At 52.5% G+C, this 57,671-nt stretch carries 56 protein-coding genes (1 of these 56 running past the window's edge); 15 read left to right on the top strand and 41 right to left on the bottom strand.

Annotation, left to right across the window (positions count from 1 at the left end):
- Together AN477_RS11530 and AN477_RS11525 are read left to right on the top strand one after the other, a co-directional pair.
- Positions 1-497: the end of a glycosyltransferase family 4 protein gene (locus AN477_RS11530; protein ID WP_054969309.1), read on the top strand. Its footprint begins 616 nt before the window's first position; only the last 497 of its 1,113 coding nucleotides appear in the window; its start codon lies off the left edge, out of view; it ends in the stop codon at positions 495-497.
- Positions 498-854: 357 nt separating this feature from the next.
- The gene (locus AN477_RS11525) at positions 855-1,853 is read left to right on the top strand and encodes an RnfABCDGE type electron transport complex subunit D (RefSeq protein ID WP_083486201.1); all 999 of its coding nucleotides are present in this window, start codon (positions 855-857) and stop codon (positions 1,851-1,853) included.
- 231 nt (positions 1,854-2,084) lie between these two features.
- On the opposite strand, the gene AN477_RS11520 is transcribed toward AN477_RS11525, so the two are convergent.
- Together AN477_RS11520 and AN477_RS11515 are read right to left on the bottom strand one after the other, a co-directional pair.
- Entirely contained in the window at positions 2,085-3,428 is a 1,344-nt protein-coding gene (locus AN477_RS11520) for an FAD-dependent oxidoreductase (RefSeq protein ID WP_054969308.1), read from the bottom strand.
- Between the two features lie 52 nt (positions 3,429-3,480).
- Positions 3,481-4,473 (bottom strand): LysR family transcriptional regulator, encoded by a 993-nt coding sequence (locus AN477_RS11515; protein ID WP_083486207.1) that lies wholly within the window; start codon positions 4,471-4,473, stop codon positions 3,481-3,483.
- Between the two features lie 132 nt (positions 4,474-4,605).
- Between AN477_RS11515 and AN477_RS11510 the strand changes: the two genes are divergently transcribed.
- Complete coding sequence (locus tag AN477_RS11510) at positions 4,606-5,730, top strand: TDT family transporter (protein ID WP_054969307.1); 1,125 nt, start codon at positions 4,606-4,608, stop codon at positions 5,728-5,730.
- Between the two features lie 149 nt (positions 5,731-5,879).
- On the opposite strand, the gene AN477_RS11505 is transcribed toward AN477_RS11510, so the two are convergent.
- From AN477_RS11505 to AN477_RS11495, 3 genes are all read right to left on the bottom strand, one after another.
- Positions 5,880-7,295, bottom strand: a complete 1,416-nt coding sequence (locus AN477_RS11505) for an MFS transporter (RefSeq protein WP_054969306.1) — start codon at positions 7,293-7,295, stop codon at positions 5,880-5,882.
- A 369-nt stretch (positions 7,296-7,664) separates the two neighbouring features.
- Complete coding sequence (locus AN477_RS11500) at positions 7,665-8,357, bottom strand: aspartate/glutamate racemase family protein (RefSeq protein WP_054969305.1); 693 nt, start codon at positions 8,355-8,357, stop codon at positions 7,665-7,667.
- 24 nt (positions 8,358-8,381) lie between these two features.
- Positions 8,382-8,939, bottom strand: coding sequence for an NADPH-dependent FMN reductase (locus AN477_RS11495; RefSeq protein WP_054969304.1), 558 nt, complete (start codon positions 8,937-8,939; stop codon positions 8,382-8,384).
- 200 nt (positions 8,940-9,139) lie between these two features.
- Between AN477_RS11495 and AN477_RS24505 the strand changes: the two genes are divergently transcribed.
- Positions 9,140-9,310, top strand: coding sequence for a hypothetical protein (locus AN477_RS24505; RefSeq protein ID WP_157061923.1), 171 nt, complete (start codon positions 9,140-9,142; stop codon positions 9,308-9,310).
- On the opposite strand, the gene AN477_RS11490 is transcribed toward AN477_RS24505, so the two are convergent.
- Together AN477_RS11490 and AN477_RS11485 are read right to left on the bottom strand one after the other, a co-directional pair.
- Positions 9,292-10,047: a hypothetical protein gene (locus AN477_RS11490; RefSeq protein WP_054969303.1), complete on the bottom strand. Its 756-nt coding sequence runs from the start codon at positions 10,045-10,047 to the stop codon at positions 9,292-9,294. The two genes, AN477_RS24505 and AN477_RS11490, sit on opposite strands and share 19 nt — an antisense overlap.
- Positions 10,047-13,121 (bottom strand): DEAD/DEAH box helicase, encoded by a 3,075-nt coding sequence (locus tag AN477_RS11485; protein WP_169787880.1) that lies wholly within the window; start codon positions 13,119-13,121, stop codon positions 10,047-10,049. The genes AN477_RS11490 and AN477_RS11485 overlap by 1 nt, the downstream gene beginning before the upstream one ends.
- A gap of 275 nt (positions 13,122-13,396) precedes the next feature.
- Between AN477_RS11485 and AN477_RS11480 the strand changes: the two genes are divergently transcribed.
- The 3 genes from AN477_RS11480 to AN477_RS11470 all read left to right on the top strand — a co-directional run bounded on the left by AN477_RS11480 (position 13,397) and on the right by AN477_RS11470 (position 14,653).
- Complete coding sequence (locus AN477_RS11480) at positions 13,397-13,744, top strand: YtrH family sporulation protein (RefSeq protein ID WP_054969301.1); 348 nt, start codon at positions 13,397-13,399, stop codon at positions 13,742-13,744.
- Positions 13,735-14,193: a sporulation membrane protein YtrI gene (locus AN477_RS11475; protein WP_054969300.1), complete on the top strand. Its 459-nt coding sequence runs from the start codon at positions 13,735-13,737 to the stop codon at positions 14,191-14,193. Before AN477_RS11480 ends, AN477_RS11475 begins: the two co-directional genes overlap by 10 nt.
- A 136-nt stretch (positions 14,194-14,329) precedes the next feature.
- Positions 14,330-14,653, top strand: coding sequence for a DUF1811 family protein (locus tag AN477_RS11470; RefSeq protein WP_054969299.1), 324 nt, complete (start codon positions 14,330-14,332; stop codon positions 14,651-14,653).
- A 397-nt stretch (positions 14,654-15,050) separates the two neighbouring features.
- On the opposite strand, the gene AN477_RS11465 is transcribed toward AN477_RS11470, so the two are convergent.
- Positions 15,051-16,184 (bottom strand): M24 family metallopeptidase, encoded by a 1,134-nt coding sequence (locus AN477_RS11465; RefSeq protein ID WP_245631798.1) that lies wholly within the window; start codon positions 16,182-16,184, stop codon positions 15,051-15,053.
- Between the two features lie 320 nt (positions 16,185-16,504).
- Here AN477_RS11465 and AN477_RS11460 point away from each other — a divergent pair, with 320 nt between their 5' ends.
- From AN477_RS11460 to AN477_RS24500, 3 genes are all read left to right on the top strand, one after another.
- Positions 16,505-18,598, top strand: coding sequence for a glycosyltransferase family 2 protein (locus tag AN477_RS11460; protein WP_054969298.1), 2,094 nt, complete (start codon positions 16,505-16,507; stop codon positions 18,596-18,598).
- 360 nt (positions 18,599-18,958) lie between these two features.
- Complete coding sequence (locus AN477_RS11455; RefSeq protein ID WP_054969297.1) at positions 18,959-20,173, top strand: glycosyltransferase family 4 protein; 1,215 nt, start codon at positions 18,959-18,961, stop codon at positions 20,171-20,173.
- 16 nt (positions 20,174-20,189) lie between these two features.
- The gene (locus AN477_RS24500) at positions 20,190-20,909 is read left to right on the top strand and encodes a hypothetical protein (RefSeq protein ID WP_157061922.1); all 720 of its coding nucleotides are present in this window, start codon (positions 20,190-20,192) and stop codon (positions 20,907-20,909) included.
- A 253-nt stretch (positions 20,910-21,162) separates the two neighbouring features.
- Here AN477_RS24500 and AN477_RS11450 read toward each other — a convergent pair whose 3' ends face one another.
- The 10 genes from AN477_RS11450 to AN477_RS11405 form a co-directional block, all read right to left on the bottom strand.
- Positions 21,163-21,837: a flavin reductase family protein gene (locus tag AN477_RS11450; RefSeq protein ID WP_245631797.1), complete on the bottom strand. Its 675-nt coding sequence runs from the start codon at positions 21,835-21,837 to the stop codon at positions 21,163-21,165.
- 186 nt (positions 21,838-22,023) lie between these two features.
- Positions 22,024-23,310 (bottom strand): homogentisate 1,2-dioxygenase, encoded by a 1,287-nt coding sequence (locus tag AN477_RS25240; protein ID WP_245631796.1) that lies wholly within the window; start codon positions 23,308-23,310, stop codon positions 22,024-22,026.
- A gap of 59 nt (positions 23,311-23,369) precedes the next feature.
- Entirely contained in the window at positions 23,370-24,461 is a 1,092-nt protein-coding gene (gene hppD, locus AN477_RS11440; protein ID WP_054969296.1) for a 4-hydroxyphenylpyruvate dioxygenase, read from the bottom strand.
- Between the two features lie 315 nt (positions 24,462-24,776).
- Entirely contained in the window at positions 24,777-26,411 is a 1,635-nt protein-coding gene (locus tag AN477_RS11435) for an FMN-binding glutamate synthase family protein (protein ID WP_083486199.1), read from the bottom strand.
- Positions 26,412-26,687: 276 nt separating this feature from the next.
- On the bottom strand, positions 26,688-27,602 hold the full coding sequence (locus AN477_RS11430; protein WP_054969295.1) for a proline dehydrogenase family protein: 915 nt from the start codon (positions 27,600-27,602) through the stop codon (positions 26,688-26,690).
- A 103-nt stretch (positions 27,603-27,705) separates the two neighbouring features.
- Positions 27,706-27,897, bottom strand: coding sequence for a hypothetical protein (locus AN477_RS11425; RefSeq protein ID WP_054969294.1), 192 nt, complete (start codon positions 27,895-27,897; stop codon positions 27,706-27,708).
- Between the two features lie 13 nt (positions 27,898-27,910).
- Entirely contained in the window at positions 27,911-28,852 is a 942-nt protein-coding gene (locus AN477_RS11420) for a 4-hydroxy-3-methylbut-2-enyl diphosphate reductase (RefSeq protein ID WP_054969293.1), read from the bottom strand.
- 20 nt (positions 28,853-28,872) lie between these two features.
- Positions 28,873-30,414: a nicotinate phosphoribosyltransferase gene (locus AN477_RS11415; RefSeq protein ID WP_245631795.1), complete on the bottom strand. Its 1,542-nt coding sequence runs from the start codon at positions 30,412-30,414 to the stop codon at positions 28,873-28,875.
- Positions 30,415-30,488: 74 nt separating this feature from the next.
- A complete protein-coding gene (locus AN477_RS11410; RefSeq protein WP_054969292.1) occupies positions 30,489-31,595 on the bottom strand; it encodes an inositol monophosphatase family protein in 1,107 nt (368 codons plus the stop codon).
- A gap of 231 nt (positions 31,596-31,826) precedes the next feature.
- Complete coding sequence (locus AN477_RS11405) at positions 31,827-32,165, bottom strand: hypothetical protein (protein WP_054969291.1); 339 nt, start codon at positions 32,163-32,165, stop codon at positions 31,827-31,829.
- 256 nt (positions 32,166-32,421) lie between these two features.
- Between AN477_RS11405 and AN477_RS11400 the strand changes: the two genes are divergently transcribed.
- Positions 32,422-33,825, top strand: coding sequence for a class II fumarate hydratase (locus tag AN477_RS11400; protein ID WP_054969290.1), 1,404 nt, complete (start codon positions 32,422-32,424; stop codon positions 33,823-33,825).
- Positions 33,826-34,156: 331 nt separating this feature from the next.
- Here the strand turns inward: AN477_RS11400 and megL are convergent, their stop codons facing one another.
- From megL to AN477_RS11380, 4 genes are all read right to left on the bottom strand, one after another.
- Entirely contained in the window at positions 34,157-35,347 is a 1,191-nt protein-coding gene (gene megL / locus AN477_RS11395) for a methionine gamma-lyase (protein ID WP_054969289.1), read from the bottom strand.
- Between the two features lie 153 nt (positions 35,348-35,500).
- Positions 35,501-35,956 carry a DUF3886 domain-containing protein gene (locus tag AN477_RS11390; protein ID WP_054969288.1) on the bottom strand — a complete coding sequence of 152 codons (456 nt, stop codon included), beginning with the start codon at positions 35,954-35,956 and terminating at the stop codon, positions 35,501-35,503.
- Between the two features lie 25 nt (positions 35,957-35,981).
- Positions 35,982-38,096, bottom strand: coding sequence for a S9 family peptidase (locus tag AN477_RS11385; protein WP_054969287.1), 2,115 nt, complete (start codon positions 38,094-38,096; stop codon positions 35,982-35,984).
- A 185-nt stretch (positions 38,097-38,281) separates the two neighbouring features.
- Positions 38,282-38,647, bottom strand: a complete 366-nt coding sequence (locus tag AN477_RS11380; RefSeq protein WP_054969286.1) for a hypothetical protein — start codon at positions 38,645-38,647, stop codon at positions 38,282-38,284.
- Positions 38,648-39,093: 446 nt separating this feature from the next.
- On the opposite strand from AN477_RS11380, the gene AN477_RS24490 reads away from it, so the two are divergent.
- Positions 39,094-39,237 (top strand): hypothetical protein, encoded by a 144-nt coding sequence (locus tag AN477_RS24490; RefSeq protein ID WP_157061921.1) that lies wholly within the window; start codon positions 39,094-39,096, stop codon positions 39,235-39,237.
- Positions 39,238-39,374: 137 nt separating this feature from the next.
- Here AN477_RS24490 and AN477_RS11375 read toward each other — a convergent pair whose 3' ends face one another.
- The 5 genes from AN477_RS11375 to AN477_RS11355 form a co-directional block, all read right to left on the bottom strand.
- Complete coding sequence (locus AN477_RS11375; RefSeq protein ID WP_054969285.1) at positions 39,375-40,358, bottom strand: electron transfer flavoprotein subunit alpha/FixB family protein; 984 nt, start codon at positions 40,356-40,358, stop codon at positions 39,375-39,377.
- 49 nt (positions 40,359-40,407) lie between these two features.
- The gene (locus tag AN477_RS11370; protein WP_054969284.1) at positions 40,408-41,178 is read right to left on the bottom strand and encodes an electron transfer flavoprotein subunit beta/FixA family protein; all 771 of its coding nucleotides are present in this window, start codon (positions 41,176-41,178) and stop codon (positions 40,408-40,410) included.
- Between the two features lie 162 nt (positions 41,179-41,340).
- A complete protein-coding gene (locus tag AN477_RS11365) occupies positions 41,341-41,931 on the bottom strand; it encodes a fatty acid metabolism transcriptional regulator FadR (protein WP_425388163.1) in 591 nt (196 codons plus the stop codon).
- A 248-nt stretch (positions 41,932-42,179) separates the two neighbouring features.
- On the bottom strand, positions 42,180-42,632 hold the full coding sequence (locus AN477_RS11360; RefSeq protein WP_054969283.1) for a TlpA disulfide reductase family protein: 453 nt from the start codon (positions 42,630-42,632) through the stop codon (positions 42,180-42,182).
- An 89-nt stretch (positions 42,633-42,721) separates the two neighbouring features.
- The gene (locus AN477_RS11355; RefSeq protein ID WP_054969282.1) at positions 42,722-43,261 is read right to left on the bottom strand and encodes a peroxiredoxin; all 540 of its coding nucleotides are present in this window, start codon (positions 43,259-43,261) and stop codon (positions 42,722-42,724) included.
- Between the two features lie 158 nt (positions 43,262-43,419).
- Here AN477_RS11355 and AN477_RS11350 point away from each other — a divergent pair, with 158 nt between their 5' ends.
- The gene (locus AN477_RS11350) at positions 43,420-43,698 is read left to right on the top strand and encodes a hypothetical protein (protein WP_054969281.1); all 279 of its coding nucleotides are present in this window, start codon (positions 43,420-43,422) and stop codon (positions 43,696-43,698) included.
- Between the two features lie 172 nt (positions 43,699-43,870).
- Here AN477_RS11350 and AN477_RS11345 read toward each other — a convergent pair whose 3' ends face one another.
- The 12 genes from AN477_RS11345 to AN477_RS11290 all read right to left on the bottom strand — a co-directional run bounded on the left by AN477_RS11345 (position 43,871) and on the right by AN477_RS11290 (position 53,954).
- The gene (locus tag AN477_RS11345; protein ID WP_054969280.1) at positions 43,871-44,335 is read right to left on the bottom strand and encodes an RrF2 family transcriptional regulator; all 465 of its coding nucleotides are present in this window, start codon (positions 44,333-44,335) and stop codon (positions 43,871-43,873) included.
- Positions 44,336-44,389: 54 nt separating this feature from the next.
- Complete coding sequence (locus tag AN477_RS11340) at positions 44,390-44,695, bottom strand: non-heme iron oxygenase ferredoxin subunit (protein ID WP_054969279.1); 306 nt, start codon at positions 44,693-44,695, stop codon at positions 44,390-44,392.
- Between the two features lie 153 nt (positions 44,696-44,848).
- Positions 44,849-46,246, bottom strand: a complete 1,398-nt coding sequence (gene sufB, locus AN477_RS11335; protein ID WP_054969278.1) for a Fe-S cluster assembly protein SufB — start codon at positions 46,244-46,246, stop codon at positions 44,849-44,851.
- A gap of 36 nt (positions 46,247-46,282) precedes the next feature.
- Positions 46,283-46,708, bottom strand: coding sequence for a Fe-S cluster assembly sulfur transfer protein SufU (sufU, locus tag AN477_RS11330; RefSeq protein WP_054969277.1), 426 nt, complete (start codon positions 46,706-46,708; stop codon positions 46,283-46,285).
- Positions 46,695-47,927 carry a cysteine desulfurase gene (locus AN477_RS11325; RefSeq protein ID WP_054969276.1) on the bottom strand — a complete coding sequence of 411 codons (1,233 nt, stop codon included), beginning with the start codon at positions 47,925-47,927 and terminating at the stop codon, positions 46,695-46,697. Before AN477_RS11325 ends, sufU begins: the two co-directional genes overlap by 14 nt.
- The gene (locus AN477_RS11320; RefSeq protein ID WP_054969275.1) at positions 47,927-49,219 is read right to left on the bottom strand and encodes a SufB/SufD family protein; all 1,293 of its coding nucleotides are present in this window, start codon (positions 49,217-49,219) and stop codon (positions 47,927-47,929) included. The genes AN477_RS11325 and AN477_RS11320 overlap by 1 nt, the downstream gene beginning before the upstream one ends.
- 13 nt (positions 49,220-49,232) lie before the next feature.
- Complete coding sequence (gene sufC / locus AN477_RS11315; RefSeq protein ID WP_054969325.1) at positions 49,233-50,018, bottom strand: Fe-S cluster assembly ATPase SufC; 786 nt, start codon at positions 50,016-50,018, stop codon at positions 49,233-49,235.
- Between the two features lie 270 nt (positions 50,019-50,288).
- Complete coding sequence (locus AN477_RS11310) at positions 50,289-50,597, bottom strand: metal-sulfur cluster assembly factor (RefSeq protein ID WP_054969274.1); 309 nt, start codon at positions 50,595-50,597, stop codon at positions 50,289-50,291.
- A gap of 190 nt (positions 50,598-50,787) precedes the next feature.
- A complete protein-coding gene (gene ald, locus AN477_RS11305; RefSeq protein WP_054969273.1) occupies positions 50,788-51,900 on the bottom strand; it encodes an alanine dehydrogenase in 1,113 nt (370 codons plus the stop codon).
- Positions 51,901-52,054: 154 nt separating this feature from the next.
- Entirely contained in the window at positions 52,055-52,327 is a 273-nt protein-coding gene (locus AN477_RS11300; RefSeq protein WP_054969272.1) for a hypothetical protein, read from the bottom strand.
- Positions 52,328-52,329: 2 nt separating this feature from the next.
- Positions 52,330-53,424: a hypothetical protein gene (locus AN477_RS11295; protein ID WP_054969271.1), complete on the bottom strand. Its 1,095-nt coding sequence runs from the start codon at positions 53,422-53,424 to the stop codon at positions 52,330-52,332.
- Entirely contained in the window at positions 53,421-53,954 is a 534-nt protein-coding gene (locus tag AN477_RS11290; protein ID WP_245631794.1) for a sigma-70 family RNA polymerase sigma factor, read from the bottom strand. The genes AN477_RS11295 and AN477_RS11290 overlap by 4 nt, the downstream gene beginning before the upstream one ends.
- A 207-nt stretch (positions 53,955-54,161) precedes the next feature.
- Here AN477_RS11290 and AN477_RS11285 point away from each other — a divergent pair, with 207 nt between their 5' ends.
- The gene (locus AN477_RS11285; protein ID WP_054969270.1) at positions 54,162-55,265 is read left to right on the top strand and encodes a quinone-dependent dihydroorotate dehydrogenase; all 1,104 of its coding nucleotides are present in this window, start codon (positions 54,162-54,164) and stop codon (positions 55,263-55,265) included.
- Here the strand turns inward: AN477_RS11285 and AN477_RS11280 are convergent.
- Positions 55,247-56,449 (bottom strand): HD-GYP domain-containing protein, encoded by a 1,203-nt coding sequence (locus AN477_RS11280; protein WP_054969269.1) that lies wholly within the window; start codon positions 56,447-56,449, stop codon positions 55,247-55,249. The genes AN477_RS11285 and AN477_RS11280 overlap by 19 nt on opposite strands.
- Before the next feature lie 334 nt (positions 56,450-56,783).
- Between AN477_RS11280 and AN477_RS11275 the strand changes: the two genes are divergently transcribed.
- Complete coding sequence (locus AN477_RS11275) at positions 56,784-57,392, top strand: superoxide dismutase (protein WP_054969268.1); 609 nt, start codon at positions 56,784-56,786, stop codon at positions 57,390-57,392.
- Here the strand turns inward: AN477_RS11275 and AN477_RS25020 are convergent.
- Positions 57,374-57,671, bottom strand: a 298-nt coding sequence (locus AN477_RS25020) for a hypothetical protein (RefSeq protein ID WP_054969267.1), incomplete at its 5' end; no start/stop codon positions are given. The two genes, AN477_RS11275 and AN477_RS25020, sit on opposite strands and share 19 nt — an antisense overlap.

Here is a 57,671-nt window from a genome sequence, read left to right as displayed (position 1 = left end):
GGATCGCCAAAAGGCACAAAAACTTTGTGGCAGTTCTCATTGGATTTGGAGCGTATCGAAGCCGTCTAAGCCGCTTGGCGAAACAAGTCAATCGTCGGCTCGGCCGAGCCGTTGTTCATGTATTGCCCCCTACAACTCGAATCCAAGATTATTATCGAGCAGCTGACCTCGTCGTAGGCACGGGAAGAGTAGCATTAGAAGCCATGTCCTGCGGAAAACCTGTGATTGCTGCGGGAATCTCCGGTTATGAAGGCATCGTGGATCCAAAGTCATGGAGAAAAGCTGTTACCCATCAATTTGGAGATCATGCTGCGTCCAACACAACAACAGTCCTCCGTCTATCAAATGATATTCACAAGTTGCTCGTTGATCGTCAACATGCCAGATCAAGCGGGAATTTTGGGCGCAAGATGGTGGTTCGGCAATTCTCTCTTTGGCAAGCAGCCAAAGAGACCATTCAAACATATAACACAGCTTCAAGACATTCACCCCGATGAGGGCATCAATGCCCACCCATACATCCTCAACTACGGCTCATTCAAGTGTCCCCGCAAAGCATGTGGTTGTTGTTCTCCGAATCCGTCTATGCAGGTTGCCACATAAACACAAGATATTCACTACTACTTAACATTTACACCGTAGAATAGCCACTGAAAAATCGATTGACTGATTTCGTTGCACGAATTGACTGATTTGGCTGCACGAATTTGCTGCAGGAGGAGTTCGAAGACTTCTATGGTGCTGTTCAGATGGCCCTTTTGGAGGGTGCTGTTCAGATGATCCTTTTGAAGGCACAGAACCCGAACGAGCAGCGATAACTATCAAAATAACAAAGGGAATGGAGCGATACTTGCATGAACGCGCCTGTATATGAAGCAAATCGACGCCCACCGAGGAAAGTTCCCCGGCAGTCCACGTATAGTGAATTTCAAAAGTTCATCAAGACACCAAAGGGAACGGTGCTCATCACACTTTTGGTACTGATGCTTTTTGGTTTGATTCATGCGTCTGATCGGCCTGGCATCGTCAACATCATTGTTGCCATGGCAACAGCGAGTCTCATTGATTGGATCGTGGGCAAAATCCGTAAAAATAAACGGCTGATTCCAGATGGCGGTATGATTACCGGTCTCATCATTGGACTGATCTTGAGTGACACGGTGCACTGGGACGTCGTTGCATTGACCGCTGGCATTGCTGTAGCATCGAAACATCTGCTCAAAATTGGACGCAAGCCGATCTTCAATCCTGCGGCATTTGCCCTATTGTTTGCTCTGCTTGTCTTCCATACCGGGCAAAGTTGGTGGGGAGATCTTGCAGACATCCCGGTGATTTTTCTACCTGTCCTGCTCATTGGCGGATTCTTTATCACATCCCGAGTCAACAAATTTCCGCAAGTTCTCGTCTATCTTGGAACATCCTTCTTGCTGATGACATTAGCTGCACTTTTCCATCTCGGAAATGCGGCTTACACACCAGGCGATGCGCTCCGTGTGCCGCTTCTGAACGCAACATTATTCATGGCGTTCTTTATGCTGACCGATCCGCCGACGTCACCGGGCAAGGATGTTCAACAGGCCTCCTTCAGCATCTTAGCTGCCATCATCAGTGCCGGAGTTTACCTCATCTTTGGCGGTCTCTCGTATCTGCTGATTGGATTGCTTGTGGCCAATGCCGGACATGCTTATTTTTCCATTCGCCGCAAGAGAGCGAAAGTTACACAGCAGCAGGAAAAATTGTGGGAAGAGGAACTTCAGCGCCGCCGCGAACACTTGGAACGGCAACGAGAACGGGCCAGACAACGGGTCGTGCAGTCGTACGAGGAGACAGAATATCAGCCAGAACCACAATAACCGCTGTGAAGAATAGCGGTTCCCTTCAAATGTGTGTGCCACCGTTGTACGGCTTGGGTACTGGAACCATGCCCAATTGACACAGTCAGGCTCATGCGAAACACATCGCATAAGCCCGCTCAAGAAAGAGTAAAAGGACAATTGGAACCATCAAGCTACATTGATAGGCTGTGCACCAGTACGCCTTTTTCAATCCGTCGATTAAGCATCTGTCCATTAAGCATCTGTCCATTAAGCATCCGTGCTGGAGAATTGGACGAAAATCTTCGGTAAAAGAGTTGGTCGGAAAAAGGCACTTGATGGTTTCGTTAAGTTCATCACTTGCGCGAGCGTTAGATACACATCTTGTTGATTTGCGGAAGCTCTGTATATTTTTCGAGTGAGCCACTGCATCAACTTCACTCCGCGCGGTCGACATCCACTTATGTCAGGATGTCTAAAGGACTCTGTAATTGCCATATCCCATGGACCCTGCGTAATCCGCACGAGTTGTTTATAAAAACGATTGTGAAGCGTATCTAACTCTCCTCGATCTTTCATGTTTCTTAATTCACTACCCAACAACTCAGCCTCCAGGGCAGCTACAGACATTCCTTGACCATAGAGCGGATCAAACCTACAATATGCGTCACCCAATACAACCAGATGGTGAGGCATATTGTTTGCTCGGTCGAACCGGTTGCGTACCTGGGACGGAATACGGTACGTATGTAAATCACTAATTGGAGTCGCATTACGAAGGAACTCATGGATATGCGGCTCTGGGAGTGATTGAGCAATGAGCATAAACTCTTCATCTGTCTTGGGTGGCTGCTTCAAATATCCCCCCAGGGTCACTCCAAATTTATTGTCCTCGAATGAGAGGATAACGCCTGCATATGGTTGGTCTGGTAATTGCGCTGAGATCATCAAATTTTTCCATCCGAGTTTCGAGCTATCTGTTTGGTAGAAACGAGTCGCATAGAATAGGTCAATCTTTACTGTCTCCATGGGACTTTGTGATGCTGCGTCAGGCAACCATTTACGAAATTGTGAACCGAACCCGGTTGCGTCGACTACGAAATCACACATGATGTCGTTGTCACTCACACGATTCGATTCACGTACTTTAACCCCTCGAATCGTCTTCTGGTCGGCAGACAAAATGAATCCAACGACTAAAGAGTTATGATGAATGTTGATAGTAGAGTACTGCCTTAACCTACGCTGTATATGCCACTCCAGGAATGGGCGTGTTTGCTGGACAGCGACAATTCCACTCTCGAATCGCTTCTTCCAATTTCCAAAGTGGAACCATTCCAAGTCATTTGTAAAATCCGCAACGACACTGCCATCTGCGATTAGCTCAGTGATAAAATTGGGGAACAATCGCTCCAAGACCTGTTGTCCAGCCTGTAAAAGTACGTGTGAGTGCTCACCTTGGGGAACTCGCTTTCTAGCACTTTTCACGTAAGACGCATCATCCGCCTCCACAATGATAACTTCGTCGAAAAAGTCCGCCAACACTCTTGCTGCGAGCATACCTGAAATACTTCCCCCCACGACAACAGCGCGTCCACCAACCGACTCTGTCACCCATACCGCCCCCCGTCTTTACCCACGTACAAAGATTATATTACAGAATTTTTCATTTTTTATCTGTACATGACTTTATACATCGTGAAATATGCGGAGAGAGGATTTGGCGTGTTTCACGGATGGCCAAACCAATTTGATACCCACCGCCTTTCGTCAATCTGTCCTTCTGCTCAAGCAGGTAACTTTGGAAACTAGACGTAACCCTGGTTCTAAAGCCCGATTTTGCGAGGATCATTGAAAATGCACGTTCAGCCGGCAATCCGGGCAATTTCAACTCCACCAATGCCTGCCACTGCAGTTCTCGATGTACGGTCCACCTGGACAATAAGGTAATACCAAGACCAGCCAAGACAGACTCTTTGATCAACTGCGTACTCGTGAATTCTTGGATTACAGGTGGACGAAACTGGAACTGTTCAAAAACAACCTCTGTAATCTCCCGGGTGCCAGACCCTACCTCTCGAATAATCCACGGCGCGCTTTTCAAATCTTCCTCTGTGATAACTTCACGACCAGCGAGAGGATGGTCACTCGCACAGACGAGAACAAGGTGATCTGCCGCTAACGGCTCTACTGCAATCTCTTGAAGGCTGCTTGTCGAACCTTCAACGATGCCAATGTCCAGGTCGCCATTGGACACCAGTTCCGCCACTGCCCGGGTGTTCTGGATCTGAACCGTTGGCTCCACTTCGGGATAGCGCTTTCTAAAATCTGCAATCAGGTGAGGTAATACATATTCCCCGAACGTAAAGCTTGCACCGATGGCAAGTGGTCCACTCGGCTTGCTCCGCAAATCTTCTATCAGGCGCGTCATCCGTGAATATGAGTTCAGGATTTCCTTCGCTTCTTTGTATGCAACTTGTCCTGCCTTTGTCAACCGAACATTCCGCTTATTCCGATCAAACAATTGGACGTCCAAGCGCTTTTCAAGCGTCTGCACATGCTGACTGATGGCCGGTTGACTTATCCGCAATTTCTCGGCAGCAAGAGTAAAGCTGTGTTCTTCAGCCACAGTCACGAACGCAAGAAGATGAATGTCCATACTCAGGATTACCTCGCTCTCCCAAAACATTATATAAGATTCACTTATAGAAACAACATAAAACATGTATTTAACTTATTCAACACTCCGGATTATGATCACGTTGTATCCACAAACGGGAGGCGACATCTCATGAGCGTCATCAAGCAAATTGGTCCAAATTGGTTTACGACAGTCATGGGGATAGGCATTGTATCAGCCTTAACATATACATCCCCAATCTCAATTCCGTTTCAGCACGTCTTAGGCGTGGTCCTGTTTCTCATTTTGAATGTGGTATTTGTTGCAGCGCTCTGTTCCTGGATACTGCGTTGGGTCGTGCACACCAAAGAAGCACTGGACGATTTCAGACATCCGTCTCGGGCGCTATTTTACGGTGCATTTGCAATGGGAATCAACGTGGTCGGAAACGATTACTTTCTAATTGGCACGCACATTTTCAATACTACTTCCGCACTGCTCGTAAGCAAAATTTTCTGGATGTCTGGTGCGGCTGCTTCGATCCTAACGGTCATTATTGTGCCCTATCTGCTCTTTGTAGAACACCACGTCGAACCACATCAAGCACTGGCAACATGGCTCATACCTGTTGTGCCCCCAATTGTTGCAGCGGCGACTGGAGTAAACCTAATCCCAACTTGGCATGGTCATGCGGCTCAGTTCACAATGTTAGCTCTGATACTCGCTATGTTTGGTGTCACATGCTTTCTGTTCATTATGGTCAGCGGCCTCGTTTATTCACGGTTGGTGTATCACAAGAGGCTAAACGGTGAGGCTGCCCCAAGCCTGTGGGTTGAGATTGGACCGGTCGGTATGTCGATGGCATTGTTCGGTGCATTGCCAACACAGACGGTTGGATTACTGGCGAAATATACACCAATTCTGCACACCGTTGGCCTGATATTTGATGTGGCTCTATGGGGGATCGGCGTCTGGTGGATTATCATTTCATCCATGCATACTATCCTTCATTTGACCACCCGCGGAGATGGTCTACCCTTTCACATGGGATGGTGGAGCTATGTCTTCCCAATTGGCAGTTTCACAAGTGGAACATATGCATTGGCCCATCTGACCTCCTATCCAATGTTCTTTATCGCCAGTCTCGTTCAATTGGCTATACTCTGGGCATGCTTCATTATCGTCTTGACTCGCACCACGAATGGCTTAGTTAAAGGTGAACTCATCAAGTGGCGTGCTGACCACTCCCAAAACGATCACCATAAGAATTATCCAGGTATCACCAAAGTGTCGTAAGCACCTTACATGTGCTGTGCCTCATATGTTATATGAGCCTTATATGAGCCTTATATGAGCCTTACATGAGCTCTTCTATGTGCACTTTACCCGTCCCAACAAATGAGGCTCTCGGCAATTTCCCGAGAGCCTCATAAGATGCTTACTACTCACGCACTTGTTGTTGCGGTTTGTATTTCCGGTGTGGAGCTGTCTGGTTGATGCGATAAACTTTCCATCGATTTTCTTGCGGGCTCTGGGAGAACAAGAGTCAGCAGCATTCCAACAAGCGAAAACGCAAAGGTGATGTCCAGGGTCCCTTTGAGCCCCAGTGACCTGCTCAGTATTGGGAAGACAAACACACCAATGAACGCTCCGATTTTTGCAATACCTGCCGACATTCCGTGACCCGTGGTACGCATCGATACCGGGAAAAGTTCTGCAGCCATTACGAACGTTGTAGTGTTCGGTCCAAACTCAGCGAAGAAGTAACTTAACCCGTACAAGACCATGAACGGCAGAATGGAAGTTGCCACGTTTGGCACAACGCCAATCAGCAAGAACATTAATCCCATGAACAAGAAGCCAATCAACTGAAGGCGCTTATGTCCAATACGATCCATGGACAAAAATGACAAGATATAACCAGGTACTGCAGCTACGGCGAAAATAATCAACGACAGAGATTCACTTTGAATCAGCGTCATGTGAGGGGAAACAAGTTTGAGAATGGCGCTGGTGGAAATGGTGTTCCCGTAGTATGCGTAGTCAAACACAAACCATGACCCGGCCGTACCGAGCAGCATCAGCAGATATTTCGGATTCGTGATGAAACGTCCAAATGTCAACTTTTCGACACGGCTGGACCCGCCTTCGACCGCGACCAAGCCACCTGAATACTGACGAATACTCTTGGCTGCGTCCGCTTCACGACCGCGTACCTGTGCGAGATAACGCGGGGATTCAGGCAGGGTTCGACGCAGGTAGATAACGAACAATGCAGGAATGGCACCCAATCCAAGCATTAAACGCCATGCAATTGAATCCGGAACGCCTGCGCCAATCAGTGTAATGGCAACGACCGGACCAACGATTGTGCCTAGTGCCTGCATGGAGAATACCATGCCGACTGTTTTACCGCGATCCTTTGTGTTCGAGAACTCAGACATGATAACTGCACTGGTAGGATAGTCCCCTCCGATACCAATACCCATCAGAACCCGAAAGCCAATGAGCCACCATATGTTTGGTGAGAATGCCGAAAGAATCGCACCAATTGTCATGATTAAAGCTTCAGAGCCGTATAACTTTTTTCTTCCAAAGATGTCTGCAAGTCTACCGAACAGAAACGCTCCGAGGAAAGTCGCAATCAGTGTGGCACTTCCGACCCAACTCACCTGTGTGGTTGTCAGGTTCCACTGGGTTTTAATGATAGATAGGGCTGCACCAATAATGAATAAGTCATATGCATCTGTAAAAAATCCGAGTCCCGCGGTTAAGACAGCCCTGAAATGAAATAAACCTAATGGTGCATCATTAAGGGCCTCGACGACATTGTTGTTTTGAGACATGTGCTTCTCGGTCATACGGCTAAACAGCGATTCCGTATGAACCGTTCACCTCCCCCTAGAACGGATTCTGGAGACACCAAAAATCTACAAATCCAGTCTAAATTCGAAACGTGAATTGAATATTAAGCATGTGTAAATTTTACGTAAAATTATTCGAATTACCTTCGTGTAAAGTGCAGGGTAACGTTGGTCAACCCTCAGCTTGCGAATAAGAAAAAGGCTGGATGCATGAACCAACATGCATCCAGCCTTTACATCAAGTATGTTACAGCGCATAAGCGCCAGGAGATGACGTTCGCTCCACTGCTGTGTTTATGGAGCTGCCGTTCACTGAAGTCTTCCAGATGCACCCGTTAAAGCGTTAGGGCAGCAAGGACGGTGGTTTTAGGAGTTCAAGCTGAAGTCTAATGCAAAATCAACGTGAATGGCGGTTGTATCAAACAACTGCAAATCGACGTGTTGTGGTTCTAGTATCATGCCCAGCTCTGTACACCCTAGAATTACACCTTCAATTCCACGTTGTTTGTTTCGCGAGATGACATCGAGCAAACGATGACGCGATTCATCCGTGACAACTCCGAGACACAGTTCATCATAGATAATCTGATTCACAACGAGAATGTCATCATCGTCCGGTACGACAATATGTAATCCTTTACTGGTCAACCACTCCTTCAGGAAAGGTTGTTCCATGGTGTACCGAGTCCCAAGTAAAAGAACATTGTTTTTCATTGCACTCAAAACAGCTTTTGCTGTTGCATCACCAATATGAAGCAGGGGAACAGAAACAGATTTGGTTACGTAATCCGCTACTTTGTGCATCGTGTTTGCCGCAATGACGATGCATTCTGCACCAGCGCCTTCTAGGCGCTTTGCAACATCCGCGAAAATTTCTCCGGCTCGTTCCCATTCTCCCGTTCTCTGCAATTCCTCGATCTCCGCAAAATCAACACTCCATAAGAGAATTTGAGCCGAGTGAAGTCCACCTAAGCGATTCTTTACACCCTCATTCAAGGCTGCGTAGTAATGTGCCGTGGATTCCCAACTGATTCCACCAATGATGCCAATACACTTCATAGTTTTTCACCTCTTCAAGCCCACTTAAGCCCTCAAGTTCTTCAATGCACCGCTCCAGGCCATCACTTCATCAAGCATGGTATTGACAGTTTGCAGGTGCAACGGTTGGGGATTAAATTTGGATCTGTTTTCAAAGTCGAAGAACACCGACAACGCTGGATTTGTCTTGACATCGGCAACCTTCAATTCAGCGAGAATACCGCGCAGATGCTCAGCCGCCCGCACACCACCGACTGCTCCGTAACTAATAATGCCTGCAGCCTTGTTGTGCCAAGCGTCTCGCGCAGAGTCAAGCGCATTTTTCAACGCCCCCGTAATACTGTGGTTGTACTCTTGGACAATAAAAACGAAGCCATCCAAGCCGGCCACTTTTTGATTCCAAGCGACAATCCCAGGGTCTGTATTATCGGTCGTTCCGAAGAACGGCAGCTGATACTCAGCGATGTCTACGATTTCATAATCGGCATCGCCGCGTTGCTCACCAATCTCTTTTACCCATGTGCCTACTTGAGGGCTGACACGTCCTTGACGTGTACTCCCTAAGATGATTCCGATTTTGAGTTTTTCGGTTGCATTGGTCAATTTTGTTTCCTCCTTGCTGAATGTACGGCTTACACAACTGGATTTATCGTCATATCTCAACCATGACACTTTGTGCGCCTTGTTAAACCAATTTTTTTGTAGAAGCGTGAAACATTTTGTCATTCCCATACGTCTCTATTACTGAACTATACCTTTACTGAACTATACCTTACCATGCGTTTTAAAGGAGGGAAATTGATATGGGCGTTGGATTTATCATCAGCATCATTTTTCTCGCAGCTCTACTTGGCATCTTTTCGCGTCAAGCCTTGCAGGTCACGGAAGAACGGTCATCTGTCGAAGATGGCAGCCATCCTGTGAACGAAAATCATCCTGACGACAGCGATTCGTCTCACTCCCATGCCATGTAGCGCTCTCGCCAAATGGTTTGCTTAGATTCATCCCAGTTTGGCGGGAGTCTGTGCCGAATTCGCTCACTCTGAGATAATACCGTTTCTTGATACACAGCCTCTTCTTCCTTGCCGAACAGCTTCATCCCCTGACTCTGACCCACCATCGTCAAGGATGTTCCCAACTCGGTTGTTCCGCCAATGTGATGCGCCTTATCAAGTAGATGTTCTGTATCCAACCCAAGAAAACCGAGCGCTAAAAGCGGACTCTCTTCCATCTTGTGTAACAAGGCAAACAACGCTGCTGCAACATGAAAACAAGGCACTTCAGGTTCCCTGCACGTACACGTCACACCAGAGAGCCATTTCATTGCAGTTCGCTCAGTCGGGTACCACTCGAGTCCCATTTCGGACAACCTATCCCAAAAATCGCGCGTCCACTGGCCACGATACAATGCACCAAGCCAGTCTGGGCGCAAGAACAATATGCTTGCAATTTGTTCTTGATACGTCGTACCGTCATCCAGAAATGGCATCCGAACTGTATAGTCTTGAGATGCATAGCGCATCTTTGGACCTTGAATTTCAGCAACGATACGGCCGTCCTTGATGGAGAGCGTCGTTACCTGCCCCTGTTTCTCCATGGCTTTTCCACGTCGCTGACGACTGACTTCAATTCGGTCAATGACGGCCTTCCACTTCAATTCAATCATACTGTTATTTTTTGTGTTGCTCTTTTGTGCCCCCTGCCTTGCCATCAGACCTCTTCCTCCTCAAAGTCAAACGCAGCGTCGAGCTCAAACAAATTCCGAAGCGCGTCGTTGTCCATTTCCGTCAACCATCCTTCGGACTCGCCGACGACGGCCTTGGAGAGGGAACGTTTGGACTGAATCAGATGATCAATCCGCTCCTCGAGGGTCCCTGTACAGACCAACTTGTGCACCTGGACGTTTTTGGTCTGTCCAATACGAAACACGCGATCTGTCGCCTGATCCTCAACGGCCGGATTCCACCACCGATCATAGTGAAAGACATGGTTCGCTCGGGTCAAATTCAGGCCGACTCCCCCAGCCTTGAGAGACAACACCAGCACTGGGGACTTGTCGCGTCCGCTTTGGAAGGCATCGACAATTTCGCCTCTGGTGACAGAAGTAAGGCCACCGTGCAAGAACTGAGGCCGCCATCCAAACCGTTGTTCCATTGCGTCACACAAGATTTCACCCATGCTGCGAAACTGGGTAAACACAATCGCCGCCTCCCCGACGGACAGTGCATCATCCATGAGGTCAAGGAGCATTTTGAGCTTGCCGGAACGATTCACAGCTGGGCTTCCGCCAACGGTGAGACATGGATGATCACACACCTGCTTGAGTCTGACGAGTGCAGTCAAAATCTGTCCTCGTCTAGACATCGTTGTCGTTGTTCCATCAATGCTGAGGAATAGTCGATTCACGACGGACTGATACAGCGCACCCTGTTCGGACGTCAGTCCTGCGTACTCCAGCACTTCCCACTTCTCCGGGAGTTCAAGTTGAATGTTTGGATCGGTTTTGCTTCTTCGCAGTAACACCGGCTGCAAGAGTTGATGCAGTTGCCAGGAAGTGCGGCCACTCTCCTGGTTCGAGATCGGATCAATAAACTGTCTACGGAACCACGATAAGCTCCCAAGATAGCCTGGAATCGCAAACCTGAATATGGACCACAACTCTTCGAGCCGGTTTTCAATCGGCGTACCTGTCAGCGCGATCCGGTGACGCCCATTCAACTGAGACACAACCTTCGCCTGCTTGGTCTCCGGATTTTTGACATTTTGCGCTTCATCGACAACCACCGAATCCCACTCCACGGTGACGAGGACGTCTTCGTCACGCACCGCCGTCGCATACGTCGTCATCACGACATCATACTCGGAGATGAGATCTGTAAATGACCCTGGCCTGGACTCCCTGTCTCCACCGTGATGAACGTAAATCGCCAGGGTAGGGGCGAAGCGGGTAATCTCTGCCCGCCAGTTCTGCAAAAGTGAAGTCGGGCAGATGAGCAGGTGCGGGCTCCTTCGCGGTGCGTCGTCTTTCAAGTGACACCAATAGGCAAGCACCTGAATCGTTTTTCCAAGCCCCATATCATCTGCAAGTACGGCACCGCAACCAATCTTGCGCAGGTGCAGTAGCCATTCGTAACCCATCTTTTGATAATCACGCAATCTCCCTTGAAATAACCGCGGCGAGGCTGTGCCTGTCGGGCGTCGAGATTGGAGCAAGGCGTAAACGAGATCGCGAATATCTCGAACATCTTCTGCAAACTCAATATCGACTGGGATCTCTTCCTGAACTTCGGTATCGCCGAGCAAAACCATGCGGGTGACGTCAATAAAGCTGCCCCCTGCAGCCTCATCAGCACTGCGGCGCAAGGTTTCCATCTGCCGCATAATGGTGTCGAGCGGGAGCAACCGCCAATTTCCGCCTAACTGGACCAGCGGAGAACGTTGCATCACAAGTTGCTGAAAAGCCTCCTCGGACAGCTCTGTACCGCCTAGCGCGACTTTCCAATCAAATTCAACGAGTTGCTGGGCATCAAACCAACTGGTGCCTCGTAAATGACTTGGTGCGTGCGCTGTCTTATGTGACTTTCTCCGGACCTGCACGCGGATCCGAATATCCCCTGCTGACATCTCCTTGATATCCGGATAACGGATCTGGAAACCGAGCTCCTCAAGCTCCGAGGCCTCTTGGGTCAAAAATGAGAATACGGCCTCCGGTGCAATCACTGCCTCACTCGTCTTTGGTTCTTGCAGGGAATCTTCAATGGCGGTACTCACATCCGCTGCTTCAAGCAGCTTTGGCAAAACCCATCTGTCGATGTCCTTCAACACTGCGCGCCCTATCGCAAAGTCCCGCCCAGGTTGCTCCCACCAATCTGACAGTGGGCGTTTGGCATTCCAATAGCGATGTGCGACGAAGTAACGCAGATGCCAACTCGACTCACCATCAAACGGCGGCACAAGTTGAAGTTCGAGATAATAGTCAAACTTCCCACTCCGATCCTGCAGCCAATCTCCGCTCCACCCTGTCTGTTGAAAGACCTGTTTCATCGTTCGGCAAACGAGCCATCCATCCGCTTCAAACTCTGTATTTTCTATATTTGATGCAGTGCCCGATTTGTTGGCGTTGCTGAGTGCAGTTTGCCAGGCGGTCAAAACTTCCTCTTCGCCTCGATACATGATGCGGTAAGACGAACCCCCACCCGATTTGGGCTCTGCCTCACGCACCGGCGGGACGGTCACATTGTCACGAACAAACGCATCGATGCAAAGGAACAAGAACCCATCGACCCATTCCGAGGCTTCCTCCGTCGTTCGTATAGTTGTGCACTCTGCCTCGCTGATATAAAGGGCCCGCAGTGCCCTGTGCTGCGGCAGACTCCATGCCGGCAACCAGGCTGCAGCAAATGCACCTTTTGATGTCCATCGTCCTACGCCTTCCTCTTCCTGCCGTGCAAACTCTACACACGCCGCAATGACGTCTTTGAGACACGTGTCTCGAGGTGCTGCAAAAGCCACCACATCATGAATAGACACAATATCGGCAGCCAAGCGCACGAGTCGCACCAACAGTTGCAGCTCCGGTGAGAGCATACTCTCATCAGATCGGGCCGCTGTCATGAGTACGTCAATCAATACCCTGCCGTCACACTGCAGGGTCACACTTCCCGAATCCGAGTTTGTCGTCAGAGAGGCTGCGTCGGATCCAATGGTGGGAACGAGCGCGTCCGCAAGCCGAACCAAATCTTCTGCGCCGGCGGTGTCCTCGCTCCAAAGTTCACCACGCCCCAATGAGTTCCACGTTGGACCGAGTTTAAAACTGCCATGAAGTGGGCGATTTAATTGTGCAAGTGTCCATTTGTGCTCAGCATTTGGCATCAGAACTGTAATTCACATCCGCTTCCTTGAAAAATCCATTTAATTATTATAACGCACCTTTTCATCTCCTGCATTTGCTTCTTCTTCACGGAAGCCCTTTCCGGAATATTTATGAGTCTTGTCCCGTAATCTTTGAGTAGCAATTCATTTGAAATATCTGCAGGGTTGGCTTCAGGAGGTGTTCGGACATGACTTCCTCAATCAGTTTTACGGCAAACCTTCTTATCGACTTTTTTGTGTCCATGGGAATGGTCCTTGGGGGATCACTTTTGGGCGGACTAGGGGCACTTTTGTTCCATACCCCCCCACTTTCAGTGATGGTCCGGCTATCTGAGGACCTGAAGATTTGGGCGATGGTGGCGACACTCGGTGGAACAATGGATACCCTGAAAGTCTTGGAGTCGGGTTTTCTAAAGCGCGATCTCGTTCCTGTCGGCCGTCAAATCACATATCTGGCTGTTGCTTTTATCGGCTGTCAATTGGGGGCGCTGCTGATTCGTTGGCTTGCATCGGATAGTGAAATCTCATGGCTGTAGCCAAGTCTGTGGTGGCAGGATTTTTGATTGGGGCGTTATTTGGAGCCAGTTGCACCCTTGCCTATCAGGGCAAAGCCTATGATAACCAATATCTGCAACTGCAAAAGGTAACGAATGAAAACAGTGACCTCCAACAACAGGTGGAACAGCTCAACAAACGCCTCAACAGCCCCACTAATGTGCCCGTTGTTGAAAGCATTCGAGTGAATGCTGATGCGCCTGATGGGCTCTCCGAAATTGAAGTCATCCAGGTCGTTAAGCAAGAACTTGCCTTCTTGATAGGCGAGCCGCTCGTGACGTTACAGCGAAGACCTGAACTCATATCCCACCTCATCGATGGAAAAACCATCACCGTCGATCAACAGCAACTCACGATCCACGTCAACACCGTCGTCGTCGTGAGCCAACTCTACGTATCCGTGTCAGCAACGCCCGGTAAGTCTGGCTAAGTCTGGCTAAGTCTGGCTAAGTCTGGCTTGGGCTGGCTTGGGCTGGCTTGGGCTGGCTTGGGCTGCAAGGCAGGACAAGCAGAACACATCTGTGGCACAATAGAAGAGGGAGAACATTCATTAAGGAGAAGAGAAGATGGCCCTCTACAGTACAATGACCGCAGACCAATTACAGCGTGAAATGGATAAATTGCGAGACCAAGGCGAGGCAGCATTCAACACCGAAAACTGGAGCGAATACGAAGTCCTCATGAAAAAGTGGTACCTCGCTAAGTCTTATTTGATTGAGAATGAGTTCATCCCGACTATCGGGCAAACCTACCACCTGACTGAAGAAAAAGACACCATCACGGTGACCAAGCTGGAAGGCATCATGGCGTGGGGTTACCGCGGTTCAAATGGGATAGAGTTCGCAGTTCCGATTGCGATGTTAACTAAGTCGCCGAACGCAACCAGTTAAAGTTCGGGACAACAGTTGACGTGGTTGACGTGGTTGACGTGGCTCGCTAACGAACAAAACTTCCGCTGTCGGGTATTTGTCGGCGAAGCTCCTCTACACAAGGGAAGTAATGTTCGTTATGCCTCCCAAACTGCCGAATTCACCTATGAAATTCGGAAACAGCGAACAAATTGTTCGCTGTTCTCCTTCTTAACCTTGAAAAACCCCGATTAAAGGAAAAATTGTTCGTTCTGCTGAGGTGAACGGGGGCGGGGCCCCATCTAATCGGCTGACCTGAGTGACCTGAGTGACCTGAGTGACCTGAGTGACCTGAGTGACCTGAGTGACCTGAGTGACCTCGCGCCCCCTGTTCTAACCCTCCCGTCCACCTCTGCGCCCACGGGACGCAAAGACTCTATCACACACGAATTGTGACTTCCTCAAGCTGCTTTGGTGCCTGATTAAGCGGCCTCGCGCCATCCTCTTCAATGACAATCAGGTCCTCAATCCGTACCCCAAACTTTCCTGGCAGATAAATGCCAGGCTCAATGCTCATCACCATTCCGACTTCGAGCTTCATCTCATTCCCGGCAACCACAAAAGGTGCCTCGTGAATGCTGACACCAACGCCGTGCCCCGTCCGATGCGTAAAGTACTCGCCGTATCCACCAGCCTCGATCACAGCACGGGCTGCCGCATCCACGTCAGACAGCGAGACACCCGGCTTTGCGGCTGCAATGCCCGCCAGATTCGCGGCAAGCACCAAATCGTAGACCTCACGGATCTCATCCGTCGGCTCCCCGACCACAAACGTCCGCGTGATGTCGCTCACGTAGCGATCGTAAAACCCACCGGTATCCACAATCACTGTGGTCGCTGTTTGAGATGAAATCTCTGTTCCATCCGGCTCATGGTGCGGTGCTGCTCCGTTCGCGCCAATAGCCACAATCGGCGGGAACGACATCCCCTCCGATCCGGAGTCCTCCCACAACTGCGCCAAACGCTTTGCCAATTCAAGCTCGGTCGATCCGGTCTGAATGGCCCCCTTCAGCTTCCCTACAACCTCGTCAGCCCTGTCCGATGCGCGCTGAAGCTTGTCCAACTCCACCTGATCTTTACGTGCCCTGAGCTGACTCACAATGCTGTCAGCGGCAACGGGCAACGGACTCTCGCCAGCACTACTCGACAGCTTACGAACAGCCGCAATCAAGGAAAGAACATGCCGCGCTTCCCAGTCCCCGTCAACCGCAAAGCGGCTGCCCGAACCAATTGCTTCTGCGATCCGGTCAAACGGCTGCTCCCCGTCCTTCCACAGGCTTTTCTGCACTTGCGATTGTGCAGCCTCGGTTGCGAACATCGCGTGGACAATCCATAGCGGATCGGCATTATGACGAATAACCAGTGCTGTAGCCCGCTCTCCCACTTCAAGCCAAACGCCGGCAAAATAGAACAAGTTGGCGGGCGACGTGACAATAACCGCATCGAGCCCCTCACTTGCTAATTCCTGTTGCATGGTCTTGATTCGTTGAAGGTACACATCACTTTGTGCCAATCGAACCGCTCCTTTTGTCATCCCAGATGACGCTATTATACCAGTCCTTGACACGTTCCGAATTGCAGAAGGCAAGACCCTTGTACCCCGCACTTCAGCTTCATGCTTCATGCTTCATGCTTCATGCTTCATGCTTCATGCTTCATGCTTCATGCTTCATGCTTCATGCTGCGACGTTATCTGGGCTATGTCCGTACTCATCCCCTGTGTCCAGATGGCTGTCCGCCTCTTTTTGATGACTCTCCACAGATGCCCCAACGTTCTGTCCCGCTATCGAATAGCCTGTACATAGGATCAAGCCGATTGGAGGGGGGCAAACCATGCAGAACCGCATTCCAAAAAGCGGCACCCGGCGCGCAAACAAGAGTCAACCTGTGGTCAGCCGGTCTGCCCGCGTTCGGAATCATCAACCTGCCGCCAGTCCTGCCCGCGTTCGGAGCAAACAACACCGTCAAGTCGGGACAGCCCGCCCACAGAGGGCTCGACGGCCGGTCGGCAAATCTAAACGTCTCACGAAATCCAGTACGCCCACATCTTCAACTGTCCGGGGAAGTTTAAGCGTTGTGATCCCTGCGTTTGGCCGTGCACCCCTCATTGGAACGCTCATCCGCCGACTCCGATCCTGGCCTGCTGTCAAAGAGGTTATCGTTGTGGCAAATCATTGTCCAAGCGATACTCTGAAGCGGATCGCGGGAAGCCGTGCTCGGCTTATCTCCTACCCCGAACCACTCGGGCACGATACAGGTCGAGCGATTGGTGCAATGGCAGCAACTGGAAAGTACGTCATGTTTCTAGACGCGGACATCAATTGGACACTGGCGGAACTGAGACCGTTTTTGCGCAGTCTCACATTGGGATCCGATGTCGCCTTAAACCGCTATCCAACACGCGGAAACCCGCGATACCATCACCCAACGGCAGTCGCGAAGAGGGCGCTGAATCTGGCACTCGACAGGCCGGACTTACAGGCAGCGTCGATGACAGCAGTCCCGCACGCGATTCGTCGCGATGTTATCGAAGCCATCGGTCCGGAGCACTTGGCCACGCCGCCTGTATTCTGCACGCTGGCCGTTCTCAAGGGATACCGCGTTGTCGCTGCTGCCCTGAGCCAAGTTGGTCTGCGCAATCCACAACCGGCAAGGCGGCCGTTTTCATACAATCTGAAAGACGTTATACTCGGCGATCACGCTGAAGCCTTCTACCACCTCATCCGGCATCTCGGAGAGCGCGGATATTTCATCGATTCGATCCGAAATCGTGCAGCGTTGCCGTCGCCGATCGGCGGTGCTGGTGACGATGTCCATATGACTTCCACTGGCCCCCTGCCTGCGGATGCGCAGTCACGGACGTCTGCTCCGGTACCGACGGTCGGGCTGACTCCGACACCTGCTCGGGCATCGACGACTGGGCAGACTCCGACACCTGCTCCGGCATCGACCACTGGGCAGACTCCGACACCTGCTCCGGCATCGACGGTTGGGCAGTCTCCGACGCCTGCTCGGGCATCGACGACTGGGCAGACTCCGACACCTGCTCGGGCATCGACGGTTGGGCAGTCTCCCGCGGCTCCCCTGGCACGCAGGGTTACCCGCACATCAGCGGTATTGGCGGTCGTTCCGGCGCGAAATGAGGGCAAGACCATCGCGCAGGTCATCCGCCACATCAACCGCGCGGGTGTGCGGGAAGTGTGTGTGGTGGAGAACGGATCGAGCGATGGCACTGCTCGGTACGCGACAAACTCCGGGGCAAATGTGCTTCACTTTGACCACGCCCTTGGACACGACGTTCCGCGAGCGATAGGCGCGTTAAAGCAGGCTGAGCAGCAGGTTTCCCCAACACTTTTTGTGGATGCTGATTTTCCGGTAGCTGCACAAAACCTTCGCCCGTTTGTTCGCGCTGTGACAAGCCGAGGAGTTGACGTTGCACTGAATAATCTCTCCCAAGGCGTAAGGCCTTTGGCGCAGTCGGATCCGGTAAGCACCATGAAACGCTTCCTCAATCTGATGGTCGGTCGACCTGATTTGAAGATTAGTTCGCCGACCGCCATCCCGCATGCCCTCAGCGAGCGAGCGCTTCAGTGCCTCGCACCGGTCGATCTGGCAGTACCGCCCCGGATGACGGTTCAGGCGGTCTTACAAGGATTGAATATAGCCGCTGTCCACTATGTGGATGTGGTCCGTCCCAATCGCCGAAGGAAGATCAACCACAGACGTCCCGGACGTGGATCGGGGATGACTTTAACCGTTCCGCTCACACGTCTCATCATCGGGGATCACCTGGAGGCGATGGCTCTGTGGCTAAACGCAAAAGGCCCAAGAGGGGGATACAGGCAACCGAGGCGCATGGATTTGCTGGCAAAGGCACTCAAGGAGTACAAGCGAGATCGCATGAATAGCAGTGTAACTGCACCTTGACTGGCAGCATGGCTGGGTCGGTAACAGGCGGGTACCTTGACTCGCAGCATGGGGCTGGGTAGTAACAGGCGGTACCTTGACTCGCAGCATGGGGCTGGGTGGTAACAGGCGGATACCTTGACTCGCAGCATGGGGCTGGGTGGTAACAGGCGGATACCTTGAGTGGCGGTGTGGCTGGGTCAGTAATAGGCAGGCACTTGGCTCGACAACATGGTCCTAATCTTACGCGGTTGACCAGCCGCAGACGTCTGACGTCAGTACTGCACAACTGTTCGGACACGGTCGCATATGCTGTGCTGAATCGGTTATGAGTCCATATCAGTTGGGTTATCCAGGGACTCACGAAAAGGAGATAGCAAGGTGCGCATTGCCATCGTAGCACCAGAGGAACTCCCTATCCCCCCTGTGCGGGGCGGATCGGTCCAAATATACCTTCATGCGTTGATCAAAAAGTTGGCAGGACGTCCGGGGTTGCAGGTGACGTTACTGAGTCCTGGAACGGATCGTGCGAAGATAAAGATGAATGGCTTGACACACGAGGTCCACAGCCGGCGACTGCGGGGAATGGGGTACGAAGCGTGGGTCGTCAGGCGGATCGCTGAGTTGTCCCCGGATGTGATTCAAATAGAAAACCGCCCCAAGTTGGCACATCGGATTCTGAACCTGAAAAGCACCGGATCGGGCTTGAGACACGCAAAGGTGGTCCTGAATCTCCACTCCACAACCTTTGTTGGACCGATGAATGCGTCTCGAAACACCATCGTGTCGACGCTGAAGGGGGTAGATGCTGTTGTTTTGAACAGCAGGTACCTTAAGCGCACGGTAAAGACAAACTTTGGCTTGTTGCCTTCGGCGTGGAATGCGACCGTGATCTATCCAGGAGTTGAGCGGGGCCGGTTTTCCTCAATTAACCATAGTAGAACGTCCGGGGGCGAGGGGTCTGAAGGAGCGGGACCGGGTGGTGCTGGATCAGGCGGAACTGGATCGGCTGATGCGGGAGTGACCGGTGCTGGCCCAGGCGTGCACAAACCGATGCGGCTCATCTTTGTTGGCAGAGTGATCCAGCTAAAGGGGGTACTGGTACTCGTCGCAGCGATTCGCCAGTTGACCCGTCAAGGCATTCCAGTACGGTTGACGATCGTCGGCCGCACACCGCCGTGGGAACGCGGCTATGGAGCCAAGGTCAGAAGTGCCATCAAGGGGTTACCGATAGAGTGGCATGGATTTGTATCTCCTCGCCGGCTGCCAAGCCTCCTCAAAGAACACGATGTTCTCGTTCTCCCCTCCCAACGGCGCGAAGCGTTTGGGCTAGTCAACCTCGAGGCGATGGCAGCAGGCTTGCCGGTCATCGCAAGCCGTGTAGGTGGGATACCGGAGGTTGTGACGGAAAAGTCTGGTGTACTCGTCGACAAATACGCATCTGCGGCTGCGTTTGCCGAAGCAATTTCGAGGCTATCGAACAACCCCCGCCTATACAGCACGCTGTGCGACGGTGCGCTGCAGCAGTCTCGCGCATTTACATGGACCAAGACTGCGGATGCCTTCGAGAGTCTCTATCGCAAGCTGAGCAAGTAACAGGGGCGCTGATTGCGTGAGGAGCGGCACAGGTGGTATCGCCAGGCGATTGCCGCCTAATTTAACGGAACTCAGTTCCGCTGTGGGCGCCGCCAGGCGATGGTCGCCTAATTTAACGGAACTCAGTTCCGCTGCGGGCGCCGCCAGGCGATGGTCGCCTAATTTAACGGAACTCAGTTCCGCTGTGGGCGCCGCCAGGCGATGGTCGCCTAATTTAACGGAACTCAGTTCCGCTGTGGGCGCCGCCAGGCGATTGCCGCCTAATTTAACGGAACTCAGTTCCGCTGTGGACGCCCCAGGGCGATGGTCGCCTAATTTAACGGAACTCAGTTCCGCTGTGGACGCCCCAGGTCGATGGTCGCCTAATTTAACGGAACTCAGTTCCGCTGCGGGCGCCGCCAGGCGATGGTCGCCTAATTTAACGGAACTCAGTTCCGCTGTGGACGCCCCCGGGCGATGGTCGCCTAATTTAACGGAACTCAGTTCCGCTGTGGGCGCCCCCGGGCGATGGTCGCCTAATTTAACGGAACTCAGTTCCGCTGTGGACGCCCCAGGGCGATGGTCGCCTAATTTAACGGAACTCAGTTCCGCTGTGGACGCCCCAGGTCGATGGTCGCCAAATTTAACGGAACTCAGTTCCGCTGTGGGCCACGACGACCGCAAGGCCGCCAGTCTAAGGCTCAATGAACTCTCAAATTGGAAATCGGGGAGCCTAGGCTCCCCGATACCGAATTAAATCTTGTCTCAAGCACCTGGCCCTGGCCCGCATAGCAGGCCATCAAGCTCACCAAGCCGACGCGGCCCACCGGAGCCGGACAAGCTCACCAAGCCCACCAAGCCCACCAAGCCCACCAAGCCCACCAAGCCCACCAAGCCGGACCGGCAGCGGCAGGCCCCCAAGCCTCCGCCCGGCAAGCCCTCCGCCCCAAAAGCGCCAGCCCGCAACAATCACCTCAGCCTAAATCGGATCCTCGTCGGCCTATACCGCCTCAGCCCTTATCCCCCTGCGGCGCAAAGTCGTTCAAGGTCGAGCGGCGAAACGGGAACCTGTCCGTGATCCGGGCATATTCATCTCCGGCCATGCGGCCAACGGCCTGCAGCGCATCCGGATCGATCTTCCCATCTCGATACACAGACGGTGCGATATGCATCTTGATGACGTGGCCAAGCACAAGCGATCCCGCCCCGGCCTCCTCACCAAACTCCACCACCTGAACAAGCTTGCACTCCATTTGAATGGGGCTTTCCATCACGCGCGGTGGACTCACTAAATCACTTGGAACCGGCGTCAATCCTGCAACTTCAAACTCATCAACTTCCGGCCCAAACTCAGGGTTTGTCCGACTCATCGGCGCAACGAGCGCCTCACTAACGACGTTCACCACAAACTCGCCAGTTTCCTCAATGTTTCGGAGTGTATCCTTCTTTTCCCCTGTAGCCCCTCTGCGCATGGGTGCGAACGCCACAATAAACGGTTTGGGGCAGACTCCGTTGAAAAAGCTGAATGCCGCTAAATTGTTAACTCCATCTGCACTCCTTGTTGAAACGAAGGCAATCGGTCTTGGCACGATCGATCCGATAAGCAACTTGTAATTATCCTGCCAAGGCATTTCATCCGGCAATATCTCAACGAGCGGTGCATGATCTTCATGGTCTGGTTTCACTGGTCTATCCACCCCTTTTCCGGTTTATCCTACCACGCGCATGGTACGAACATAAACATGTGGAGGCCGATCCGCTCGGCAGCCTCGTGCTCCCCCTACACACGCACGCGCCACCCTGGCCCCCACACTCTCTCTTTGTCTTCTATTTAAATTAACCCCAAACCACACTTTGCAACTCGAAATCTCTCAGTATTTGCGCTCCTGCCATGAGAACATGTAGCCCTCATCCTCTACCGTGAGAGCTGGATGCAGCACTTGCAGCGGACGGAATGTGTCCATCATGACCGCGAGTTCCTCGGTTCCCGGCTTGCCAATGCTGGCCTCTGCCGTACCCGGATGCGGGCCGTGCGGGATACCGCTTGGATGAAGCGTGATAGAGCCGATCTCGATTCCCTTGCGACTCATAAAGTTACCCCGGACGTAGTACAACACCTCATCGCTGTCGATATTGCTGTGGTTGTACGGTGCCGGGATCGACTCCGGATGGTAGTCGAACAAGCGCGGCACAAACGAGCAGACCACAAACCCTTCCCCAGCAAACGTCTGGTGCACCGGAGGCGGCTGGTGGATTCGGCCCGTGATTGGCTCGAAGTCCTCAATGTTCAGCGCATACGGATACACGTATCCGTCCCAGCCGATGACGTCAAACGGGTGATGCTCCAGCGTTAGTGTCGTCATGCCGCCCCTCGCCTTGATGCGGACCGGGTATCCCGTTTGGGACACGCCACCGTCATTGGTGCTGCCTCCCGCGCTGGTAGAGGCCGCGCCTGCTGACGCCACACCTGCAGAGGCCACACCCGCAGATGCCACACCCGCAGTTGATCCTGCCAGGGTTCCGCCTGGTCCCCCCACTGGATCGACATACTCTGGAACGCGGATATCTCGTTCGCAAAACGGTGCATGCTCAAGCAACTGGCCGTACTCGTTGCGATAGCGTCGCGGGATCTCGATGGGACTCACCGACTCAATCAGCAGATAGCGCGTAGGCTCGGCGATCGCCATCTGGTACATCGTCCCTGCTGGGATAACCAGGTAGTCGCCGGGGCGATAAGCGAGATCGCCAAACATAGAATGCAGAATTCCCGTCCCCTCGTGGATAAACAGCAGTTCGTCGCATTCCGCGTTCTTGTAAATGTCCTGCATCGACTGTGTCGCTGTACAGACCGCCATCTGTACATCCGCGTTGCCAAGCAGGTACTGCCTCGCGTCAATCGGGTGGCCGCTCTCGGTCAGGCCGAACGTCCGAAAGTGACGGTGACGAAGCGGCCCCTGGGGCTCTACCTCGTGACGTACTGCAGAGTACTCACCCACCTGCTGCACTGCGGTTGGCGCATAGACGTGATAGAGGATGGACTCGACACCGGAGAATCCCTTGGTGCCGAACACCTCTTCCTTGTAGAGCTCACCGTCTGGGCGGCGGAACTGTGTGTGACGTTTATGCGGGATGCTCCCGCGGGCAACGTAAAACGGCATCATCTGCCCCCCTTATCCAACCCTATACTCGATGACGAATAGCCCGCTGCGAAGGTGCCTTACAGATTGCCGCGCAGCGCCTGCTCCTTCTCAATCGCCTCAAACAAGGCCTTGAAGTTGCCGTTGCCAAAGCCGCGGCTGCCCTTGCGCTGGATGACTTCAATAAACACCGTCGGGCGGTCCATCAGCGGCCGCGTGAAGATCTGCAGCAGGTAGCCCTCTTCGTCTCTATCGACGAGGACGTTCAACTCTTGCAGCTTTTTCGTATCTTCGTCGATCTCGCCGATCCGATCCCAGAGCTCATCGTAGTATGAGTCGGGTGCACTCAGGAACTCGACGCCTGCAGCCTTCATCTCGGAAACCGTCCGGATGATGTTGTTGGTCTTGAGTGCAATGTGTTGCACGCCCGGTCCACCGTAGAATTCGAGATACTCCTGAATCTGCGACTTCTTTTTGCCGACCGCGGGTTCGTTAATCGGGAACTTGATTTTGCCGCCGCCGTTCTGCATGACTTTGGACATCAAGGCTGAGTACTCGGTACTGATGTCGTCGTCGGAGAAGTGAACGAACTGCTCAAACCCGAGCGCCTTCTCGTAGTAGTTGACCCAGTACTCCATCTTGCCGAGTTCGACGTTACCGACCGTGTGATCGACAGCGAGCAGCCCTTTGGATTCGCCGCCAAACACGTTGTTCTCTTTTCTGTATCCCGGCAAAAATGCACCCTTGTACTGACCGCGTTCGATAAACGCATGCACTGTATCGCCGTACGTTCCAACCACTGACTTCTTGACGATCCCGTTCTGATCTTCGAGGACTGCCACGGGACTGACGGCAATCGCACCGTGATCGACAGCAGCCTGATACGATAACTCAGCATCATCGACCGTGAAAGCGATTTCTTTTACGCCATCACCATGAAGCTTGACGAACTCTGCGATCGGGTGATCCGCGGATAACGCCCCGGTCACAACGAGTCGAATGTCTCCTTGTTCCAACACATAGGAAACCCTGTCGCGCACACCTGTCTCCATGCCTGCATAGGCGGTAACCTGGAACCCGCAGCCTTTGGACAAGAAGTACGCAAACTGTTTCGCATTGCCGACATAGAATTCCGTGTAATCAATGCCGAGCAGCGGTAGATGATCTGTCATGTGGTGATCCTCCCTCAAATTTCCATTGACTGACAAGATTCAAACGGGACTTACAAGATTAAAGCCGGACTGCAATGTTCAAGTGGGACTGCAAATAAGGCCCACAAGATTCAAACGGACTGTTTTCCTCCGTTCATTCCAATTTCAATATAATCAATTCTCAAAACACCCCGCAAGAATACCATGTACTGCGTTGCAGTGCTAAAGTACCGTTTATGATGCTAAGGGGGCGCCGATCATGGTGCGGCTCGTGGTGCGGCTCGTGGTGTGGCTCGTGGTCCCCCCGCATATCGCCTGCCTCTGTCGCAACAACGCTTACCCAGCGTCCCCCACGGCCCCTTGGCGGGTGACACCGTGGTCTGCCGCAACGTGATCGCCAACGCCATCCCCTTTGTTCGGAAGCGGAAACAGCTCACTCAAGCGGATGCTGCGGCCGTGTTCGTTCTGGAATACCACATGTTCCCGCGTAAACTGCCGTGGACTCTCAAGCCCACAAGCTGCAGCAAGCGCAAACAGGCCTTGTCTGAGGTTGACGATGTAGTTCATCACACGCCACTGTTTCTCCTCGACCACTAACGACCCTTGATACCTGGGATCCGTTGTCGTGACACCTGTCGGACATTTTCCGGTGTGGCATTGCATCGCCATGATGCATCCGTTTGCCATCATGAAACCGCGAGCCGAGTTGACACAGTCCGCACCGATTCCAAGTGCTATGGCAACCTTATCTGCAGTAATGAGCTTACCGGACGCAAATACTTTGAACCTGTCGCGAACTCCGTAACGATGCGCCGCATCAATAAATGTGATGAGCGCCGGAATCAATGGCAGCCCCATCGTGTCGGCCATCGACTTGAAGGTCGCACCGGATCCGCCTTCACTTCCGTCAATCGTGAAAAAGTCTGGGTAGACATCCATGCGGAGCATGGTGTCAAAAAGTTGACCCAACCGTTCGGAGTCTCCGACGACAATCTTGATGCCAACTGGTTTACCGCCTTCGGTTTGCAACTGTTTGACAAATCTCAGTGTGTCTTCAGCCGTTTTCAAGAACGGAAAGCGGTTTGGAGAATTCACGGTTACGCCAATCGGCACCTTCCGAATCGCCGCAACTTTTGCAGTGACTTTTGAACCCTCGAGATGACCACCCCGGATTTTTGCACCTTGCGCAAACTTCAGCTCAAACGCCTTGATGTTCGGCTCGGCTGCTTTTGTCTTGAACTCATCCATCGAGAAGTGACCTTGGTCATCCCGATAGCCAAACAGTCCGGGCCCAATCTGTGCAACGACGTCCACCCCAGTCGCCAGGTGCTCCGGGGCAACGCCGCCTTCACCGGTGTTGATCCACGATCCGCCGGCTCTCGCAGCACCTTTGCCCGTCGATAGAATATAGTGCTCGCCGACCGCACCATAGGAGGTCGCAGAGGCGCCGAACATTCCCTGGAGATGCCACGGCTGTTTACGCTCGGGTCCAACAACAATCACATCCTCATCCCGGTAAAGCCATCTCGGTATCTCTGTTCGGGTTAAGTGCTCATGGCGGGTGAACAGACCTTCCTTGTCGATCTCGTAGTGTCTCGCTTCCACCTTTTCCGCATTGTCGACTTTAAGCTCCTCCACGAGGCGCGGGAACAGGTCGTTTGAAATGTAGTATCCAGGTTGGGTAAAATCGCGCTTTGAACCGAAACTCACGAGGTCGGTCTGATATTTCGCGGAAAACGTCACACCGAGGAATTCATTGCGAGAGAACGGTTGGCCAAGGGTATCACCATCAAACCAGTACTGACGAAACTCCGGGCCCATCTTCTCCAGAAAGTAACGAAACCACCCAAGGTACGGATGCGCTCGGATGACCGAGTGTTGGGGCTTTTTTGAGAGGATGTATAGATAGAAAAGTCCAAACACAGGAGCGAAAACAATGACAAGCAGTAGTACCAAAAGTACAATCTCCATGAGTCTCACGGCTCCCTTCTGAATCTTCTCTGTTCAGTATACTCCAAAAACGAACGCAGAAAGGCCGTTACCCTTCGGTAACGGCCGCCAATTTGTCCCCATATAATTGCTCGCTGCGCTTCAAAACGCTTCAAAACGCTTCAAAACGCTTCAAAACGCTCCAAAACGCTCCAAAACGCTCCAAAACTCCTCAAAACGCCTCAAGTCGAAGTCGTCTCACAACGCCTAAAATCGTCTCAAGACGCATCGAAGCAACAAATCAGAGCAGTACATGAATTAGTGCAAAATACCTCGTAATACAAACCCAACGTTTGCCGGTCGTTCGGCCAATCGGCGCATAAAGTAGCCATACCAGTCGGTCCCATACGGTACATACACGCGAATCGGATATCCCTGTTGAACAAGTTGCTGTTGCAGGTCTGTGCGGATGCCATAGAGCATCTGGAACTCATATTTGTCGGCCGGGATCTGATGTGCGGCGATAAAAGTCTTGGCATGATCAATGATTTTCTCGTCATGCGTTGCAATCATGGTATAGCCCTTGCTCAGCAACTGAGCCTCCATGATCTTAACGTAGTTTGCATCCACATCCTGTTTTTCAGGAAAGGCCACTTCTGACGGCTCTTTATAGGCACCTTTCACAATGCGCAGTGAAACGCCTTCATCACTCAGACCAAGCACATCGTCAAGGCTTCGATACAAATAGGCCTGAATTACGGTTGAAACGTTTCCATACTCTTGACGGAGCTGATTAAAGATATCCAGCGTCTGCTGGCACCGTGGGAAGTCCTCCATATCAATATTGACCCACAGCCCGTACTCTTTCGCCTGACTGACAATGCGGCGCATGTTTGCCATGCATACATCGAGACCGATATCCATTCCAAGCTGCGTCATTTTAACAGACAAGGTTGCCTCGGCACCAGCATGGTGGATTGCCCGCAATGCGTCAATGCAATCGTCAGCCAACTGATTCGCTTCGGCAGCATCCGACACAAATTCACCAAGGTGATCAAGCGTCACACGAAGACCTTGACGATTCAGCTGCTTGACTCTGTCAATAGCATTCTCAATCGTTTCTCCTGCAACAAAACGCTGAGCTCCTAGACGCAAACCGTACCGTTTCGCCCAGCGGTTTGCTGACTGGCTTTTCGCCATTGACAAGAGCACGGAACGCATAAACTGTTCCATAAAAATCCTCCCAGAAAAATCCCATAGTGACAACGTTCGTAGCTGATCCGCAATCCATTATACACGCATTTCGTTGAAACGAAACAAAGTGTAATTTTTGTCATTACAAGATGTAGCGAAGGACATGGACACCGTGCGTTCCCGCCTGGAACCCGATCACAAACCCAAGCAACCCCAAGAAGGCAATCCAAAATAGGACTGCTAGAATGGTAAATAACCAGCGAACTGCCTTTGTGCGCAACCAAGTACATAAGACTGCGATGATTAGAATGACAACCAGTAACGGGACGAGCAACTGTTCTCTCTCCTTACTTGTCGCGACTGCTCGGGAGCAACCTGTCTGTAGCTACTTTCGCTTCCCGGACCCACGTCGACGGATCGTCCGGATGATACTGCTCGAGAAATGCGATGACCTCTTTGGTGATGGCGGTCGGTGTAGATGCGCCGGCGGTCACTGCGACCGTCTCCACGCCATTTAGCCACTCCTGATCGATTTCAGTTACATCGGCAATCCGGTGCGCCGGCGTCTTTGCAACTTCAATGGAAACTTGCGCCAACCGGTTCGAATTGTTGCTCCGCGGATCGCCCACGACCAGACAGAGATCTGCATCCTTCGCTTGCTCAGCAACCGCCTGCTGGCGGGTCTGTGTGGCCATACAGATCTCGTTGTACACGAGAGCCTGAGGGTATTTTTCCTTGACCTTTGCCATTAAATCCGCTGTATCCCACTGACTCATCGTTGTCTGGTTGGTGACTGCAATTTTGTCGTTGTGAATGTCCAAAGCCTCCACGTCATCCTCGTTTTCAACGAGAAAAACATGGTCAGGAGCCACGCCGACAGCCCCTTCCGGCTCTGGATGCCCCTTTCGGCCGATGTAGACGATGTCGTAGCCTGAAGCGACATGCTCTCTGATCAGATCGTGCGTCTTGGTCACGTCCGGGCACGTCGCATCAATCACATGCAGTCCCCGTTCCCGAGCGCGCCGCTTTACTTCAGGGGACACGCCGTGGGCTGTGAAGATTACCGTTCCTTCGGTGATTTTCTCCAGCAACGAAAGTCTGTCGGCACCGTCAAGCGTGATCACGCCTGCACTTTCAAACGCGTCGACGACATGACGATTGTGAACAATCATTCCAAGAATATATATCGGGCGAGGCAGGTTTGGATCGTCTGCTGCCTGCTTCGCCAAGACCATCGCATCCACCACGCCGTAACAGTAGCCTCGCGGCGAAATTCGAATTACCTTCACGAAAACCACTCCTTGTCAAGTTACGCCTCGTCCGGACGCCACTCGTGAAGTAACCGTTGCTTTAATTCCCACAGTGCCTTCGACAGGTCGACATGATAAATATGCGGTTGAATCGGTCGCAGGATTTCTTTTGAAAACAAGGCCAATCCGCTTTCCACATGCCTTCTGATGTCCTTCAGGTTCGGCAGCTCATAAACGAGCTTCCCTTCAAGATACACCGGGACTAATAATTCCTCTACTTCGTAATTGCGAATTACCTTACGTTTATATGTGTGCACCGGATCGAACAGCTCAAGGGGCTTTGAGATATCAAAGGTCTCATGGTCAAGTGCAATCAAATCCGCTGAGGCATGTCCGTTCACTGTGAATCGTAACACCTTTTTCTTACCTGGGTTTGTGACTTTGTTCGCATTCTCGGAAACTTTGATGCTCGGTGTCATCTGTCCATCCCGCTCTTGGGCGACAAGTTTATAGACACCGCCAAGCGCAGGGGTATCGTAGCTTGTAATCAGCTTGGTGCCGACCCCCCAGGATGTGATGGCCGCTCCCTGAATGATCAAGTCGCGGATGGTCCATTCATCGAGATCGGACGATGCGACAATTCCGACGTAAGTGAGTCCTGCGTCATCGAGGACGCGGCGAACATGTTTGGACAAATATGCGAGGTCACCGCTGTCGATACGGACCCCAAGCAGTTTCCGCCCTTGTGCTTCCATCTCTTTCGCCACGGTGATGGCGTTTTGGATGCCGCTTTTGAGCACATCGTAGGTATCAATCAGCAGCACTGTTGCATCCGGAAACGTGTCCGCATAGGCTCGAAACGCATCCAACTCAGATGGGAAACTTTGTATCCAGCTGTGTCCCATGGTTCCCATGACCGGAATGTCGAAACACTGGCCAGCCTGAACGTTACTCGTTCCTTGGCAGCCGCCGATGAACGCCGCACGGGCGCCAAATACCGATGCGTCTATGTTTTGCGCACGACGAAGACCCATTTCAATGACAGGGCCGACTTTCCCGGGAGCCGTTGCTGCGGCATCGACGATCCGCTGAGCCTTCGTCGCGATCAGGCTCTGATGGTTGATGAACGCGAGCATCGCAGACTCAAGGAGTTGGACCTCGCAAATTGGCCCTTCTACCCGGACGAGCGGTTCATTCGGGAACACGATGGTTCCTTCTGGCACGGCATACACATCGCCTGAAAATCGAAAGTCTCGCAGCATATCGAGAAATTCTTCGGAAAACAAGCCAAGGCCGCGCAAATAGGTTAATTCCTCTTCGCCAAAGCTCAGATGATGTAAATACCAAACAACCTGTTCCAATCCGGCAGCAACCACGTAGCCGTTCCCGGAAGGGTTGTTCCGGTAGAATACATCGAAGACCACCCTTTGGTGATGCCGGTTGGCCCGGAAATACCCGTACATCATCGTGAGTTGGTACAGATCGGTGACAAGTGACACCCTTCTGTCCCGATACACAGGCAAGCTGCTGATCTCTTCAACCCGCTTTAATGCACGTTCCTGTACTTCGAGGTTTACCCCAGCTTGTTCTTGACCCATCATTTCTCATCTGCCTTTGTCGTGTTCTGATTTAGCCTAAGACGTCTTTATTTAGATTTGTCTTCTGCGGATTCGATTCATTCGACTGATTCAGGTTGATATGGAGTTGCCAATGTGTTTCGGATATCTTCTGCCAACACCGCCTGCCCACAGGCAACCACGTTACGCACAGCGAGTTCGTACGCAGACCCGTCGATGGCTGTGATTACGCCGCCAGCCTCCTCTACAAGAAGCGCTCCAGCGGCAATGTCCCAGGCATTCAGGTCGTATTCCCAGAACCCTTCAATCCTTCCTGCCGCAACGTACGCCAGATGCAGTGCTGCGGCACCGAATCCCCGCAGGCTCTTTGCCCGGCGCACAATCGCCATGCCATTCACCAGTGAGGCTTCCCGATGGTCTGCGCGTGTTGGAAATCCGCTCGCAATGACTGATCTTCGTAACTCGCCGATGGATGATGCCGACATCCGCTCGCCCGGTAATGCTGTCAGTTTGGAAGGCGTCAGCGTGGAAGGGGTCAGCGTAGGAACGGTCGGGGTTAGGGAGCGTTCGGTCGAGGTGCTGCCCGCAACAGTCCCTTCGCTGGTGATTTGGGCAGTCCCTTCGGCGGCAGTTGAGGCAGCCCCTTCGATGGCAGTCCCCTCGGCGGCAGTTGAGGCAGCCCCGGCCACGTGCTGTGACACCCTGTGCCCTGTCGCATCAGATGTGAATACATTCAAAACCTCTTCGCCGCGCACTCTCCAAGCACCGTGTCCGCGTACGGCGTAAAAGAGCTCGTCACGGTACGGATCGTACACAGCCCCAAGCTTGAGTTCACCCTGAGCAGCATACGCCAAGGACACGACAGACAATGGAATTTTTGAGACGAAGTTGGTAGTTCCGTCGATCGGATCGATAATCCATAAATGGGCTGCATCCGAGACCGCTTCCAGTGCGGACTTTGCAGCCTTTGCCCCCGGGGCCGTCCCTTCTTCGCCAAGCACCACGTCGTCAGGTGCCATGCGGCGAATGTGCCCCCGAATGATCTCCTCAGCAGCCTTATCGACCTCAGTGACAACATCGGCTGCTGACGTTTTCTGCGTCACTTGTTTATCGCTTCCCACGCGCGCAGCAAAGTAGCGCCCCGCCTTGATGGACGCCTGAATCAATATGGACAACCGATGTATATCGATAACTCCTTCCTGCACGGGATGTCCTCATCTCCTTTATATCGATGATGCCGTAAGGCACCTTTTGATTTTGGCTCCAGGTGTCAGGTCGACACACGAGCAACAATTACAGGCATGTTGGCGTAGCCTTCCACTTCATCCTGCACTCCATTAGCTGACTTAAGTGGCTGACACCGACTTAAACGCGCCCGACGGCACCATATAGGTTGGGCTAAGTCGCTGGGACCGACGGACCCACTTAACAACGACCTACAGCCCGCCAGCCCAGACGCCGATCAAAAGCAGTACAAGAACCCCGATGTAACCCGTGAGTTGCTGCGCCGGTCTGCGGGAATCCTTTGTAAAGATGTGAGCAACGGCCACCGCTGCAAGCATAAACAACGGATGTAACAGCCATATCCCACCACGATGATTCAGCAGAAGCGTGATGATCCCAAGCAGCACCTGCAGGTCCAGTAGCCCAGTCAAGATCTGGTAGAAACTTTTGCGCGAGGTCCATCCTTTTGAGAGTCGAATGCCATTCCAAATCAGTAACAAGGCTGCCACAGCCAGGGTAATAAAACCTAAGATCGCGTGCACGGCTATCAATTGATTGCGCCCCTTTCAAGCAGATTCTACTTCAAACATTTCCACATCATCTTACCGGAAGCGGTAGTAGAATGCTATGCCAAGCCTATACCCAACCGTTTGACGCACCCGCGCACCCCACGTGACGGCCTTGGAATCATGATATGGGATGGAAATTGGTATACTTTTGGAAGGGAGATCCATGTGACTCAAGGTTGCACCTTAACGAAGTTCCCACACGGTATCACATTGCCCCCTAGGTAAGGAGTGTTGTTTGATGACAAGCTCACGATCCGTTCACGACTCCCTCGGCGAACTCTCGATTCCATCCGAGGCGTATTACGGAGCCCAAACAGCCCGTGCAATTGAAAACTTTCCTATCAGCGGTCTACGGTTACAACGCCCCTTCATCCGGGCTCAGGCGATTATCAAGTGGGCCGCTGCCAAAGCACACCAAGAACTCGGCGTCCTCGATCACGACAAGGCCACGGCAATTTGCGATGCGGCACAAGAAGTCATCGACGGAAAATTTGACAGTTGGTTCCAAGTCGATGTCTATCAGGCAGGCGCCGGGACGTCCCAAAACATGAACGTCAACGAGGTGATTGCCTCACGGGCAGCTGAGTTACTTGGCAAATCGCGCGGGGACTACTCTGTCGTGCATCCAAATGACCATGTGAATATGTCGCAGTCCACCAATGACACGATCCACGTGGCCATGCAAATCGCTGGGATGGAGCTCCTGGTGCATGAACTTTACCCTGCCCTGGACAATCTCATCGCCGATCTCGATGACAAGACTCGCGAATTCGCGGAGGTGGTGAAATCCGGACGGACGCACCTGCAAGACGCTGTTCCACTTCGACTCGGGGATGAATTTAGCGCTTACGCAGATAACCTTCGTCGGCATAAGCAGTGGTTGGATGAGGCAGGACAGTCGCTGTTCGAGATCGGGCTTGGGGGAAACGCAGTAGGGACCGGGATTAACACCCCGGAAGGATTCGCAGAGGTCAGCGTTAGCTACGTCCGACAGTTTACCGGCCTACCCTTTCAAATCGCACGCAATCCGTTTACCTTCAATCAAAACCCGGATGAGGTTGTCTTCGTGAGCGGGGTGTTGCGGAGCCTCGCGCTGGCGTTGCAGCGGATCGCCAATGATTTTCGGCTGTTATCATCAGGCCCACGGACGGGGCTGGCGGAGATTCAACTTCCTGCTGTGCAGCCTGGCTCATCCATCATGCCCGGGAAAATCAACCCCGTGATGGCCGAGATGTTGAACATGATCGCGTTCCAGGTCCAAGGATGCGATACGACTGTCGCGCACGCAGGAGGAGCCGGACAACTTGAACTCAACGTCATGATGCCCGTGATGGCGGCGAATTTTTTGCATGAAATCCACATCCTTGCGACGGGGATGAATGCCTTCTCCACGCGCTGCGTAAAAGGGATCACGGCGGACACTGCCCGCTGCGAACGATACGCGGATCTGTCGCTGTCACTAGCCACAGCGCTCAACACCGAGGTCGGTTATGAAACTGCCGCAAAAGTAGTCAAGCAGGCACTGGCGAGCAATATTTCGTTGCGAGAATCGGGGGAAGCACTAGGGGTGGATGCAAAGGCGTTAAATCAGGCGCTGGATACAAAATCGTTGTCCCAGGTGGTCAAGCGTACGAAAGCGTAAGGGCGCAGACAGTTCCTGATACGCACCAAAGGACAGCCCCCAAAAGTACCATTGACAGGTCTTTGAAATGATTGAATTTGCTGCTTGCAACAGTGGCTTTTATCGTCGTGGATATCTGGTTTGGACCTGGGGATTCAAGATTCATGTTTGACTCAACGTACTCCACAGCCTCACCTCGCCTGAACGGTATACTTACTTTTAGCATAGAAGACTGTGATCGACTATCGCCAAGTTGCGGGGTTCTTCGCTCCTGCTGCGCTGATAAAAATAAGAGGGAGAATTCGATGGCGAATTCTCCCCCCATTTTGCCTTCGTCTGGAACAGGAGACGCCTACATGCCGTCGACGCTGCAGAGGGCCTGATTCAAATCATTCCAGATATCATCCACATCCTCGAGGCCGGTCGACAGTCGAATGAGTCCATCGTCGATCCCCATCGCCTGCCGCACTTCGGGCGGAACAACCGTGTGAGTCATGCTCGCCGGGTGCTCAACCAGCGTATGTGTCTCGCCAAGGGACACTGCCCGTTCGCAAAGCTCAAGACGGTTCATCATATTCATTCCCGCAGACAACCCGCCTTTCACAATGAAGCCAATCACGCCGCCCCCGCCGGACATCTGGCGCAGATAGAGGTCTCTTTGTTTATAGCCTGCAAGTCCTGGATAATACACAGACTCCACAACAGGATGACGTGCAAGTCTTGAAGCAATCTCAAGTGCGTTTTCCACATGCCGATCCATTCTGAGGGAGAGTGTCTTCATCCCCCGCAACACCAACCAAGCGTCAAATGGAGCGGCGATCCCGCCGATATCCTTTTGCGTGTGCATGTGGATTTCATCCATCAAGTCCTTCGGGCCCACCGCAAGTCCGAGAATCACATCCCCGTGACCGCCTAGGTACTTCGTTGCACTGTGAACGACGAAATCAGCACCTAATTCAATCGGGCGCTGAAGGACAGGCGTGGCAAACGTATTATCCACGACTAACTTAGCGCCGAACTCATGCGCCACACGAGCGCACGCTTCAAGATCGACGAGTTCCATCGTTGGATTCACTGGTGTCTCGACGTACACAACCTTGGTGTTTGGGCGTATCGCCTCCCGAACGGCGGCCTCGTCACCGAGATCGGCAAGGCTGAACGAAACATGAAACTTGCTCTGAAGCATCTCAAGTAAGCCAAAGGTGCAACCATAGAGGCCGCGTGAAGCAAGAATGTGATCACCAGACTCTACTAAGCCTATAAGTACTGCTGAGATGGCTGCCATACCGCTGCCAAAGGCAAGCCCCTCTTCAGCCCCTTCGAGGTCGGCAATAGCGGCTTCCAGCAACCGAGTCGTCGGATTTCCAAGCCGCGAATAGATGTAACCGCTTTCTTCTCCAGCAAAGCGAGCACGACCTTGCTCAGCCGTATCAAACGTAAACGTTGAGGTTTGGAAAATCGGTGGAGTCACGCTGCCAAACGGTCTGCTTCCTGGAACAGAATCGGGTTGATGAATCAAACGAGTGTCGAGTGACCGTGCCATTCTAAACGCCTCCCAGATCTCGTTATGCCTTTGACATGGTATGCGTGAAGCAATGCGGGGAGTACCTCGCTCCCCGCATTGACACTCACACAAGTTGAATCCCGGCTGACTAGCCTCAGCCCGTTATCCAGCGCAGCAATCTCGCCTGCTTCATTACTCCTTGAAGGAACGCCAATCCAGCTTTGAGTCATCGAGCAGTCTCTCAAACGATTCCTCATCTGCAGGCATCGGGTTGAACAACTCGGCAAACGATTCCGCCTCGTCGCTTTCAGTTCCGTCGTCATGCCGACGTTGACCCGTACGATGCTTCGCGGCCGAACCCGCAGCCGCCCTTGGTTTTACCTGCCCCTGCTTTGCACGGGCTTCCTTTTGCGCCGCTTCTTCTTCGAGTGAGGCCTTCATTTGCTTCAGCTTATCGGCCATATCACCCTTTAAAGCTTGAGCAAGGGTTGCTTGGGCGTCGGAATCTTTGTCCTTATCCTTCGCTCCCTGCTTACGGGCTTCAGCGCGTTGTCGGCGCTCGTCGTTGCCAAACCAATCTGCAGCAAAGTCTGGCTTGTCTCGCCCGTCTTCAACTGAGGCTGTGTGCTTTCTTTTTTTAGAACTCAACGCAATTCCCCCCTTTGGGGCTCTATTACTCTTCGCTTGGCAGGCGGTCGTTGATATAGTTGAAAATTGCCTGCAAACGTTCTTGGCGAAGTTTAGGCTTCCCATTTCTGGACAGTCCATGGCTGGCGTTTGGAATGCGGAACAATTCGACTTCCCCGCCGCGACGCTTGATGGCCGTGTAGAACTGTTCTGCCTGCTCGATAGGGCAACGCAGGTCGTTTTCCGAATGCAAAAGCAACAGCGGTGTCTTCACCTGTGGTGCGTAGGCAAGCGGGGACATCCTCCACAGCTTCTCTGGTTCAGTAAAGATGTCTCCGCCAAGTTGTGCTTCAACAAACAGCGGGCCGATATCACTGACCCCGTAGAACGAGAACCAGTTTGAAATCGAACGTTGGGAAACCGCTGCAAAGAACCTGTCTGTATGACCGACGATCCAGTTGGTCATGAATCCTCCGTAGCTGCCGCCTGTGACGCCAACGCGTTTGCCGTCGAGGAAATCAAACTGTGCCACAGCTGCATCGACGCTGTTCAACACGTCAGCCGCGTCGCCCTCACCGTAATGGTGACGAACCGCGTTCACAAATTCCTGGCCATACCCCATGCTTCCGCGCGGGTTCATAAACAGCACTGCGTAACCTTGGCTCGCAAACCATTGCATCTCGTGGAAAAATCCATATCCATACTGGAGTTGCGGGCCGCCGTGAATGTCGAGAATCACAGGGTATTTGTGACCCTCTTCGTAGTTGAAAGGCTTCATGACCCAACCTTCGACAACCCAGTCATCCTGTGAGCGGAACTCAAAGCGCTCTGGCTGGATGGTCTCCACTTCTTCAAACAGTGCGTCGCACGCATTGTCGAGGCGTGTCTCGCTTGCCGGAAAGAAAGCTACCGGTTTGCTGCCCATCGACTCGGTGACGGCACGGAAATGGCGCGCCTGTGCCTCGCCTTCAACAGGGTGAACGGTTGCGACCTTGCCGGGATGCGTCTGTGTGGCGTAAGCAATGGTAACGGTCGCCGGATCGGCAAAGTCAAAACCATAAACCTGCCGATCACCGCCGATGAGCACCTTTGCCTCACTGCCGTTTCCGCCTGCGCTGAAACGAACCAGTTCAGTCCGGCCATCACGGGATGAGAGTGCGTAGAGATGCTTTCCATCTGCACTCCATTTTGGACCGGCCCCACGCACGTCAGGATGGGTGTCGCTCAGGACAGCGTCCATGATAGTGTCCGGGAATTCTGAGGTCAAGTTTACACCTGCGCCGCCTGTTGCAGGAATCGTGTAAATGTCAGTATGGGTTGCAGATTCAAACTCGTTCTTATTCCCATAAAATGCAATGGTTGATCCGTCCGGCGAGTACGATGGGTTGTAACCAATGGTATCATCGCAAAGCAGTTCGAGCTCTCCGCCTGTGATTGCCACGCGGTAGATGTCCGAGTGACGCTCTGGGTCAGTGTCTTTGTGATCGCGACGATTCGACGCAAATGCGACATACTTGCTGTCCGGGGACACAGCAGGGCCGCTGACACTGTGTGGACCGTCTGTCAGTTGTGTGAACTCCCCTGTCTCCACGTCGACGACAACCAACTGGCTTTCGCGGTGCTTGGACATGCCTGCGCCGTCCATCTTGTAGTACAAACGGTCGTAGCGTTTCGGCCCTTCGGCCCACTCTTTCTGGACCTTCTGGGTTGCTTCCTCGCAGTCCTTGGCTGACATGTCAGCTTCGAAGGCTTCGATGGTCCCGCCAATCGCGACCGCAGTCAAGCCCACCAGTTTCTGACCGTCTGGAGTCCATACCAAAGAGCTGATGCCATTCTTGAACCGGGTCAGTTGCCGTGCTTCACCGCCAGCTAATGGCAGGATGAAGGCCTGCGGCGTACCCCCGTTACGATTTGATAGGAATGCGAGAGATTGTCCATCAGGAGACCAAGTTGCACCGTAGTTTCGTGTCCCGGAAGAGGTCAATTGAGAACGCTTCCCACCAGCAACAGAAGAAATAAACAGTTGTGTCTCATATTCATCCGTTTTCCGGTTTACTGTTGTCTGTTCATATACGACCTGCTCGCCGTTCGGGGCCACCGAAGGGTTTCCTACCAACTCAAACCCATACAGATCATCAATCGATACACCGCGTTTTGCCAACGATAAAGCCCCCATTCTGTTGTCACTCGTTCTGTCTCACGCAGGGTTGATAGAGACAAGATAAGACACAAGACAATGATAGAAATGAATCTTCCGTGAAATGTGGTTTCTTTTGGATTCTAACTGAACCGAACAACCCCAGTCATCTGGTATGTTCAACCAACCACCATATGGGCTATGTAAGCTTACTCCTTGTCTGATCCGTTGCCTGAATCTTTGTCGGCCCCCGCATCTGCTTTAGCGCCTGTGCCTGCCTCAGCAAGCCAGCGTTGCAAATACGCCTTTTCTTCGGCAACAAGCTCCGGATGCTCATTCAAGTGATGACGCAATACCTGCTCCTGCCAGTCGTCGGATCCGGGAACTTCGGATGCATCACTCCACAGATCAGCAATCCGTCGGTCATAGATGATCTCCCATTCCTCTGCGCCAGAGCGAACGGTCTTTTGCGAGACCTGCATGTAGATCCCAGGTTCATCCTCGTGGAGAGCGTACATCATCATTTCATAATCATCCCATTGGTGGATCCAATCAAGCGGATCGTAGCGGTTCATAGATACCCTCACTTCACGGCAACATTATTCCCAGCGGACCACTCATGGTGCGGCCGCACACGGATAATATCAGTGTACAAGTACCGTCTTCCGGTTTCAAGCGAGCGCACTCTGGAGCAGCCTGATGTCATCCTATTCAACTCCGTATAGAGAACGGTTCTCGGACGAAACTAACGAACAACAAGCGAGCGACTCTACACTTTAGGCCGGCTGGAACAACTGTCGATAAGTAAGTAGGTTTCTTTAGATGCAGATTGGCCCGGTGTTTGCTAAAATAGGAACGGTCAGTGTTCATCGTCATTGGTCACGATGGCTGCGATGATGATCTCGCCAGACCTCCGTTTGACGTGTACGGAAATCATTCGATTTGTACTCAATTGACATCCGGGCAGGAACCGTGCCCGAGAAATGGCATCACATCTTTAACCGGTAAGGGGGGCGTTTACGTGAAGAAACTGATGTGGACTGTAATGGTTATTGCTTTGGTTGTAGTGGCGTTTGAGACGTTCCGCCGACAAGCACCGTTCCCGTCGTCGGCCAGCAGCTTATACCTGAGTGGCGCACTGCAGATGCTGTTCCCGGGTCTGTAAGCGACCTAAAGGACCTAAGAGACCTACATAGCCACCGACATTCGACTGTGAAGAAAAGGGCCTCGTCAGCGACGGAAAGTTCGTATCCTGCGCTGCGAGGCCCTCGTTCGTTTGTTTTGTAGATTCCCAAAGACGGCTTAGCGGTCAGCCAAGACGTTCTTAAATTCGGAAGTCAGCATCGGAACAACTTCAAACAGGTCCCCCACAATGCCGTAGTCCGCAACCTGGAAGATTGGGGCCTCAGGGTCCTTGTTGATGGCTACAATCACCTTGGAGCTCGACATACCAGCAAGGTGCTGAATCGCGCCAGAGATACCGCAGGCGATGTACAGATCTGGCGTAACAACCTTACCGGTCTGGCCAATCTGCAAAGAGTAGTCGCAGTAGCCCGCGTCACACGCACCACGGGATGCACCGACTGCAGCACCAAGAAGGTCTGCCAACTCCTTGAGGGGCTCAAACCCGGATGCATCCTTCACGCCGCGGCCACCGGAAACGATAACTTTCGCTTCTGTGAGGTCGACACCGGTGTTTGCCTTCTCAACAATCTCACGGACCATCGTTGCCAAGTCAGGTTGTTCAAAGCTGACAGCCAATTCCTTCACAGTTCCTGCTTTGCCAACGCCTGCTTCAGCGGGTGTGAGGTTGTTTGGACGAACGGTCACAATCGTTGTACCCTGCTTAATGCGAACTTTTGTAAACGCCTTACCCGCGTATATCGGACGCACGAAACGAAGGTCGTCTCCTTCGCCTTCGATGTCCACAATATCCGAAACTTGGCCTGCGCCAAGACGGGCAGCCATCACCGGACCAAAGTCACGGCCGACAGCAGAGTGTGCCATCAAAATGGCAGATGGCTCAAAGTCACGCACGGCCTCCATGAACGCCTTGCGGTATGCAGAAGGGTTGTAATGCTCAAGTTCCGCACTGTCAACCACATAAGAAACATCGACGCCGTAATTACCAAGTCCATCAGCCAAAGCCTTGATGTCCTTGCCAAGTATCACAACTCCGACCTCACCGCCATCAGCTATGCGGGTCGCAGCTCCAATCATCTCCAGGGTCACGTTGCGCAACTTTTGACGCCGCACATCGGCCAATACAAGCACCTTTTTTGACATCACGATTCCCTCCTATAGCTCGCACTCAACGAAGCAGTTTCGCTTACGCTCAGCCTACGACTTTTTCGACGTTTGTCAGCGAGTGAACGAGTTCTTTCACCTGATCGTTCATCTCACCCTGCAAAATTCGGCCGGCTTCCTTCGGTTTCGGGAGATAGGTTTCGACGATCTCTGTGCGCGCCGTCAAGTCTTCCGGCGACAACCGGAGGTCCGCTGCTGTGACATGGGTCAGCGGCTTTTTGCCGGCTTTCCGGATGCCAATCAGGGATGGGTAACGCGGTTCGTTCAAACCTTGCTGAGCCGTCACGAGGACGGGCAAGGTGGCGGTGACCACCTCGACGTCACCTTCGGCGTCACGATGTCCAACGACCTCAGTGCCGTTGATTTCAAGCTTCGTCAGGGTCGAGATGTGCGGAATGCCGAGTTCCTCCGCCAAGCGGACGGCAACCTGGCCGGATCCGTCGTCAACTGCCTGGTTCCCACCGATAATCAAGTCGTAGTTACGGACTTTAACCATCGCAGCCAAGACCTTGGCTGCGGTATATTCGTCGCCAAAAAGAGACTCGTCGTCAGCGAGCACAGCCTCATCAGCACCCATTGCAAGAGCGGTGCGAATCGCTTCCTCAGTGCGTGAAGGACCAATTGACAAAATGGTGACCGTACCATCATGCTCCTCTTTCAAGCGGATGGCTTCCTCCACTGCATACTCATCGTACGGATTGATGACGAAGCGCACTCCGTCTTCCTTGACTTTGCCGTTTTCGACGGTGATGCGTTCCTCGGTATCGAACGTCTGTTTTAGAAGTACTAGGATGTCCACGAAATCAACACTCCTCTCAGAACATCAGCCTTGTGATTTACGGCTGCAGCCTTGACTTACACAAACGGCGTACAGCCTGACCTGCACTTACCGTGTACAGCCTTGACCTGCACAAACGGCGTACAGCCTGACCTGCACTTACGGTGCACAATCTTACCTGCTTTACGGTGTTGCCTCAGCCTTTCGGGAGCCATCAGCAGACAGGGGACCTGTCAGCCCGTACAAGAGCGCGTCGACAACTTCGTTGGAAAGGGCTGCAAGGTCATACTTGGCACCGGATAATACCCATGCACTGACCGTTTCATCAATCGTGCCGAAGACCAGTCGACGGGCAATCCGACGATTTAACTTCGGAGAAAACACACCATGTTCAACTCCATGCTCAAACATCTCATCGAGGAGGTGATAAAACGGCTGCATGATTTCACCAATCTCGCGCCGAATGTTTGCATCGACCTGTCTGAGATGCACTTGGGTCACCATCGCCAACTCCGGGCGTACACCAAGCTCACCAAGATAGAGACCCACCAGGGAACGCAGTTTTTCTTCAGCTGTGGAGGCTAAGGCTGTTCGCTCCTTAACTTTCTCCACAATCTCCCCGATAGTCTGCCGCAGGATGGAAACCAGGATGTCCTCCTTGTTCTTGAAGTAGAGGTACACGGTTCCGTCTGCGACGCCGGCTGCTTTGGCTATCCTTGAGACCTGCGCGTGGTGATACCCAAACTCGGCCATAACAAGTACCGCTGCGTCCAAAATTGCGTTGTATTTGGACTCGTCCCTTCTGGTTCCGATGCCCCTCCCCCCTCACTGAATGAATGACCATTCATTTTCGTCTTTCATTGTAAACGCTGTCAACGGATAGTGTCAATAGAAGACTTGCGATCCGTTGATGGGAATTCAACGGATCGCACAGCACCTCTTTGTATGGACGCTTGTTCATCTCAATCGGCGCTTGTCCAACCTAACTTGCGCCTGTCCAATCTATGCCTGTTCCACCTGCTTTATGAATCAAGACCGAGCGCCTCGCGAACCTTTGGCTCGACTTTAAGAAACCCTTTGTCTCCGGCAGCGCGGAACTTGAGGGTTCCGTCCTTACCGAACACGAAGAACGCTGGTACGTATTCGTTCTCAAATCGATTGGTGACTTTATGCTGATGATCCAGCCCAATCGGCTGAGTCATATGGTATTCATTCATATCCTCTTTAACCTTATCGACATTCACGTCTTCTTCATATCGAGGCATGTGCAATGCAATGACTTGCAAGCCTTCAGATTCGTACTTGTTCTTAATCGCCATCACGTCGTTCATGGTTTCGTGACAGATGTGACAGGACACAGCCCAAAAGTGGATCAGCGTAACCTTGCCGGGTTCAATGCTCGGTTGACCGTCCGAGTTAAACCATTCAGTGACTCCATCCAAATTTGGCATGTCGGTACCCAGTCTCATTGGCATGCGATAGCGCACCTCCCGCATAGTTGTGAAATAATCATGAAAGCCCGCTTGCAAAAATCACAAGCGGGCCCTTTGAGCGCATAGGCTCATCAAACTTCGAGCAGTTTGTCTCCTGGCTTCCAGTTTGCCGGGCACAGCCCGCCAGCCTGCAATGCTTCAAGAACGCGAATGGTCTCATCAACGCTGCGGCCGATGTTCATGTCATGAACAACTTGGTAGCGGAGGATGCCTTCTGGGTCGACGATGAACAACCCGCGAAGGGCTTGGCCCTCACTCTCGACAAGCACATCGTACTTGCGTGCAACTTCCTTGGTGAAGTCAGCGCCGAGCGGATAGTCTAAGCCGCCAAGTCCATTTTCGGATTTCGGCGTATTGATCCAAGCCTTGTGGCTATGTACAGAGTCGCAGCTAACGCCGAGAACTTCTGCATCGAGGTCGTGAAACTCAGCCAGTCGGTCGTTCATGGCGATAATTTCGGTCGGGCAGACGAATGTGAAATCTGCTGGGTAAAAGAACATCACCAACCACTTCCCTTTGTAATCGGAAAGCTTCACGTGTTGGTCGAGCGTCTTCATGTCCTTTGTTGACAGCATGTCAAAGTCTGGAGCTGGTTGTCCCACTAATGGCATCGATATCCCTCCTAAATCGTTGATGCGCCTTGTTGAGCTTGGCGATTCCATCCAAAGTGCATTATACTAGACACACTACAACGATTCAAATCACGGCCGATTTAAGGAAAGCGGAGTTCCTCAGCCACCGTCTGATACCGAGAAAGGAAGGACATCTCATGGATCTGATGAAGTCTTCGGAGGAATGGAGCAAAGCTCACCTGGCTGTCAACGATCTGCTCAGCCGACTTCTGAACGAGTTGCGAGACCTGGGCTACAACCCGAGTTATCACGTATCGTACGACCGCTCGATGCAGCATCTGATGATAGACGCCGACCTCCTTGCCAAACACGAATCGCTCAAGCAACTGTACGCCGATTACGTAAGTGCGTGCGATGCGAGAGATGCAGCTGTCGAAAAAATTCAGCAGTCCCCCAAAGTCGACCTCGGTTTTTAAGTATTGTGTCGTGGTCGCCGGCGCGGGCAAACAAAATAGGGCCCCTAAGAGTTGACGGAAGAAACTCTGAGGGCCCTATTGTTCATGAGTATTGCCTCCGCCCGTCGTCTCTGGCTGTGCCCTTACTGCGAGCAGCGACGACGCTGACACCGCGCCAGGCGGTGTCCCTAGATCACGGACTGACTGAGTCAATTTGAAGGACTTGCCTTACCTCTACGTCGTCGTGCATGACCTCAGCTAACGTCAAACTGTCGAGTGCATGCGTGATGGCGTTCATCACGCGCAGCCATACGTTGCGCGTGTGACATGCAGAGAACCGCCCGCAGAAGTCCCCTGGATCTGAATTCTCTTCAGTTACACAACCAATCGGTGATAACGAGCCTTCAAGGACTCGGACAAGTTCTCCAATCGATATTTCCTCTGGGGGACGGCTCAGCAGATACCCGCCGTTCACTCCTCGTACACTCTTCACGAACCCAGCGCGTCGCAGTTTGGCAAAGATCTGGTCGAGAAACTGTTCCGGTATCTGTTCGGCTTGCGCCACAACTGGCAGGGCTACGGCTTGCTTTTGTCCGCCACTGAGCGCGAGGCATACCATGGCCCGAAGTCCATACTCCGTTTTTTTAGCGACCTTCACAGAACTACCTCCCTTCGCGACGAGTGATGCGGTTTGGGCCTGGTTTAATGAAGCTTAAGCCTCAACCCAAATCTCATCATTGCGCATTTCAATGGGAAAAGTTTCGACAGGGATGACACATGGAAATGCAGTCGGCTCCCCGTTTGTTACATTAAACTTGCCCCCGTGTTTCGGACACTCCACAATACAACCGACGAGCTTGCCGTCTGTCAGGAATGCACTGGCATGGGTGCAAACATCGGACGTTGCATAAAAGCCTTGGTCGGTATGATAAATCGCGATGTCGAGATCGTCGATCGTCACTTGCTTCATTGCGCCAACCGGAACTTCAGATAAACTGGCAACCTTGGTCCAGGACATCGTCTACCTCCTGCTGTCATCTGTATCCGCAGGGCCCCTGCTGGAGATGGGTAACCTGCCCCGCAGATACACGGAAAGGCCATCTTGACGATGACCTTCCCTATTCTCAGTTGAAGAGCGCCCGACTCTCCGGGCGCGCCATCCAACAAGGGTTTAACCAACCGAACCTTCCATCTCAAACTTGATGAGACGGTTCATCTCGACCGCGTACTCCATCGGCAACTCGCGTGTGAACGGCTCAATGAAGCCCATCACAATCATCCGTGTGGCGTCTTCCTCAGACAGCCCGCGGCTCATCAGGTAGAACAACTGTTCTTCGGAAACCTTCGAGACGCTGGCTTCGTGTTCGAGGGTCACATGGTCATTCATGATCTCGTTGTACGGAATGGTATCTGACGTGGAGTCCTCATCAATGATAAGCGTGTCGCACTTGACGTTCGACTTTGCACCAATGGCGTTCGGAGCAAAGCTGGTCAATCCGCGATACGTGGTCTTGCCGGTATGTTTACTGATGGACTTCGACACGATGGTTGAAGTGGTGTTCGGTGCATTGTGCACCATCTTTGCACCGGTGTCCTGATGCTGTCCGCGACCGCCAACCGTAATCGACAGAACCATACCCTTTGCACCTTCACCCATTAGGTAGACGCTCGGGTATTTCATCGTCAGTTTCGATCCGATGTTCCCATCGACCCACTCCATCGTTGCATCCTTGTACGCCATCGCACGCTTGGTGACAAGGTTGTAGATGTTTGGTGCCCAGTTCTGAATCGTCGAGTAGCGGCAACGTGCACGGTCTTTCACGATGATCTCGACGACTGCACTGTGCAAGGAGTTGGTGCTGTAAATTGGCGCTGTGCATCCTTCGACGTAGTGGACGAAGCTGTCATCGTCCGCAATGATCAGTGTACGTTCGAACTGTCCCATGTTCTCCGAGTTAATGCGGAAGTACGCCTGAAGTGGAACGTCACATTTCACGCCTTTCGGGACGTAGATAAAGCTCCCACCGCTCCATACAGCACTGTTCAGTGCAGCAAACTTATTGTCCTCAGGCGGAATAATTGTCCCGAAATACTCCTTGAAGATCTCCGGATACTCGCGCAGCGCAGTATCCGTATCGGTAAACAAAATCCCCAGCTTCTCGAGGTCTTCACGCATCGAGTGGTAGACGACCTCTGACTCGTACTGGGCAGATACACCCGCGAGGAACTTCTGCTCCGCTTCCGGGATGCCCAAGCGGTCAAAGGTGTTTTTGATCTCTTCCGGGACTTCATCCCACGTCTTGCCCTGTTTCTCAGCCGGCTTTACGTAATAGGTGATCTCGTCGAAATTGAGTTCCGACAAGTCGCCGCCCCAGTTCGGCATCCCCTTCTCATAAAAGAGATCGAGAGAGCGCAGGCGAAAATCGGTCATCCAACCGGGCTCGTTCTTCATCGTTGAGATCTGCTCAACCACTTTGCGCGAGAGACCCTTTTCCAACCGTGCGACAGAGACGTCTTTATCGCGAAAACCGTATTGATACTCTTCCAGTTCTGGCAGAGACTTCGCCATGTCTATTCCCTCCTTAATTGTTCACCGTCCAGCTCTCTATCTCACATCATCTGTATGAGCAGCTCTGTCCAATGCTTGCCAAGCCAAGGTGGCGCACTTTACGCGGGCTGGGAATTGAGACACACCTTGCAGGGCTTCAAGGTCGCCGAGCTCTTCAGAGTCAACATCCTGCCCCCGGATCATCAAGCGAAATGACTCTCCGAGTTTCAGGGCATCTTCTACTTTGAGCCCTTTCACGGCCTCTGTCATCATCGATGCCGATGCCATCGAGATGGAACAGCCGCTGCCTTTGAACCGAACGTCTTTTACGACACCGTCCTCAATCTGCAGTTGAAGCGTGATCTCGTCACCACAGCTTGGGTTTCGTAAATCCACCGAAACCGCATCCTCTAACAGACCTTGGTTCCGGGGATGTTGATAGTGATCCATAATGACCTGACGGTATAACTCAGACAATTGCATGCTGGAAAAACTCCTTTGCAGACGCCAGGGCATCTACCAACGCGTCAACGTCTGACTTAGTGTTGTATAAATAGAAACTCGCACGTGCAGTCGCCGGCACATTCAGGATCCGCATTAACGGTTGCGCACAATGATGACCTGCTCGAATCGCCACGCCTTCCGCATCAAGCACTGTTGATACATCATGTGGATGGATGGAACCGAGGTTAAATGTAACCAAACCGCCGCGTTCCGCTCCTTCTGCAGGTCCATAAATTTCCAGACCTTCAACCTCTGAGAGGCGTTTCAAGGCGTAGCCTGTGATCTCCCTGTCATGTTCGCGAATCGCGTCCATGCCAATCTTCTCGAGGTAATCCACTGCTGCGCCGAGACCTACAGCACCCGCAATAATCGGCGTACCGCCTTCAAACTTCCACGGAGTTTCCTTCCACGTCGCTTCGTACAGCTCCACGACGTCAATCATCTCACCGCCGAAGTAGGTTGGTTCCATCTCATCAAGCCACTTGCGCTTGCCGTAGAGTGCACCGATACCCGTCGGACCGCACATCTTATGGCCAGAGAAGGCCAGAAAATCGCAATCGAGGTCGTTTACGTCTACCGGCATGTGGGGCACACTTTGCGCACCGTCAACGACGATGACTGCGCCCACCTCGTGAGCCAGATCGGCAAGCTCACGAACTGGGTGAATCGTGCCAAGCACATTCGAAACATGCGCAATCGCGACAATCTTCGTCGCCGGCCCAATCAACTTCTTCGCATCTTCGAGCGAGATGGTTCCATCCTCCTGCAGGGGGATGTATTTCAACTTGGCACCTGTTACACGTGCCACCTGTTGCCAAGGAATCAGGTTACTGTGATGCTCGGCAGGTGTCAGAACAATCTCATCCTCTGCCGTTAAACGGGGCCTCGCAAAACCGTAAGCGACCATATTCAAAGACTCTGTCGTCCCGCGCGTGAAGACCACTTGCGCGGCATCAGGTGCGCCGATAAACCGCGCAACCTTTTCCCGCGCAAGCTCATACGCTTCGGTCGCGCGAGAGCCAAGCGTATGGACACCGCGGTGCACGTTGGCGTTGTCGGTTTCGTAATACCGCTTCAACACGTCAATGACCGACTGCGGCTTTTGCGAGGTCGCCGCGCTGTCCAGGTATACCAAGCGGTGGCCGTTGATTTCTTGGTTGAGGATCGGAAAGTCTTCCTTGATCTTGGAGATATCCATCACACAAGCTCCTCATCAATGTGCTGACGCACGAATTCCCGAACCACCTCATCCGGGAACGCCTCCAGTGTCGGTTCCAGGTATCCCCAGATGATCATGCGTCGGGCCTGTTTCTCAGGAATACCACGTGACTGCAGGTAGTACAATTGGTTTTCATCTAGTCTGCCCACGCTGGCCGCATGGCCGCAACGCTGCACGTCGTTCTCATCAATTAACAGCATTGGAATGGCGTCCGCTCTCGCGGTACCGTCCAGCATCAACATCCGGTCGCGTTGCTCACTGCCTGCACCCGCAGCATGCCGGAAGATATGTGTGGACGTCCGGTAGATGGAGTTCGCCCGTTCCCGAATCGCACCGTGCATGCTGATGTCACTCTCTGAATAACGGCCACGATGGAGCATACTTGCCGTCAATTCGAAGTGCTGGCGCCCAAACCCGATTCCAATGCCGGAAAGGGTCGATGTCGATCCGGTACCCACCAAGTCACTCTCGAGCAAGCCAACTGTGAATCCGTCACCGATATCGCAGTACACCCAGTCCACTTTAGCGTCAGATGCCAGCTTCGCTCGGCGGATAGTGAAGTTTGTCGGGCCTTTTCGGTACTCCGTCGATGCAGCAATCTTCACGCTGGCTCTTGCTCCCGCGACAACCTCAAGTACATCCGCATGAACCTTGCCGCTCTCAAGCTCACCATCAGTCAAGAAGACTTCCGTATACGCGCACTCGGCACCCTCCTCCGCAACGAGGAGTGAACGAACAGCTGCGCCGTGTCCTTGCGCAGATGACTCGTAGACGAAGGTCACCGTTTCTTCCAATTTCACATTGCGCGGCACGTATAAGAAGGCACCGTCGTTCCAGAAGGCCGCATTTAAAGCCGCCCATTTACTTTCCTCCGCAGTCACCACACTGCCGAGGTGCTTCTCAACCAATGACCCGTGTGAACTCACTGCAGCGTGCAGGCTTGAGAGAACAACACCTTGTTGGTGTATGGTATCCGGGATATTGGACTGCACGGCAACGCCATCACGGATAAATACGAAAGCCTTATCTTTGAGGCTGTCAAGTAAAGCCCGAACCCGTGCCGATCCACCTGCTGTCAAACTAGCGAATGGACCAATGTCGAAGGAACGACGCCGCAGGTCGGTCTTTTCGAGCTTAGGAGTTGGCATCTCCTCATACTTTGCAAATGCTGCTTCACGCCGTTCCCTCAACCAAGCTGGCTCATTGAAGCGATGGACGAGGTCCGTGATGAGGGAGGACGTTGTCGATATCGGTGTTTGTTCCGTCGTCATGACCTTACCTCCCTTACGCTTCTGCTCCAACGGTCTCGTCTTCAATCCCGAGTTCCTGCTTCAGCCAATCGTATCCGTTCTGCTCAAGTTTCTCCGCCAGTTCACGTCCACCGGATCGGACGATTCGTCCCTGCATCATGACATGCACGTGATCCGGTACGATGTGTTGCAGCAAGCGTTGGTAGTGCGTAATGATCAAAAAGCCGATCTCCGGGGAGCGCAGGCTGTTTACGGCATCTGCTACAATCCGCAACGCATCGATATCAAGACCAGAGTCAATCTCGTCGAGAATCGCCAGACGCGGGTTCAGCATCGCCATTTGCAGGATTTCGTTGCGCTTTTTTTCGCCGCCTGAGAAACCTTCGTTCAGGTACCGTTCGGCAAACGTCGGGTCGATGTTCAGCTCTTTCATTTTCTGCTGCAATTGGCGGTGGAACTTCAGCACCGGCACTTCGTTGCCTTCTCCAAGGCGTGAGTTCAGAGCTGTCCGAAGGAAGTTGGCATTCGAAACACCAGAGACTTCCGCAGGGTACTGCATTGCTAAAAACATACCTGCCCGAGCACGCTCATCGACAGACATCTCAAGTACATTCTCGCCATCGAGTGTGACGGACCCACCCGTTATCTCATAGGCAGGGTGCCCCATCAGCGCGGAGGCCAAGGTGCTCTTGCCTGTACCATTTGGTCCCATAATGGCGTGAATCTCGCCACCCTTGATTTCTAAACTGAGGCCTCGAACAATCTCCTTGTTCTCGACCTTAACGTGTAAATCGCGAATTTGAAACACAGGAGATGCCATTCGTGTGACCAACCTTTCCTGTCCGAATGTAAAGTTGACTTTTTCAGTCATGTTTTCCCTATCAGCTTAACATATCGTTCTGAAAATGCAACCGATCCATACGTTTACTCGGGTTTGTCAAAAATTTGTCACGTCCTTTGTCACTGGTTTTATCAGATCAAAAACAGGGTGCACATCTGGCACCCTGTTCTAGTTGATGCTTCGATTCAACGCAAATGAGGTTCAACCGAAGCGTCTATTCATGCAGAGATGTGCAACTCATCAACCAAGTTAGAAGAGATACTTAAAGACCAGTTTTGCCTCATCAGACATCATTTCTTTATCCCAAGGCGGATCGAAAGTCAGTTCAACCTCCACGTCTTCCACCCCGTCAAATGCCTTGACGCGCTCCACAATCTGATCCTTTATTTCGTCGTACAACGGACACCCCATGGTTGTGAGCGTCACGGTGATTTTCACCCGCTTGCCCTCATCAAACACGTCTACCCCGTACACCATGCCGAGGTTGACGATATCTATTTGAATCTCTGGATCAAGAACTTCCGTCAGCGTTTCACGGATTTGTTCTTCTGTCACCATTTTCATCTCACCCCCAGAACATATCTCCTATTTAGGGTACCCCATCGGACAAGTTTGTGTCCACCCAGGTCAAATTGGACCCTTGCAATCATCGCCATCCGCCCTTTGCGGGGGCCGGAAGTCAATCGGCAGTACCCCAACGGAAGAGCTGCGTCCGCTGCTCCCGGAATACCGGATAACGATACGTTCTTTAGATAACTTCAGCCAACGGTGTGTAAGGCAGATTGAGACCCGTTGCGACGGCTTCGTAAGTCACTTTTCCTTGAATGACATTGACGCCCTTGGCTAAAGCCTGGTTGTTTGCAATTGCTGCTCCCGTGCCTTGGTTGGCCAACTGGAGGGCATACGGAATCGTAACATTCGTCAATGCCAGAGTTGATGTTCTCGGCACAGCCCCTGGCATGTTTGCAACCGAGTAGTGGATGACGCCAAACTTCTCATAGGTGGGGTTGCTGTGCGTTGTAATGCGATCAATGGTCTCAATGGAGCCGCCCTGATCGATAGCAACATCAACGATAACGCCGCCCGGGTTCATACCCTGTACCATCTCGGCCGTCACGATCTTCGGTGCGCGCGCGCCTGGAATGAGGACAGAGCCGACAAGCAAATCGCAGCCTTCAATGTGTTGCAACAGATTGTATGCATTTGACATGACCGTGCGTAGGCGGCTGCCAAACACATCATCTAGGTAGCGCAAGCGATTGGCATTGGAATCAAGAATCGTGACATCCGCACCCATGCCCATGGCAATCCGTGCAGCATTGGTCCCAACAATACCACCGCCAACGATAACAACGCGTGCAGGTGGCACGCCTGGAACGCCGCCAAGCAGCTCTCCGCGGCCGCCATGCGCCTTCTCCAGGTAATGAGCACCAATCTGAATTGACATCCGACCCGCAACTTCGCTCATTGGCGTCAGCAAAGGCAGACTCCGGTCAGGAAGCTGAACGGTCTCATAGGCAATCGCGGTAATACCGCTGTCCAGCAACGCTTTCGTCAGTTCTGGTTCAGGGGCAAGGTGCAAATATGTAAATAACGTGAGATCCGAACGAAAGAAGCCGTATTCTGCTGGCAGTGGTTCTTTTACTTTAAGAACGAGGTCTGATTGGTTCCACGCGTCCTCAGCAGACACAATCGTGGCACCTGATTGTTGATACACTTCGTCCTCAAAGCCGCTCCCAGCCCCAGCCATGGTTTCGACGAATACCTGATGACCCGCCTGCACCAACGCATGGACCCCTGCTGGGGTAATTGCTACGCGATTCTCGTTGTCCTTGATTTCCTTCGGGATACCCACCTTCACGGCGAGAAGACCTCCTTCATATCGCCCAGAGCTTGTCCTCTGAGGAACTGCGAGTCAATGAACAATAAATTCGTCACCAAGTTTAGCACAATCAACTGCAAACGCAATGAGCGTAGTGCGGATAACAAAGCTGGACGGGGCATCCCCCGTCCAGTCATGGTTCATCTGTTACCGGATTGATTTGTTTACGCTTAATCCGTCGTTTTTCAGCAGTCAGAGTAATATCCCCTGCTGCCTTCTTTGCATCAATCCACTGTGCAATCCGCTTTGTGTCACTCGGTGCCACACGCCAGTTCCGGTCACCGTACACAAACGACTCTGCAGTCAGTTGTCCTTCTTTATCCAAGTCATCCACGGCCCGTCGAACCACCCCAACGGGGACGTGGAGCATTTCCGCCAGTTCAGAGAGACTGAAACGCGTCGTCAAGGTTACTTTCCTCCCTGTGTGATGACCAAAACGTGAGGCCGCTGGGACGCCAAGAAAGGATTCACAGGCCCGACCAACTTAAAAGTCAGGTTGGCAGTTGCACCTGGTTGCAGAGCGTCACCTTGACCAGAGGATACAGGTACCTTTGTAAAATAACGCGAAATGCCTGGCTGGGTAAAGTCAGAAGCCCCAGATGAGAATCCACCCGCAGAATTTGCGATAGATTGACCGCTTCCGCCAAACCAGATGATGGCAAGCAGGTTGTTCCAAGCAATTGGGCGGTCTGATATGTTCTTTACTGCCGTCTGAACCTGAAACGCTTCCCCGGTTTTCCAAGTCTGTGTGACGGTCACACCACTGACTGTAATGTCCAGCGGTTCAACCTGCCAAGTCGTGGTTGCTTGACTTGCCGGGACCGTCCCTCTGTCATAGAACGCAAGCGACGGAGACTCAGACAGGTTGCCATTGCTGTCGACCGGTGCTGTCACTGGTTGAAACGTCCACTGCACAGACTGGCCTGGCAGCACGACCTGATTCGGTGCATCAACAAACGTGATCCAGTCTGCCAATCCGATTCCCGTACCTTGTCCCGCATGAAACGACAGAACGCCGAACACATCCTGCTTAGAAATCGGTTGTGTACCTGTGTTTAGGAGCGTCGCCACAACTTCATTGTCTGGTCCAGATGGAGTGGAGTTAGTGATAGACAGGCCTACAACGCGAAGGGGTGCTTGCTTTAATCCAATCGCATTCGTCCCAGTCTGAACAGACTGTGCTGGTCCATTTACAGCGGGTACGCCGTCTGCTGTCGACTTTTGGTGCATCACGTTGTGGTTTAGACCGCTGTTCCAAACCGCCACTCCAAGCAATATCGCCGCGGCAATACCGCCAGCTCCTGCGAGCCAAGAGCGAAAGTCACGTTTTCTTCGGCCGCGACTGGGTGGTACCCGGCTGTCATTCGGATGAGTGCCGCCCCTAGGTAAGGTCCCGTTAAGAGCATCGGCTTGTTTCAAAATCTGGTTTTGCAGTTCAGATGAAAAGGGGACCTCCACCGCACTTTTCAACCATTTGTCAAATTCATCCTCGGAGGTGTTCATCGATTCCCCTCCTCAAATCGTTCTTTCAATAAACTTCTCCCCCGGTGCAACCGCGTTCGCACAGCTTCATCCGAGATGCCGAGTACGTCCGCAACTTCTTTCGTCGAGAGGTCGCGCAAGTAATATAAAACTACAACTTCGCGGTATTTCACCGGCAACTCGCTGACCTGCTGCCAGACCTCATCGTTCGATATGCGTTCGATGACCGTTGCTTCCGTGTTTAACGGAGCCACTTCATCCTGCAAAGCCTCTTCCTTCGGCAGCAACTCATGACGCACATGCCATGAACGCAAGTAATCTCGACAACGATTCGCCGTGATGGACAACAGCCAAGTCTTGACGCTACTCTCGCCGCGAAACGTATGCGCGTTCTGAAACGCACGGAGAAATACATCCTGCGCAATATCTTGCGCTTGGTGGTAGTTTCTTACATATGAATAAGCAAAATTAATGACATCCGTTCCGTATTGTTCCATCCACCTGCGCAGTAAGTACACAGCGTCGGAACCGGTCTCGGACACTTCACTCACGTCCGTTTCCTCCCGACTGGCTCCCAATCACTTGGACGACGCGGAGCCTGACAATGTGACACGGCACAAACGGCCGTGCAAACAACACGTTAAATATAGCAAAAACCTCGCACGGTCACGATGTGTCTATGCCTGGATACGCGGGAATGTGTTAAAGTCAGCTAAGGAATTGATGGACATGATGAATTATCATAGGAGGATCACTCCATGTACCAGCGTCTCCGTCCGATGTTATTTAAAATGGACGCAGAAAAAGCCCACACCTTTACCCTACATACACTGTCACGGATGCCTTCGCTCGCTCGAATGTTTGGTCGGCAGGCATCCGTACAGCCGATGCTGTCACAACGCATCTGGGGTCTCGATTTTTCACATCCGATTGGACTCGCAGCAGGACTCGATAAAAACGGGGAAGCGGTCAACGCGTTTTTGAACATGGGGTTTTCCTTCGTGGAAGTAGGCACCGTGACACCCCGTCCCCAACCCGGAAACCCAAAACCAAGGATGTTTCGGTTAATTGATGATTTTGCCCTCATCAATCGCATGGGGTTTAATAATGAAGGCGCCGACAGACTGCTTGAACGGTTACAATCTCGTAAATCCAGGGGTCTTGTTGGAGTGAATCTGGGCAAGAACAAGGTGACGGAGAACCATGACGCCGCCAACGATTACACCCTGCTTGTGAGCAAACTGTACTCTGTTGCTGATTTTTTCGTGATCAATGTGAGTTCGCCGAACACTCCCGGACTTCGGGATTTGCAAGCGGCCGATTCACTCATCCCACTCGTTCAGGCAGTGCTCGACGAACGGGATGTTCAAGTTTCTCGCGGCACGATGCGAGTTCGAAATGGCCAGGCCCCGGTTCCCCCGGTTTTGGTCAAACTGGCACCTGATCTGGCAGATGACGCCATCGCCCTCTTGGCACAGCGTCTACAACAGATTGGGGTCGACGGGTTCATCGCCACCAATACCACCATTGCGAGGCCCAACCTGACAAGCGAGCAGGCCCATCAGTCCGGCGGACTTAGCGGTCTCCCCCTCAAAGAGCGCTCCACACAAGTGGTGTCTATCGTCTACGCGGCAACCAACGGACAAGTCCCCGTCATTGCTTCCGGCGGTGTTTTTACAGCACGAGATGCCTACGAGAAAGTGAAAGCCGGTGCTTCCCTCGTAGAACTCTATACAGCGCTTATCTACAAGGGACCGGAAGCAATCAGCGAGATCGTTCGTGAATTGCCGAATTATCTTCGGCAGGATGGCTTTTCATCTCTGTCTGAAGCCGTCGGTTCTGGTCACCGAATGGAGAGTTGATACGGACTCTGATTAAGACAGTGCTCGAAAACAGTCACGAGCGTTTCGTCGAACTGCGTGCCGCTGCCGGCTCGCAGTTCGAGCATGGCTTGCTCTCTAGTAAAGGCACTGCGATATGCACGGCGCGATGTCATGGCATCAAATGCATCAACGAGTGATACAATCCGCACGGATAAAGAGATGTCATCTCTTTTAAGCCCATCCGGATATCCCTTCCCATCTATCCGCTCGTGATGATGACGGACAATATCCCGGAATACCGTCAGTTGAGGCCAACGGCTCAGGTACTCGGCCCCAATCACGGGATGCGTTTGAATGTGCCGGTATTCCTCGTCATTCAGCCGCCCAGGCTTGAGTAGAATCTCATTCGGTATCTCCACCTTACCCAGGTCGTGCAGCAACGCTCCGACATAAATTCTTCTCGTTTCTGCCATTGGCATCCCAATTCGGGCAGCAAGCTGTGCTGCAAACGATGCAACTTTCATGGAGTGACCAGCCATGAAAGGGTCTTTGTTCTCCATCTCAATGATGAGCGGGTAAAGCGAAAAAATATCAGGATATGTGGTGTCTTGGTAGACTTCCAGAAAATAATGGAGGTGTCTTGCATACCACAGGCTATCCCTCCATTGTTCGCGCTGCAACGTGTCGGACACTCGGTGAATGACCACCAGAATACCCATCTCCGTGGGAAAGAACCATATGGACTCAGCATCCAGTTCAACGGGCCACTCTGTCAACAGGGCAGACGGCCCAGTATCTGCCTTTCGAATGATTAAAGGTACATTCATTCCACGCACAACGCGTATAGGTGTTCGAAGTAAATAGACCCAACGGATTGCCGGAACACCGAGTAACCGCCCTTTGGCAGCCCACACAACCGACTCGCGAAACATGTCATCATGCATCCGCAAATGATCACTCACACAACTCTCACCGAGACTATCACCTTCGCCCAAAACAGAAGTGCCCCCTGCTATGCTTTTGGCACCCGTCTCCGTAATAAAGATGGCGACACCGCTGTGAAACACCTGAAGGAGACCTGTCAAAAAACCGTGTAATGGATTGAGCAGTTGTGACAACGGATAGGCTTTTTCGGTCATCGGAGTATCCCTATGGTTCCTGGTGACTCCCTTTGGGGTCTCGAACCCAGTCGAAATTGACGCCGGACGATGCTGATTATCCATCCATGCCACCCCAGTCTGTGACATCTTCCACTCTCGCGGCGGTTCACCTAATTCGGAAATGTCCGTAGACGGCTATCATGTCTGGTTGCTTCCGTTCAAAATCATTTCTATATCAGTTCTGTTTTTGACGCAGACCTTCCTGCAGGACGGTCTAGACAGCTTTGGATAAAAGCGATAGGTATCGAAGTTTCTGGGCAGATTCGTCTTAGTACAGCCTCGAAGAACATCGTTTTCCTTCCATCGGTGACTTCGGTTTGCTGGAAATCAGTTTGGTGTTGCGCTAAGATGATTATGAAAGGCAAGGCTAAGATTCTATGATTTGGAGGGGATTGGATTGGCACATGTACTGCCGCAGCTTCCATATGCTGCAAATGCACTAGAACCACACATTGACGAGACAACCATGAACATTCACCACGGTCGCCATCACCAGACCTATGTGAATAACCTTAACGCAGCTCTCGAAGGACATGCAGACCTCGAAGCAAAGTCTATCGAAGACTTGCTCCGATCGATTGACAGTGTACCTGAGTCAATCCGCACTGCTGTCCGCAACAACGGCGGCGGTCACGCCAACCACAGCCTGTTCTGGGAAGTACTCAGCCCAAATGGCGGCGGACAACCGACAGGTGCTTTGGCTGACGCTATCAACAGCACCTTTGGCAGCTTTGATCAGTTCAAGGAGCTGTTCGGGAAAGCGGCAACCACCCGTTTTGGCAGCGGCTGGGCTTGGCTTGCTGTCGACAACGGCAAGCTTGAGGTATTCAGCACGGCAAACCAAGACAGCCCGTACATGGACGGCAAAACACCGATTCTCGGTCTCGATGTCTGGGAACATGCATACTACCTCAAGTATCAGAACAAGCGTCCTGACTACATCTCTGCGTTCTGGAACGTTGTGAACTGGGCAGAAGTGTCAAAGCGTTACGAGGCTGCCAAGTAAGCATCGAATTCCACGAGGATACAGAACCTGAGCCGCGGGCAGACGTACATACCGCGATTGCAAACAGTGTTTTGTACCTGGAAGTGAAACAGAAGGTAGGCAATCGAACCAAATGCATTCAGGCTGCCGATACACACGGCAGCCTGAATTTTATTTGTGCGCCCGGCATGGGCGTTGTCTATACGGTGGAAGTCCGGAGTGGTGAAGGTAGCAGTAGCCATTAGCTCAAGCCAAGGGTGTCCACCGCGAGGTGGAATCTGAAGGAAGGCGGCGGCAAAC

The sequence above is a fragment of the Paenalicyclobacillus ferrooxydans genome (assembly GCF_001399675.1).
Classification (GTDB): domain Bacteria; phylum Bacillota; class Bacilli; order Alicyclobacillales; family Alicyclobacillaceae; genus Alicyclobacillus_B; species Alicyclobacillus_B ferrooxydans.
This window is presented reverse-complemented; position numbering and strand designations above follow the sequence as displayed.

Bases quoted from the DNA above. Each gene is read 5' to 3' on its own strand.
- AN477_RS11525 (WP_083486201.1), top strand. From the start codon at position 855: ATGAACGCGCCTGTATATGAAGCAAATCGACGCCCACCGAGGAAAGTT.
- AN477_RS11515 (WP_083486207.1), bottom strand. From the start codon at position 4,473: ATGGACATTCATCTTCTTGCGTTCGTGACTGTGGCTGAAGAACACAGC.
- AN477_RS11510 (WP_054969307.1), top strand. From the start codon at position 4,606: ATGAGCGTCATCAAGCAAATTGGTCCAAATTGGTTTACGACAGTCATG.
- AN477_RS11505 (WP_054969306.1), bottom strand. From the start codon at position 7,295: ATGACCGAGAAGCACATGTCTCAAAACAACAATGTCGTCGAGGCCCTT.
- AN477_RS11500 (WP_054969305.1), bottom strand. From the start codon at position 8,357: ATGAAGTGTATTGGCATCATTGGTGGAATCAGTTGGGAATCCACGGCA.
- AN477_RS24505 (WP_157061923.1), top strand. From the start codon at position 9,140: ATGGGCGTTGGATTTATCATCAGCATCATTTTTCTCGCAGCTCTACTT.
- AN477_RS11490 (WP_054969303.1), bottom strand. From the start codon at position 10,047: ATGGCAAGGCAGGGGGCACAAAAGAGCAACACAAAAAATAACAGTATG.
- AN477_RS11480 (WP_054969301.1), top strand. From the start codon at position 13,397: ATGACTTCCTCAATCAGTTTTACGGCAAACCTTCTTATCGACTTTTTT.
- AN477_RS11475 (WP_054969300.1), top strand. From the start codon at position 13,735: ATGGCTGTAGCCAAGTCTGTGGTGGCAGGATTTTTGATTGGGGCGTTA.
- AN477_RS11470 (WP_054969299.1), top strand. From the start codon at position 14,330: ATGGCCCTCTACAGTACAATGACCGCAGACCAATTACAGCGTGAAATG.
- AN477_RS11460 (WP_054969298.1), top strand. From the start codon at position 16,505: ATGCAGAACCGCATTCCAAAAAGCGGCACCCGGCGCGCAAACAAGAGT.
- AN477_RS25240 (WP_245631796.1), bottom strand. From the start codon at position 23,310: ATGCCGTTTTACGTTGCCCGCGGGAGCATCCCGCATAAACGTCACACA.
- hppD (WP_054969296.1), bottom strand. From the start codon at position 24,461: ATGACAGATCATCTACCGCTGCTCGGCATTGATTACACGGAATTCTAT.
- AN477_RS11435 (WP_083486199.1), bottom strand. From the start codon at position 26,411: ATGGAGATTGTACTTTTGGTACTACTGCTTGTCATTGTTTTCGCTCCT.
- AN477_RS11430 (WP_054969295.1), bottom strand. From the start codon at position 27,602: ATGGAACAGTTTATGCGTTCCGTGCTCTTGTCAATGGCGAAAAGCCAG.
- AN477_RS11415 (WP_245631795.1), bottom strand. From the start codon at position 30,414: ATGATGGGTCAAGAACAAGCTGGGGTAAACCTCGAAGTACAGGAACGT.
- AN477_RS11400 (WP_054969290.1), top strand. From the start codon at position 32,422: ATGACAAGCTCACGATCCGTTCACGACTCCCTCGGCGAACTCTCGATT.
- megL (WP_054969289.1), bottom strand. From the start codon at position 35,347: ATGGCACGGTCACTCGACACTCGTTTGATTCATCAACCCGATTCTGTT.
- AN477_RS11380 (WP_054969286.1), bottom strand. From the start codon at position 38,647: ATGAACCGCTACGATCCGCTTGATTGGATCCACCAATGGGATGATTAT.
- AN477_RS11375 (WP_054969285.1), bottom strand. From the start codon at position 40,358: ATGTCAAAAAAGGTGCTTGTATTGGCCGATGTGCGGCGTCAAAAGTTG.
- AN477_RS11360 (WP_054969283.1), bottom strand. From the start codon at position 42,632: ATGCCAATGAGACTGGGTACCGACATGCCAAATTTGGATGGAGTCACT.
- AN477_RS11355 (WP_054969282.1), bottom strand. From the start codon at position 43,261: ATGCCATTAGTGGGACAACCAGCTCCAGACTTTGACATGCTGTCAACA.
- AN477_RS11350 (WP_054969281.1), top strand. From the start codon at position 43,420: ATGGATCTGATGAAGTCTTCGGAGGAATGGAGCAAAGCTCACCTGGCT.
- AN477_RS11340 (WP_054969279.1), bottom strand. From the start codon at position 44,695: ATGTCCTGGACCAAGGTTGCCAGTTTATCTGAAGTTCCGGTTGGCGCA.
- sufB (WP_054969278.1), bottom strand. From the start codon at position 46,246: ATGGCGAAGTCTCTGCCAGAACTGGAAGAGTATCAATACGGTTTTCGC.
- sufU (WP_054969277.1), bottom strand. From the start codon at position 46,708: ATGCAATTGTCTGAGTTATACCGTCAGGTCATTATGGATCACTATCAA.
- AN477_RS11325 (WP_054969276.1), bottom strand. From the start codon at position 47,927: ATGGATATCTCCAAGATCAAGGAAGACTTTCCGATCCTCAACCAAGAA.
- AN477_RS11320 (WP_054969275.1), bottom strand. From the start codon at position 49,219: ATGACGACGGAACAAACACCGATATCGACAACGTCCTCCCTCATCACG.
- sufC (WP_054969325.1), bottom strand. From the start codon at position 50,018: ATGGCATCTCCTGTGTTTCAAATTCGCGATTTACACGTTAAGGTCGAG.
- AN477_RS11310 (WP_054969274.1), bottom strand. From the start codon at position 50,597: ATGGTGACAGAAGAACAAATCCGTGAAACGCTGACGGAAGTTCTTGAT.
- AN477_RS11295 (WP_054969271.1), bottom strand. From the start codon at position 53,424: ATGAACACCTCCGAGGATGAATTTGACAAATGGTTGAAAAGTGCGGTG.
- AN477_RS11285 (WP_054969270.1), top strand. From the start codon at position 54,162: ATGTACCAGCGTCTCCGTCCGATGTTATTTAAAATGGACGCAGAAAAA.
- AN477_RS11280 (WP_054969269.1), bottom strand. From the start codon at position 56,449: ATGGATAATCAGCATCGTCCGGCGTCAATTTCGACTGGGTTCGAGACC.